51 protein-coding genes (1 of these 51 cut by a window edge) are annotated in these 56,925 nt (G+C 60.0%); 23 read left to right on the top strand and 28 right to left on the bottom strand.

The window, feature by feature from the left end; translation table 11 throughout:
* The 3 genes from ACWR1S_RS05605 to ACWR1S_RS05595 all read right to left on the bottom strand — a co-directional run.
* Positions 1-896, bottom strand: the 5' portion of a protein-coding gene (locus ACWR1S_RS05605; protein WP_008081961.1) for an amidohydrolase family protein. Its footprint begins 10 nt before the window's first position; 896 of the gene's 906 nt are visible here — the first part of the coding sequence; its start codon is at positions 894-896; its stop codon lies off the left edge, out of view.
* 4 nt (positions 897-900) lie between these two features.
* Positions 901-1,830 (bottom strand): amidohydrolase family protein, encoded by a 930-nt coding sequence (locus ACWR1S_RS05600; RefSeq protein ID WP_397483904.1) that lies wholly within the window; start codon positions 1,828-1,830, stop codon positions 901-903.
* 406 nt (positions 1,831-2,236) lie between these two features.
* Positions 2,237-3,142, bottom strand: coding sequence for a LysR substrate-binding domain-containing protein (locus ACWR1S_RS05595; protein ID WP_454562738.1), 906 nt, complete (start codon positions 3,140-3,142; stop codon positions 2,237-2,239).
* A 118-nt stretch (positions 3,143-3,260) separates the two neighbouring features.
* Here ACWR1S_RS05595 and ACWR1S_RS05590 point away from each other — a divergent pair, with 118 nt between their 5' ends.
* From ACWR1S_RS05590 to ACWR1S_RS05565, 6 genes are all read left to right on the top strand, one after another.
* Positions 3,261-3,725, top strand: coding sequence for a (2Fe-2S)-binding protein (locus tag ACWR1S_RS05590; RefSeq protein WP_454562737.1), 465 nt, complete (start codon positions 3,261-3,263; stop codon positions 3,723-3,725).
* On the top strand, positions 3,725-5,938 hold the full coding sequence (locus ACWR1S_RS05585) for a molybdopterin cofactor-binding domain-containing protein (protein WP_454562736.1): 2,214 nt from the start codon (positions 3,725-3,727) through the stop codon (positions 5,936-5,938). Before ACWR1S_RS05590 ends, ACWR1S_RS05585 begins: the two co-directional genes overlap by 1 nt.
* 6 nt (positions 5,939-5,944) lie before the next feature.
* Positions 5,945-6,838: a LysR substrate-binding domain-containing protein gene (locus tag ACWR1S_RS05580; RefSeq protein WP_454562735.1), complete on the top strand. Its 894-nt coding sequence runs from the start codon at positions 5,945-5,947 to the stop codon at positions 6,836-6,838.
* Between the two features lie 190 nt (positions 6,839-7,028).
* The gene (locus ACWR1S_RS05575) at positions 7,029-8,525 is read left to right on the top strand and encodes a helix-turn-helix transcriptional regulator (RefSeq protein ID WP_454562734.1); all 1,497 of its coding nucleotides are present in this window, start codon (positions 7,029-7,031) and stop codon (positions 8,523-8,525) included.
* A 138-nt stretch (positions 8,526-8,663) separates the two neighbouring features.
* Complete coding sequence (locus tag ACWR1S_RS05570; protein ID WP_454562733.1) at positions 8,664-8,921, top strand: DUF1652 domain-containing protein; 258 nt, start codon at positions 8,664-8,666, stop codon at positions 8,919-8,921.
* Positions 8,922-9,773: 852 nt separating this feature from the next.
* Positions 9,774-10,427, top strand: coding sequence for a trimeric intracellular cation channel family protein (locus ACWR1S_RS05565; protein ID WP_454562732.1), 654 nt, complete (start codon positions 9,774-9,776; stop codon positions 10,425-10,427).
* Between the two features lie 126 nt (positions 10,428-10,553).
* Here ACWR1S_RS05565 and ACWR1S_RS05560 read toward each other — a convergent pair whose 3' ends face one another.
* Both ACWR1S_RS05560 and ACWR1S_RS05555 read right to left on the bottom strand, forming a co-directional pair.
* Positions 10,554-11,321, bottom strand: a complete 768-nt coding sequence (locus tag ACWR1S_RS05560; protein WP_016985259.1) for an SDR family oxidoreductase — start codon at positions 11,319-11,321, stop codon at positions 10,554-10,556.
* Between the two features lie 22 nt (positions 11,322-11,343).
* Positions 11,344-12,411 (bottom strand): phosphotransferase family protein, encoded by a 1,068-nt coding sequence (locus tag ACWR1S_RS05555; protein ID WP_454562731.1) that lies wholly within the window; start codon positions 12,409-12,411, stop codon positions 11,344-11,346.
* Positions 12,412-12,601: 190 nt separating this feature from the next.
* Here ACWR1S_RS05555 and ACWR1S_RS05550 point away from each other — a divergent pair, with 190 nt between their 5' ends.
* The gene (locus tag ACWR1S_RS05550) at positions 12,602-12,997 is read left to right on the top strand and encodes a DUF4280 domain-containing protein (protein WP_007911072.1); all 396 of its coding nucleotides are present in this window, start codon (positions 12,602-12,604) and stop codon (positions 12,995-12,997) included.
* A 236-nt stretch (positions 12,998-13,233) separates the two neighbouring features.
* Here the strand turns inward: ACWR1S_RS05550 and ACWR1S_RS05545 are convergent, their stop codons facing one another.
* From ACWR1S_RS05545 to tssB, 12 genes are all read right to left on the bottom strand, one after another.
* A complete protein-coding gene (locus ACWR1S_RS05545; protein WP_454562730.1) occupies positions 13,234-13,776 on the bottom strand; it encodes a toxin-antitoxin system YwqK family antitoxin in 543 nt (180 codons plus the stop codon).
* 12 nt (positions 13,777-13,788) lie between these two features.
* Complete coding sequence (gene tssI / locus ACWR1S_RS05540) at positions 13,789-15,798, bottom strand: type VI secretion system tip protein TssI/VgrG (protein WP_454562729.1); 2,010 nt, start codon at positions 15,796-15,798, stop codon at positions 13,789-13,791.
* 16 nt (positions 15,799-15,814) lie between these two features.
* The gene (locus tag ACWR1S_RS05535; protein ID WP_454562728.1) at positions 15,815-16,843 is read right to left on the bottom strand and encodes an endonuclease/exonuclease/phosphatase family protein; all 1,029 of its coding nucleotides are present in this window, start codon (positions 16,841-16,843) and stop codon (positions 15,815-15,817) included.
* 9 nt (positions 16,844-16,852) lie between these two features.
* Positions 16,853-17,872: a hypothetical protein gene (locus ACWR1S_RS05530; RefSeq protein ID WP_454562727.1), complete on the bottom strand. Its 1,020-nt coding sequence runs from the start codon at positions 17,870-17,872 to the stop codon at positions 16,853-16,855.
* Positions 17,873-17,998: 126 nt separating this feature from the next.
* The gene (locus tag ACWR1S_RS05525) at positions 17,999-19,495 is read right to left on the bottom strand and encodes a hypothetical protein (protein ID WP_454562726.1); all 1,497 of its coding nucleotides are present in this window, start codon (positions 19,493-19,495) and stop codon (positions 17,999-18,001) included.
* A gap of 78 nt (positions 19,496-19,573) precedes the next feature.
* On the bottom strand, positions 19,574-22,114 hold the full coding sequence (tssH, locus tag ACWR1S_RS05520) for a type VI secretion system ATPase TssH (RefSeq protein ID WP_454562725.1): 2,541 nt from the start codon (positions 22,112-22,114) through the stop codon (positions 19,574-19,576).
* Position 22,115: 1 nt separating this feature from the next.
* A complete protein-coding gene (tssG, locus tag ACWR1S_RS05515) occupies positions 22,116-23,141 on the bottom strand; it encodes a type VI secretion system baseplate subunit TssG (RefSeq protein WP_454562724.1) in 1,026 nt (341 codons plus the stop codon).
* Positions 23,105-24,898 carry a type VI secretion system baseplate subunit TssF gene (gene tssF / locus ACWR1S_RS05510; RefSeq protein ID WP_454562723.1) on the bottom strand — a complete coding sequence of 598 codons (1,794 nt, stop codon included), beginning with the start codon at positions 24,896-24,898 and terminating at the stop codon, positions 23,105-23,107. The genes tssG and tssF overlap by 37 nt, the downstream gene beginning before the upstream one ends.
* On the bottom strand, positions 24,882-25,325 hold the full coding sequence (gene tssE / locus ACWR1S_RS05505) for a type VI secretion system baseplate subunit TssE (protein ID WP_454562722.1): 444 nt from the start codon (positions 25,323-25,325) through the stop codon (positions 24,882-24,884). Before tssE ends, tssF begins: the two co-directional genes overlap by 17 nt.
* Positions 25,326-25,340: 15 nt before the next feature.
* Positions 25,341-25,835 carry an Hcp family type VI secretion system effector gene (locus ACWR1S_RS05500; RefSeq protein WP_454562721.1) on the bottom strand — a complete coding sequence of 165 codons (495 nt, stop codon included), beginning with the start codon at positions 25,833-25,835 and terminating at the stop codon, positions 25,341-25,343.
* 75 nt (positions 25,836-25,910) lie between these two features.
* Positions 25,911-27,392, bottom strand: coding sequence for a type VI secretion system contractile sheath large subunit (tssC, locus tag ACWR1S_RS05495; protein WP_454562720.1), 1,482 nt, complete (start codon positions 27,390-27,392; stop codon positions 25,911-25,913).
* Between the two features lie 30 nt (positions 27,393-27,422).
* A complete protein-coding gene (gene tssB, locus ACWR1S_RS05490) occupies positions 27,423-27,965 on the bottom strand; it encodes a type VI secretion system contractile sheath small subunit (protein ID WP_064117633.1) in 543 nt (180 codons plus the stop codon).
* Between the two features lie 257 nt (positions 27,966-28,222).
* On the opposite strand from tssB, the gene ACWR1S_RS05485 reads away from it, so the two are divergent.
* From ACWR1S_RS05485 to tssA, 5 genes are read left to right on the top strand one after another with little or no spacing between them, the layout of a single operon-like run.
* A complete protein-coding gene (locus ACWR1S_RS05485; protein WP_454562750.1) occupies positions 28,223-28,642 on the top strand; it encodes a type VI secretion protein in 420 nt (139 codons plus the stop codon).
* A gap of 46 nt (positions 28,643-28,688) precedes the next feature.
* Positions 28,689-30,020, top strand: a complete 1,332-nt coding sequence (tssK, locus tag ACWR1S_RS05480) for a type VI secretion system baseplate subunit TssK (protein WP_454562719.1) — start codon at positions 28,689-28,691, stop codon at positions 30,018-30,020.
* Positions 30,021-30,038: 18 nt separating this feature from the next.
* Complete coding sequence (locus tag ACWR1S_RS05475; RefSeq protein WP_454562718.1) at positions 30,039-30,803, top strand: DotU/TssL family secretion system protein; 765 nt, start codon at positions 30,039-30,041, stop codon at positions 30,801-30,803.
* Complete coding sequence (locus tag ACWR1S_RS05470; protein WP_454562717.1) at positions 30,800-34,624, top strand: type VI secretion system protein; 3,825 nt, start codon at positions 30,800-30,802, stop codon at positions 34,622-34,624. Before ACWR1S_RS05475 ends, ACWR1S_RS05470 begins: the two co-directional genes overlap by 4 nt.
* Positions 34,621-35,703, top strand: coding sequence for a type VI secretion system protein TssA (gene tssA, locus ACWR1S_RS05465; protein WP_454562716.1), 1,083 nt, complete (start codon positions 34,621-34,623; stop codon positions 35,701-35,703). Before ACWR1S_RS05470 ends, tssA begins: the two co-directional genes overlap by 4 nt.
* Here the strand turns inward: tssA and ACWR1S_RS05460 are convergent.
* From ACWR1S_RS05460 to ACWR1S_RS05440, 5 genes are all read right to left on the bottom strand, one after another.
* Positions 35,700-36,668 (bottom strand): 2-hydroxyacid dehydrogenase, encoded by a 969-nt coding sequence (locus tag ACWR1S_RS05460; protein ID WP_454562715.1) that lies wholly within the window; start codon positions 36,666-36,668, stop codon positions 35,700-35,702. The two genes, tssA and ACWR1S_RS05460, sit on opposite strands and share 4 nt — an antisense overlap.
* A 171-nt stretch (positions 36,669-36,839) precedes the next feature.
* Entirely contained in the window at positions 36,840-37,268 is a 429-nt protein-coding gene (locus tag ACWR1S_RS05455; RefSeq protein WP_454562714.1) for a hypothetical protein, read from the bottom strand.
* A gap of 14 nt (positions 37,269-37,282) precedes the next feature.
* On the bottom strand, positions 37,283-37,765 hold the full coding sequence (locus ACWR1S_RS05450) for a DUF4822 domain-containing protein (protein ID WP_454562713.1): 483 nt from the start codon (positions 37,763-37,765) through the stop codon (positions 37,283-37,285).
* 356 nt (positions 37,766-38,121) lie between these two features.
* On the bottom strand, positions 38,122-38,646 hold the full coding sequence (locus tag ACWR1S_RS05445; protein WP_454562712.1) for a cysteine hydrolase family protein: 525 nt from the start codon (positions 38,644-38,646) through the stop codon (positions 38,122-38,124).
* A gap of 219 nt (positions 38,647-38,865) precedes the next feature.
* Positions 38,866-39,249 carry a tautomerase family protein gene (locus tag ACWR1S_RS05440; RefSeq protein ID WP_122607114.1) on the bottom strand — a complete coding sequence of 128 codons (384 nt, stop codon included), beginning with the start codon at positions 39,247-39,249 and terminating at the stop codon, positions 38,866-38,868.
* A gap of 251 nt (positions 39,250-39,500) precedes the next feature.
* On the opposite strand from ACWR1S_RS05440, the gene ACWR1S_RS05435 reads away from it, so the two are divergent.
* From ACWR1S_RS05435 to ACWR1S_RS05420, 4 genes are all read left to right on the top strand, one after another.
* A complete protein-coding gene (locus ACWR1S_RS05435) occupies positions 39,501-39,695 on the top strand; it encodes a hypothetical protein (protein WP_454562711.1) in 195 nt (64 codons plus the stop codon).
* Positions 39,696-39,763: 68 nt separating this feature from the next.
* Positions 39,764-39,946 carry a hypothetical protein gene (locus ACWR1S_RS05430; RefSeq protein WP_454562710.1) on the top strand — a complete coding sequence of 61 codons (183 nt, stop codon included), beginning with the start codon at positions 39,764-39,766 and terminating at the stop codon, positions 39,944-39,946.
* A 233-nt stretch (positions 39,947-40,179) separates the two neighbouring features.
* Positions 40,180-41,460: an HAAAP family serine/threonine permease gene (locus ACWR1S_RS05425; RefSeq protein WP_454562709.1), complete on the top strand. Its 1,281-nt coding sequence runs from the start codon at positions 40,180-40,182 to the stop codon at positions 41,458-41,460.
* A gap of 80 nt (positions 41,461-41,540) precedes the next feature.
* On the top strand, positions 41,541-43,193 hold the full coding sequence (locus ACWR1S_RS05420) for a SulP family inorganic anion transporter (RefSeq protein ID WP_454562708.1): 1,653 nt from the start codon (positions 41,541-41,543) through the stop codon (positions 43,191-43,193).
* 51 nt (positions 43,194-43,244) lie between these two features.
* On the opposite strand, the gene acnB is transcribed toward ACWR1S_RS05420, so the two are convergent.
* On the bottom strand, positions 43,245-45,854 hold the full coding sequence (acnB, locus tag ACWR1S_RS05415; protein ID WP_242206570.1) for a bifunctional aconitate hydratase 2/2-methylisocitrate dehydratase: 2,610 nt from the start codon (positions 45,852-45,854) through the stop codon (positions 43,245-43,247).
* A 468-nt stretch (positions 45,855-46,322) separates the two neighbouring features.
* Here acnB and ACWR1S_RS05410 point away from each other — a divergent pair, with 468 nt between their 5' ends.
* Positions 46,323-46,793 carry a DUF1289 domain-containing protein gene (locus ACWR1S_RS05410; protein WP_038366489.1) on the top strand — a complete coding sequence of 157 codons (471 nt, stop codon included), beginning with the start codon at positions 46,323-46,325 and terminating at the stop codon, positions 46,791-46,793.
* A 201-nt stretch (positions 46,794-46,994) separates the two neighbouring features.
* On the opposite strand, the gene ACWR1S_RS05405 is transcribed toward ACWR1S_RS05410, so the two are convergent.
* Complete coding sequence (locus ACWR1S_RS05405) at positions 46,995-47,858, bottom strand: universal stress protein (RefSeq protein WP_454562707.1); 864 nt, start codon at positions 47,856-47,858, stop codon at positions 46,995-46,997.
* A gap of 159 nt (positions 47,859-48,017) precedes the next feature.
* Between ACWR1S_RS05405 and miaE the strand changes: the two genes are divergently transcribed.
* The 3 genes from miaE to ACWR1S_RS05390 all read left to right on the top strand — a co-directional run bounded on the left by miaE (position 48,018) and on the right by ACWR1S_RS05390 (position 50,865).
* Positions 48,018-48,626, top strand: a complete 609-nt coding sequence (gene miaE / locus ACWR1S_RS05400; RefSeq protein ID WP_454562706.1) for a tRNA isopentenyl-2-thiomethyl-A-37 hydroxylase MiaE — start codon at positions 48,018-48,020, stop codon at positions 48,624-48,626.
* Between the two features lie 244 nt (positions 48,627-48,870).
* A complete protein-coding gene (locus ACWR1S_RS05395; protein ID WP_277761671.1) occupies positions 48,871-49,578 on the top strand; it encodes a winged helix-turn-helix domain-containing protein in 708 nt (235 codons plus the stop codon).
* The gene (locus tag ACWR1S_RS05390; RefSeq protein WP_454562705.1) at positions 49,579-50,865 is read left to right on the top strand and encodes an ATP-binding protein; all 1,287 of its coding nucleotides are present in this window, start codon (positions 49,579-49,581) and stop codon (positions 50,863-50,865) included.
* Positions 50,866-50,934: 69 nt separating this feature from the next.
* Here the strand turns inward: ACWR1S_RS05390 and ACWR1S_RS05385 are convergent, their stop codons facing one another.
* Positions 50,935-51,423, bottom strand: a complete 489-nt coding sequence (locus ACWR1S_RS05385; RefSeq protein ID WP_454562704.1) for a GFA family protein — start codon at positions 51,421-51,423, stop codon at positions 50,935-50,937.
* Positions 51,424-51,560: 137 nt separating this feature from the next.
* Between ACWR1S_RS05385 and glsB the strand changes: the two genes are divergently transcribed.
* Complete coding sequence (gene glsB, locus ACWR1S_RS05380; RefSeq protein WP_454562703.1) at positions 51,561-52,469, top strand: glutaminase B; 909 nt, start codon at positions 51,561-51,563, stop codon at positions 52,467-52,469.
* A 179-nt stretch (positions 52,470-52,648) separates the two neighbouring features.
* Positions 52,649-54,151 carry an aldehyde dehydrogenase family protein gene (locus ACWR1S_RS05375; protein ID WP_454562702.1) on the top strand — a complete coding sequence of 501 codons (1,503 nt, stop codon included), beginning with the start codon at positions 52,649-52,651 and terminating at the stop codon, positions 54,149-54,151.
* A 122-nt stretch (positions 54,152-54,273) separates the two neighbouring features.
* Here the strand turns inward: ACWR1S_RS05375 and ACWR1S_RS05370 are convergent, their stop codons facing one another.
* From ACWR1S_RS05370 to cynS, 3 genes are all read right to left on the bottom strand, one after another.
* Positions 54,274-54,933 (bottom strand): carbonic anhydrase, encoded by a 660-nt coding sequence (locus tag ACWR1S_RS05370; protein ID WP_454562701.1) that lies wholly within the window; start codon positions 54,931-54,933, stop codon positions 54,274-54,276.
* A 12-nt stretch (positions 54,934-54,945) separates the two neighbouring features.
* Positions 54,946-55,182: a DUF2790 domain-containing protein gene (locus ACWR1S_RS05365; RefSeq protein ID WP_454562700.1), complete on the bottom strand. Its 237-nt coding sequence runs from the start codon at positions 55,180-55,182 to the stop codon at positions 54,946-54,948.
* Positions 55,183-55,263: 81 nt separating this feature from the next.
* A complete protein-coding gene (gene cynS, locus ACWR1S_RS05360; RefSeq protein WP_016982959.1) occupies positions 55,264-55,731 on the bottom strand; it encodes a cyanase in 468 nt (155 codons plus the stop codon).
* Between the two features lie 120 nt (positions 55,732-55,851).
* Here cynS and cynR point away from each other — a divergent pair, with 120 nt between their 5' ends.
* Positions 55,852-56,739 (top strand): transcriptional regulator CynR, encoded by an 888-nt coding sequence (gene cynR, locus ACWR1S_RS05355; RefSeq protein WP_454562699.1) that lies wholly within the window; start codon positions 55,852-55,854, stop codon positions 56,737-56,739.
* The last annotated feature ends 186 nt before the right edge of the window (positions 56,740-56,925 follow it).

The following is a 56,925-nucleotide window of genomic DNA, read 5'->3' as shown; positions in this document are numbered from 1 at the left end:
GTGGTGGTCAGGCGTATGTCGGCCTCGGCCAGGTCTTTGGGCGGTGGCGTCGGTTCGATCCCGCACAACCGGGCGATGTTGTTGCCCAGGTAGTCCTCGAGATGATCCTCATCAATCCCCAACCCCTGCGGTGCCGGTGAGCACAACACCTCCAGTTCCCTCAGCCACATCCCCGGTTCGTTCGGTGGCGAATCCGTGCCGAACACGATCTTGTTGCGCGGCAGTTCCTTGGCGAATTCGACGATCCGCGACTGGAAGCACCAGCCCGATTCGCAGTACACGTTCGGCGTGTCCATCGCCATCCAGAACGCTTCGAACGAGTAGTTGCCACCGGTCTGAATACCGAAGTGGCCGATGATGAAATTGACCATCGGGAACTCGCGGATGATCGGGTAGAACATCGTTGGAATCGTGTACGGGCCGTCGCCAGTGTGGATCAGCACAACGATGTTGTACTTGGCGCAAACCTTCATCGCCGGACGCAACCAGTCGAGTGCACGATCCGGGCGATAGCCGTGCATGTTGGCGTGCAGTTTGAGCATCTTGAAGCCGTATTCCTTGATGTGGAATTCCAGCTCCGCCGCACCGTTTTCCGGTCCCCAGCGCGGGTTGAAGTTGAAGTTGCCGATGAAGCGATCCGGGTACTTCATGCACAGTTCGGCGATGTACGACATGTAATCGCGCACGCCTTCGCGACCCCGGCGGTTGCCGTCGCGATAACCGGTGTTGCCCGGTGGCGGCTGGATGAAACCCATGTCGATGCGGCGTGGTTTGCCGTTGATCATGTACGGGCCGTCCATCAACTTGAGCATGCGCTCGCCGGTGAACGGTTCGCCGGTGTGGCGCCAGGCCTCGTCGACCAGGTTGGTGGGGTGCAGATGGGTGTCGATAATCATCGGTTCAGCTCCTGGCCAGTTGGGTGGTGACGGGGCGCTTGAGTTGCGCCTCTGCTTCGGAAACGGAACGCGGTGGCGGGGTTGGCTTGAGGCCGATCATCCGCGCGGTGTTGTTGCCCAAGTAGTCTTCGAGGGTGTCTTCGTCGAGGTTCAGGCCTTGTGGCGGCTCGTGGCAGAGCACTTCGAGCAGGCGCAGCCACATGCCCGGTTCGTTCGGCGGCGTGTCGGTGCCGAAGAGGATCTTGTGCGTCGGCAAGACCTTGGCGAACTCGACGATCCGCGATTGCAGGCACCAGCCTGACTCGCAGTAGACGTTGGGCAATTCCATCGCCCATTGCATCGGTTCGAACACGTAGACGCCGCCGGTCTGCACACCGAAGTGGGCCATGATGAAATTGACGTTGGGGAATTCCTTGATCATCGGCACCCATTCCGACGGGATGCTGTAAGGCCCGTCGCCGGTGTGCAGCTTGACCGGGATGCCCAGTTCGGCGCATTTCTCGAAGCACGGGCGCACCCAGTCGAGCGCACGGTCAGGACGGTAGGCGTGCATGTTGGCCTGCATCTGCACCATGCCGAAACCGTGTTCCTTGACGTAGCGCTCGATCGCCTCGACGCCGTTTTCCACGCCGCAGCGCGGGTTGTAGACGAAGCAGCCGATGAAACGATCCGGGTAGGTCTGGACCATTTTCAGGGTGTAGGCCATGTAGGCGTCGATGGATTCACGGCCGGTCAGGTCGCCGTCGGTCCAGGTGTAAATCGTGTTGCCTTGCGGCGGCTGGATGAAGGCTTTGTCAATGCGGCGCGGCTTGCCGTTGACCATGTACGGGCCATCCATCATCTCCAGCAGACGCTCGCCGGTGAACGGGTCACCGTCATGCCTCCAGGCGAGGTCCACGAGATCCGTGGGATAGCAGCTGATATCGATGATCATTGCAGTCGATCTCCTGATAGCGGGGAAGGGAGCCTTGCGGCTCTCGGCATCCACGTCCCGGGCAATCGGCCGTTTCTATGCGCAAGACTCGCGCATTCCCTCGCCTGTTCGCATCCGGCCCGGGTGGGTGGCTGCTGAGGGCGAGTATTGGAAGGCGGGGTTGGGTTCGTACAATATTAATTGGGCGGGGTGGTGATATGCGTTCGATATGGGCAGGTCAAAAGCTACCCTCACCCCAGCCCTCTCCCTGAGGGAGAGGGGGCCGACCGAGGTGTTTTTCGCGATGCATCGACCTGAAAGACCGAGTCGATTATGGATTCAAAGCTGATCTCTCAAGTCGGCGTAATTCGTCAATATCCCACGGTCGGTCCCCTCTACCTCTGGGCGGTCCGACGTTTCGGGAGGGTTAGGGTGAGGGCTGGATTTCAAGCGTACACAAAGCCAACTGTTTGATGATTTCAACCACCGGCGCCACACGCTCAGCCTGCCCATGCGGCCACACCGCGTAGAGGTTGTAATGCGCGGCAATCTGCGCCTCGTTCAACACCACCAACCGCCCACTGCGCAGCGCATCAGCCGCCAACAATCCACGCACCAACCCCGCGCCAACGCCAGCCTCGGCAGCCGCAATCAAATTCGCCGCATTATCAAAAATCACCCGCGCCGGCGGTTCGGTCGGTGTCATTCCGGCCGCATCCAGCCACGGAATCCACGAGCGCCGCGTATACCCCAACAACGGCAACGCCAAAATCTGCGCCGGGCTCAACGGCACCTGCAACCCATACCGGTCCAGCAACGCTGGCGAAGCCACCGCCAACACCCGATCGCCACAAATCTGCGTCATCTCGCAGTCGTCCCAATCGCCATAGCCATAGCGCAACGCCAGATCGACCCGCTCAAACGTGCTGCGATCACTGCGCGGCATCGACAGCAACGTCACCTCGTAATCCGGCAGCCCATCGAGCAACTGCGGCAAGCGCGGATTGAGCCAGCTCTGCGCCAGTTCGCTGTCCACATCCAGGGTCAAACGCTGCGCCACGCTGCGGTTTTTCACTGAGGAGATCGCCCGGTCAATCTGCGCCAGACCATCCGACAACACACTGGCAAACAACTGCCCGGCATCAGTCAGATTGCTGCCGCCACCTTCACGCACGAACAGCGGCTGGCCAATGAAATCTTCCAGCGCACGAATCTGCTGGCTGATCGCGCTGTGGGTCAGATCAAGTTTGCGTGCAGCGCTGGAGAAACTGCCGCTGCGCGCCGCGTGGATAAACGCGCTCATGGACTGCACCGACGGGTATCGCTTGTACATGTTGTTAGTCCTGCTTACAGCGGTTGGCAGAAATCGTCGCTGGCCGCGTGTGGCTCAGGGTTCCAATAATCGGTCACCAGGCCCGCACAAAGACGGGCCGCTCTTTTGGAGCCTGACAATGATTGCATTCACGGTTAACGGCGAACGACGCGAGCTGGATGAAGCGTCCTCCTCCATGCCCTTGTTATGGGTACTGCGTGATCAACTGAAACTCACCGGCACCAAGTTCGGTTGCGGCATGGGCCTGTGCGGCGCCTGTACTGTGCACCTGGACGGTGTCGCGGTGCGTTCCTGCCAGTTGCCGGCGGCCGCCGTCGCGGGCCACAGCATCACCACCATCGAAGGCTTGTCGGCGACGGAAAACCATCCGCTGCAACTGGCCTGGATCGCCGAAGATGTGCCGCAATGCGGTTACTGTCAATCCGGGCAGATCATGTCCGCCGCCGCGCTGCTTAACACTGGCGCGGCGGTGACCGATGATTCGATCCGCAATGCCATGTCCGGGAATATCTGCCGCTGTGGCACCTACGGGCGCATCAATAAAGCGATCAAACGCGCGGCGAATGCGCCGAAGGAGGCGTGATGAGCCTTATCGACGACACTCGCCTCGAACTGCCGCGCCGGGTTTTTCTCAAGCAAGCGGCGACGGTGGCTTCAGGCCTGGCGATTGCCCTGTATCTGCCGGGCGGCATGGCGGCCACTGACCCGAAAGCCATGGCGCCGGCTAACGAGTTCGAACCGAATGCCTGGGTGCGGATCTTCCCTGACGGTACGGTGAAGCTGGTGGTGCACAAGCACGACTCCGGCACCGGTACGCAAACCGCACTGGCCGCGTGCGTGGCTGAAGAGCTGGACGTCAACCCGATGACGGTGCAGGTCATCACTCCGGAAGATCCGTTTTTCGAGACCTACATTCACCCGGTCTGGAAGGTGTTTTCCACTGGCGGCAGCACCAGCGTTTCCCTCGAATACGATCGCTTGCGCATGGCCGGTGCCACGGCGCGGGCGCTATTGATTGCGGCGGCAGCGAAGCAGTGGAAGGTCAGCCCCGACAGTTGCACCACCGAAGAGGCCCGGGTGGTTCACAGCGCCAGCAAACGCAGCCTCGGTTATGGCGAACTGGTCGGCGTCGCGGCGAATCTGCCGGCGCCGACCAACGTCAAGCTGAAAGACCCGGCGCAGTTCAAGTACATCGGCAAACTGCGCCACAAACGCGATGCGGCGGCCAAGGTCTGCGGGCGATTCAAGTACAGCATCGACGTGCAGTTGCCGGACATGCTGGTGGCGGTGATTCAGCGCGCGCCGGTGGTTGGCGCGAAAGTGCTCAGTGTCGATTCGGCGGCTGCATTGCAGGTGCCCGGCGTGCGCAAAGTGCTGGCGATTCCGGGACGTCCCGACGTGCTCGGCGGCAATCTGGAAGGTGTTGCCGTGCTGGCGGATACCTTTTGGGCCGCGCAGCAGGGGCGCAAAGTGCTGGAGATCAAATGGAGTGATTCACCGCTGGCCGGCTTCGACAGCGAGCAGTTAGCCAGCGCGCAAGCCAAGGCGATCGGCGATCCAACAGCACAAACCGTCAAAGCCATGACCCACGGTGATGTCGCCGGGCAATGGGCGGGTGCGGCGCAGCTGATCGAAGCCGATTACACCATGCCCTACAAAGTGCAAAACCCGCTGGAACCGATCTGCATCACCGCGCAGGTCAAGGACAAGGCAATCACCTATTGGGGCGGCGTGCAGGTGCCGTCTTCGGCGCTGGAAGCGGCGCAAACCGTGTGCGGGATCGACAAGGCCAACGTGACCATTCATGAGTGGGTCTCCGGCGGCAGCTTCGGTGCGCGGGAGGCCAAATACTGGTTGTTCGAGGTCGCGTACATGGCGCAGAAAACTGGCGTGCCGGTGAAATTGCTCAATAGCCGCGAAGATGAAATGCACGCGCTGTTCAATCATCCGGCGACGTTGCATCGGGTCAAAGGTGCGCTCGACGCTCAAGGCAAACTCAGCGCGCTGCAACTACACGCGGTGTCGCCGGCCTCCCCGGAACAGTGGGAACCGGGCTATTTCGAACGCCCCGACAAGATGGATTACAGCACCACCGAGGCAATCACCGCGTGGGACTTCGCCTACCGTCCGCCGCATCTGGAGCTGAACTGGGTCAAGCATGAAAGCAACGTGCCCAGCGGTTGGTATCGTTCGGTGAGTTTCATCCCCAATGTGTTTGCCGTGGAAAGCTTCATGGATGAGCTGGCTCATGCGGCAGGCGCTGATCCGCTGGAATTTCGTCTCGCCAACATGCAGGAAAGACCTCGCCATGTGGCGGTGCTCAAGCAAGCTGCCGAGCGCGCCGGTTGGGGTAAGCCGCTGCCACCCGGCACGGCGCTGGGGATCGCTACGAATCAGGGTTACACCAGTTTTATCGCCGTGGTTGCGCGGGTGGCGACGGTCGACGGCAAGCCGAAAGTCGAGAAACTCACCTGTGTGGTCGATTGCGGTCTGGCGGTCTCACCGGGCGGTGTCGAAGAGCAGATCTACGGCGGCCTGATGTGGGGTTTCGGCCATGCGTTGTTCGACCGGCTCGACATCAAACAGGGCAGGGTGGTGCAGAGTAATTTCCACGACTACCGCGTCACGCGCATGTCCGACATGCCGGCCACCGATATCCTCGTACTCGACGGTGAACCGAGCAAACCCGGTGGCGTCGGCGAGCTGGGCAGCCCGTCAGTGGTGCCGGCCATCGCCAACGCGCTGTTTGCGTTGACCGGCGTGCGCCAGCGTTCGACACCGCTGAGTCTGGGGTAAGCCGCCATGGATCTGCGTCTGCTGCGGTACTTCATGGCATTGGCCGATGAGCTGCATTTCGGTCGTGCCGCCGAGCGCTTGCATATCTGCCAGCCGCCACTGAGCCAGCAGATTCGCTTGCTGGAGGAAGAACTGGGCACGCCGCTGTTCGAACGCAGCCATCATCGGGTCGAGCTGACCGCAGCGGGGCAGATGCTCAAGGAGCAGGCGCCGCTGGTGTTCGAGCAACTCGAGCGGGCGCTGGACCTCACGCGGCAGACCGGGCGCGGGCAACTGGGCGAGCTGGAAATCGGCATGATCAGTTCGGTGATGGTCGGTGTGCTGCCCAAGGCCTTGCACCTGTTTCGTGAGCGCTACCCGCAGGTCAACTGGCGGCTGCACGAGATGACCCCGGCGGCACAGGTCAAGGCGTTGAAGGAGAAGCGTATTGATGCCTGCGTGTTTCGCGTGGGTTATGACGACCCGTTGTTGCGTAATGAACTGCTGATCTACGAGCCGATTCATGTGGTGATGCCGGCTGATCACCCACTGGCGCAGCGCGAGGTGCTGGCCCCGGCGGATCTGGCGCAGGAGCCGTTTGTCGCGCTGGAGTTGAAGCAGTCGCGGTTTGCCAACTTCCTTTATCAGTGCTGCATTCAGGCCGGGTTCACGCCGCAGATTCGCCAGCAGGTGATCGAGGTGCAGACCTTGCTCAGCCTGGTGCGCGCCGGGTTTGGTGTGGCGCTATTGCCGGCGTCCATCGAGCAATTGGCGCCGGCGGGGTTGGTGTTTCGGCGGTTGACGCCGGCGTTGCCGGAGGTGCCGTTGTATGCCACTTATCGCGCGGATGATGCTTCGCCGGTGCTCAAGCTGTTTCTCGACACGTTGCGCGAGTTGGTCGAAACCTCAAGCCAACACTGAACCCCTGTAGGAGTGAGCCTGCTCGCGATAGCGGTGTGTCATTTAGCTTATATCTTGACTGACACACCGCTATCGCGAGCAGGCTCACTCCTACAGGGGATAGGTGGTGTTGCGCAAATTATTGGTTCGGCACGATCCGAGGGCGCTGAGGTCGTACTCTTCACATGGGCGTATCACTTGTGGAGATCCAATGAGCCAGGAAGTCCTGACCACCGAAACCAACCGCCGTCAGTTGCAGCAGATCATCGCCGGGCTGTCCGATGGGGTGATCCTGTTGGAGCTGGATCAGAGCATTCTCTGGGCCAACGAAGCCGCGCTGTCCATGCACGGTGTCAGCCGGATCACCGATCTGGGCCACAACGCCGACGAATACGCCAAGAAATTCAACCTGCGCTATCGCAATAATCACTCGATCAGCGCCGAAAACTACCCGATCAGCCGGGTGGCGCGCTGTGAGAGTTTCAATGACGTGCTGATCGAAGTGTCGCCGACCGATGATCCGGAGCGCATCTGGGTGCACAGCGTGCGCAGCATGATTCTCACGGACCGCGAAGGGCAGCCCGAGTCGCTGGTGCTGATCATGAGCGACGTCACCGATTGGGCCAACGCCGAGCAGCGCTTCGAAAGGACGTTCAACGCCAACCCGGCGCCGGCGGTGATCTGTCGGCTCAGTGATCTGCGTTACATCAAGGTCAATCCGGGGTTTCTGGAAATGACCGGGTACACCCGTGAACAGGTGATTGGCACGTCCTCTTATGAAATCGACATTTTCGAGCAGGCCGAACACCGGGATCTGGCGATTCAGCGCCTGCGCGACGTCGCGACCATCCCGCAGATGCAGGCCGAACTGCGTCTGCCCGATGGCAGCAGCAAGCAAGTAATCGTCGCCGGCCAGCCGCTGACGCTCAACGATGAGGATTGCATGCTGTTTTCTTTTGTCGACATGGAGCTGCGGCACAAGGCCGAGGTGGCGCTGCGTCAGAGTGAGGAGCGTTTTGCCAAGGCCTTTCGCCTGACGCCGGTGCCGATCCTGATTTGCAGTGCCGACGAGCAGCAGGTGATCGACGTCAATCAGGCGTTCCTCGAAACCCTGGCCTATGACAGCGAAGACGTGCTCGGCAAGACCGTGACGCAACTGGACTTCGTCAGTGACAAAGGGGCACGTGCACGGTTACTGACGGCCCTGGAGCACAGCGGGCGGGTTGATCGGGTTGACGTGCAGGTGCGCAGGAAGGACGGCGATGTGCTGGAGTGCGCATTGTCCGCCGACACCGTGAATATTCAGGACATGCCGTGTTATTTGCTGGTGTTGATGGACATCACCGAGCGCAAGCGCACTGAGCTTGAGCTGGTGGCGGCGATTGAAGAGGTGATGAAGGATGCTTCCTGGTTCAGTCGCACGCTGATCGAGAAGCTGGCCAATGTGAAGAAGGTCAACTCGCCGCAATTGCCCAGCGTGTCGTTCACCGATCTGACGGCGCGCGAGCGTGATGTGCTGGGGTTGATCTGTGAAGGGCTGGCGGACAAGGAGATCGCGGCGCGTCTGAAACTGGCGCCGAACACGGTGCGCAATCATGTGGCGATGGTGTATTCCAAGCTCGATGTGCACAGTCGCAGTGAGGCGATTGTCTGGGCGCGGGAGCGCGGTTTGTTTTCCGGTGGTGCGGAGGGCAAGGGGCAGCGATAGGGGTGCAAATGCACTAGTGCTTATGGTGCAATTTGATGTGTTGATGCCGGGTGACTGTTCTTAGTCTGGTGGGGTGCGGTGCGAGCCTTTTGAGGTTTGTGGTCGCGTCCCTTCGAAGTTGTTAAAGGAACAGCCGCAATGATGAATTTTGCGCAGTTGCGCGCGCAGCTTGAGCGCAGTTTTTCGCCGCTGGCGTGTGAGTGTCTGGTCGATGGTGATCATTCGTTGACCGTGAAGCTGTATCACCCGGGGTCGGGTGAGGTTGATCTGGTGATCAGTGGGTTGAAGCTTGATGTGTTGCGTACGCCGGAGTCGGTTGAGGCTTTGATTGACGAGTTGCGGTATGAGCTTGAGAGCAATTCTTTGCGTTCGTCTCGGGATCCGGATTTGGCTTAGGGCTTTTGGGCTTGGCGGCCTTTGGGCTTGGCGGCCTTTGGGCCGACCATGCTCTTGGGGTTTGGGGTGTATATCCGTTTTTTCGGGTGTTGCGGCTGGCGGTTCCGCTCTTACAGCGGGTCACTTTTTCAAACGCCAAAAAGTAACCAAAAGGCTGGGCCCCGGCGTTCGGCCCACTCGCTAAAGCTCGGGGTTCCTTCGTTCCGGGATCGATCCGGGGGCAGCGCCTACGGTTTGCTTCGCTGCACCTCCTCTCGCTGTGTTTGGCTTCGCCAAACGGTCGCTGCGCTCCCACCCCCGGATCAATCCCTCCACTCAGCCTGCCGAAGGGGCCAGCACGGCAAGATCAAGAGCTGCAGCCGAGCTAACGCTCATCCTGTTGAGTGGTGAGAAGCACAAGCGATGCGCGATTTGTGCTGTTTTGCTTTGGCTGTTCTGTGGGAGCGAGCTTGCTCGCGAAGAGGCCTTGTCTGGCAAAGCACATTTCAATTTGCCAATCCTCTCGAATCCGAACGCAAAATCGACAGCCACTTTCTCCCGATCCGGCCAATTCACTGGCGCTTGTAGGGGCCTCGGCTATAAAGAATGAGTGGTCAGGTCTTCCGTGGTCGGTTCGGTTGCGGGAGTGGCTCTTCCATTTATCGCGGGTCGTCCTATGAACAATCTTGGGAAACGCGTGTTGCCGTTGGTTTTTTTTGCCGTTTTGCTGGCGGGTTGTGCCAGTCCACCGCCGCCTCCACCGGTTGCGCCACCTCCGCCACCGGAGCGTACTTGCCAGGTGCTCGAGAACACTGAAGTCGCCGGTGACGTATACGCCGACGGGCAGGTCACTCGACACATCACGACCACCCGTTGCGTCACGCAGTAGCGTCGGCGGGGCGCAAGTCTCGGGTTGAGCGGATTGTGCTGGTCGCCGACCTGGCCGGTACGGCGGTGTTTGCCGTGGAAGGCGCCATTGCGGCGATGCGCAGTCAACTCGACTTGCTCGGGGTGCTGGTGATTGCGTTTATCGTCGCGCTCGGCGGCGGGGTTACCCGTGACTTGCTGATTGGTGCGACGCCGCCCAATGCCGTTGCCGATTGGCGCTATCCGGCGTTGGCGTTTGTCATGGGCGGGCTGGCGTTTGTCTTTCATGAGCAGGTGCTGGGCTGGTCCGGTTCAACGTTGATCGTGCTGGATGCGGCGGGCCTGGCGCTGTTTGCCGTGGCGGGTGCGCAGAAGGCGTTGAATTTCGGCATCACGCCGTTTGTGGCGATGCTGATGGGCACGATCACGGGCGTCGGTGGCGGGGTGATTCGCGACATTGTGCTGGCGCGGATTCCCGTGGTGTTGCAGGCGGATTTGTATGCCAGTTCGGCGTTTGTCGGTGCGGCGGTGTTGATCATCGGGCGCAGGCTGGGTGTTTCGCCGGTAGCGGCGGCGCTGTTGGCCGGGGCGGCGTGTTTGATCCTGCGATTGCTGTCGGTGCATTTTGGCTGGCAACTACCGAAAGTCCTCGATGCCTGATTCAAGCAGTGATCTGTGGGAGCGAGCTTGCTCGCGAATGCGGTGTGTCAACCAAATCATTGTCGATTGACACTACGCGTTCGCGAGCAAGCTCGCTCCCACAGGGTTAATCATTTGCCGTTTAAATCAGGACAGAAATCCACCGTCCACATTCAGCGCAACGCCGGTGGTGTAGCTCGACGCATCGCTCGCCAGGTACAACACCGCGCCAGCCATTTCACTCGGATCCGCCACACGCTTGAGCGGGATCTGCGTCAACGCTTGCTTGAGAATCGCATCATTCTTCACCAGCGCCGAGGCGAACTTGGTGTCGGTCAGCCCCGGCAGCAGGGCGTTGCAGCGGATGCCGAACTGCGCGCATTCCTTGGCGAAGACCTTGGTCATGTTGATCACCGCCGCTTTGGTCACCGAGTAGATGCCCTGGAAGATCCCTGGCGAAATACCGTTGATCGACGCGACGTTGATGATGCTGCCACCACCGTTTTCGCGCATCAGCTTGCCGGCCTCAACCGACATGAAGAAGTAGCCGCGAATGTTCACGTCGACGGTCTTCTGGAATGCGCTCAGATCGGTGTCCAGTACGTTGCAGAACTGCGGGTTGGTCGCGGCGTTGTTGACCAGAATGTCGAGGCGGCCGAACTGTTCCTTGATGCCGGCGAATACCTGGGCAATCTGCTCCATCTCACCAATGTGGCAGGCCACGGCTGTTGCCTTGCCGCCGGCGGCGATGATCGCGTCGGCGACGTGCTGGCAGCCGTCGAGTTTGCGGCTCGAGACGATGACGTGGGCGCCTTGCTGGGCCAGCAGTTTGGCGATGGCTTCGCCGATGCCACGGCTGGCGCCGGAAACGAAAGCGATTTTGCCGTCGAGGTCGAACAACTGAGTCTTGGACATAGGGGTTCCTTGGTGTGGGCCGTCAGAGGCTCGATTTCGCAATGACCTGCAGGCTCATCTGCTCCAGCAGTTTGTTCATGTGAATGAACTGCGCGAAGCGTTTGTCCTGGGTCTGGCCATGGTAGAAGCGGTAGTAGATCTGCTGCACGATGCCGGCCAGGCGGAACAGGCCGTAGGTGTAGTAGAAATCGAAATTATCGATCTGGATGCCCGAGCGTTCGGCGTAGTAATCAACGAACTCGCGGCGGGTGAGCATGCCCGGCGCGTGGCTCGGCTGGCGGCGCATCAGTTGCACCGGTGCCGGGTCATCGGCCTGAATCCAATAGGCGAGGGTGTTGCCCAGATCCATCAGCGGATCGCCGAGGGTGGTCAGTTCCCAATCCAGAACACCAATGATCTGCATCGGATTTTGTGGGTCGAGGATGACGTTGTCGAAGCGGTAGTCGTTGTGGACGATGCTCGACGTTGGATGGTCGGCGGGCATTTTGTCGTTGAGCCAGGCTTTGACCTTTTCCCAGTGTGGCGCGTCGGGCGTCAGGGCCTTCTCATAACGCTCGCTCCAGCCTTTGATCTGACGGGCGACGTAGCCTTGCGGTTTGCCCAGATCACCGAGGCCGCAGGCGTTGTAGTCGACGCGGTGCAGTTCGACGAAACGGTCGATGAAGCTCTTGCACAGCGCTTCGGTTTTCGCTGAATCGAGGCCCAGTTCCGCCGGCAGTTCCGAGCGCAGGATGATGCCGTTGACCCGTTCCATGACGTAGAACTCGGCGCCGATCACCGATTCGTCGGTGCAATGCACGTAGGCTTTCGGGCAATACGGGAAGCCGTCACGCAATTGATTGAGGATGCGGAATTCACGGCCCATGTCGTGGGCGGATTTGGCCTTGTGGCCAAACGGCGGGCGGCGCAGGACGAATTCCTGTTCCGGGTATTCCAGCAGGTAGGTCAGGTTCGACGCGCCGCCGGGAAACTGGCTGATCGCAGGTGTGCCGCTCAGGCCCGGAATGTGCGCTTTGAGGTACGGATCGATCAGGCTGGCATCGAGTTCTTCGCCAGAGCGGATACGGGTGGACTGGTCAGTAAGCGCCATGCTTATCCCTTCTGCTTATTTTGGAGGCCAGACATCATTGGCTAATCTAATGGCGCGCCCGATTGCTCACAAGCGCGGTGCGGTCTTATAGGTTAGCGTGTTGCCGGATAATCACCTTTGAGAATGTGCGCGAAGGGCCGCGGCAGACTAAGGTTTAGCGGGTATGCCATGGGCAAAAAGGAGCGTTGAAATGGGCTGTCCGCAAGTCTGTGCCACGGCCACGTTGCAATGCAGTTTCGGCGCCGCGCCGTCGATGCTCAACGTGTTGCCGGTCAATCGCACGCTGACTGGCGGGATGCCGGCGGCGAACATCATGGATCACATCCCGCTGGTCAATATCCTGCCGTTCGGTGTGTGCATGAGCATGGCTAACCCGATGGTCGCCGCCGCGACTGCTGCCGCGCTGGGGGTGTTGACGCCGATGCCGTGTATACCGGCGACGGCCACGCCGTGGATCCCGGGCGGGGCGCCGACGTTGTTGTTGGGCGGGATGCCGGCGATCGATGCCAACTCGACGTTGATGTGCAACTGGGCGGGGGTGATCAAGATTGTGGTGCCGGGGCAGATGCAGATGCTTATTCCCTGAACCGTTGAACCGCTGAACCCTCACCCCAGCCCTCTCCCGGAGGGAGAGGGAGCCGACCGAGGTGTCTATCGAGATACATCGACCTGAACGACCGAGTCGATTATTAGCTCTGCGCATCGAACCGAGTCGATTATGGATTCACAGTAGGTCTTTCACGTCGGCGTAACTCGCCAATCTCCCCCGATCGGTGCCCTCTCCCTCTGGGAGAGGCTAGGGTGAGGGACTCTTCAAGGTTCTCAGGCCTGCTGCGGATCCGCCCACTGCCGATACCACCAGCGCACCCGCGAAATCGGTTTGCCATCCGCCCCCAGCGGTCGCCCGTCCTCGGCAAACCCTTGCCCCGGCTCCAGCAATTGCCCGTTCACATAGCGTGCCTCCACCGCCGGTTTGCCATTGGGATGAAAGCGCTGATAACGCCCCTCCCGCACACCATCGCGATAAAACTCGGCCTCTGCGACCTGCCCGTCGGGGAAGTAATTGAACGCCTCACCGTGCAGCAGCCCGCGCCGGTACGTCGCTTTACGCTGCAGAAAACCTTCAGGCGCATAAAAACTGGCAACGCCCTGCAGTTTGTCGCGCACAAAGGGCATTTGCGCCGAGACCTTGCCGTTGGGGTGATAGAGCAGCGACGTGCCCTGTAACTCGCCCTGGCTGTAATTCAGATCCGCCTGCTTGCGCCCGTCAGCCTTGATGTTCAACGCGCCATCAAGCTGACCGTCCTGCAAACGTCCCTTGAGTTGCGTGTCATCCTGCTGCAGATCCAGTGGTGTGATCGCCATGGGTTCTCCTTGTCAGTTGACCTGCACCAGACCGCCCTTGATGGTCAGCATGCCGCCGCCGTCCACGGTCTGCGAGGCCGCGCCCTTGTTGGTCAGGCTGATGCCGGCGTCATTGGTCAGCGTCGTCCCGGCCTTGTTGTCCAGTGACGTGCCGGCTTGATTGGTCAGGGCAGTGCCAGCCTTGTGGGTGATCGAGGTGCTGGCCGACGTCGCCAGATCGGCACCGCTTTTGATCGTGAAGCTGCCGCCGCTTTGCAGGGTCAACGTGCCGCTGACCTTGATCGTCAGGTTGCCGTCCACCGTCAGGCTGTAATCGCCAGTGACTTTATCGGTGTAGTTGCCGCCGGTGCTGTGGTTCTGATCGGTGCCGACCTTGACCGTGCGGCTGTCCTTCACATCGAGGCTGTCGCTACCGGTCTGAATCGTCACACTGCGTTTGCCTTTTTCCAGGGTCACGGTTTCGTCGCCGTCCTTGACCGTGCGGGTGCGCGCGTTCTGTACGGTGAGAGTTTCGTCATGGCCGACGCTGGCAGTGCTGTCGTTGAGCACGTTGATCTTCAGGTCTTTCTGCGCCTGCAAGAACACCTCTTCAGCGTCTTTCTTGTCCTCAAAGCGCAATTCGTTGAAACCACCGCCACCCTTGGAAGACTGCGTCTTGATCCCCGATTGCGTCTGATTGGCCGGCAAGGCGTAAGGCTGGGCGTTATCACCGTTATAGACGCAACCGGTGACCAGCGGCCGATCCGGGTCGCCATCGATAAAGGTCACGATGACTTCCTGGCCGATGCGCGGGATGAACTGCATGCCAAAGCCCTTGCCGCTCCACGGCAATACCACGCGCACCCAGCAGGAACTGGTTTCGTCATTCTTGCCGTCGCGATCCCAGGGAAATTGCAACTTGATCCGGCCATATTCGTCGGTCCAGATTTCCTCGCCTGATTTACCGACGACGATTGCAGTCTGCGGATGCATGCGCGGCTTTGCGGTGACACGTTGCGGCCGAAACGGCGTGGCTTTGGGGATCGCTTCGAAGCGGTTGCGATAGCTTTCGTGGCTGACGTCATGGGTGACGCGCGTCACCAGCCAATCGATGTTCAGGCTTGCATCTTCGTGACCGTCGAGGGTGAACCAGTGCCCCGGGATCAACCAGCGACAGTCACTCTCGCCGACAAAACGTTTCTCTTCACTGCGCAAACCGTCGACGCGTTGCTTGGTCAACGTATCGCCACGCGCCTTGGCGTTGTAGCCGCCCGGATGCTCGTAAATCGAACGCGGCCCGGCCACCGCTTCGGCCTGGCCGTAGAGCGAAGTGGTTGGCGTGGTGAACTCGTAATCCGTCGCCCGATACACCCCGGCGACTGCCTGCAAGCAGACTTGTCCGGAGCGGATGCCGTGCAGCTCACGCTCGCCTAATCCCTGGCCCCGATAACTGACTTTTGGCCCATTGGGGATCGGCACGAAAGCATCGTTGCTGTCGCCGAGCACTAGCGTGTGCTTGCCATCGTCGTGGGTGAAAAACCAGAAGATGCCTTCTTCCTCCAGCAGCCGTGAGACGAAGGCGAAATCGGTTTCGCCGTACTGAACGCAGTAATCACGCGGGGTGTAACTGCCGGTCAGCGACAGCTTGAAATCGCTGAAGCCATGGGCCTTGAAAATCGTCGTGACGATGTCCGAGGTGGCGAGGTTCTGGAACACGCGGTTATTACTCGCCAGCGTCAGCCACCAGAGCCAGGGTCTTAGTACCAGTTGATAGCGCTCGGCCGTGGCGTCGGCAGGCAACTGGCGGATCTCGGCGACCAGCGCATCGAACGAGCGCAGTTGCGCGTCGTTGTGAAACGTCGTGGTGACGTGTGTGGCGACGGCGCTGGTCAGGGTCAGAGACGCGCCGTCATTGAGGCCGCCGAGGGTTTGCGAACCGAGTGCATTGAGCGCTTCTTCACCGGATAGCGATTCAGGATAAAGCGCCGACAGCGAGGGGGCGGTGAGGGAGAGGCTGGTGTTGCTGTCGGTTGAGCGGGGCATGGAGTGGTCTCAATGGCTAAGACATTGAACTATCGTCAATGGGGGTTGAGCCGAGTGACGTTGATACCGAGGCGCCAGTCGCTATTGTTGCCGTTACTGGTGGGGAGCCAGAGGATGTCGAAGGTGAGGGTGGGACCACGCCATAGGTAAACAGTACCGGGAAATGATCACTTCTTATGGGCATGCCCAAACAGATTTTCTGGATGACCGTAGTGCGATGCCTGACAGACTCTCCCGATGTAACGCTGTTTGCGCTGCCTTCGCACACGGCGCTCCATTTCTCCAATTCATGGACGTATGCATAGTCCAGCAAACTCAGCCGGGTCGTCGGATGTCGGGGTGTCCCATCAATGGCATGGTTCCATTTGTATTCTTCTTCAAAATATTCTTTTGGCGTGTGTTCAAGAAAGTGTCCGAGCTCCTGCATGTCCCGTAGTTCTCGGCGGGAGGAACTCACGTCGTCACTCAGGATGTTGACATGTGTATAGCCCGGATAGGCTGGCGTCAGTTTGTGCATTTTCATTATGACGTCAGGATTTCCGTCAGTCGGTACGTTCAAATCGCCACCAAAAAATACCAGCTTGACCTTGAGACCTTGAATGTAAGCTATTGCGTTGATGATATTGCCCAGTGCCCGCTTTGAAGCATTAGCATGGTAGAAGCCGTAACATAAATCGGTAGTTCTATGGCGGATGAGCAGTACCCCGCGTTGCTCTTTGTCATCCAAAGGTACGTGTGCTGAAATGTCGGTGAACTCTCTGGCGATTGCGTTTTTTACAAAAACGATTGAGCCCAGCGTAGTGACTTTGGTTTTTGCACTCTCAGGCTGAAGAACGCTTATCGGGCTGTATTCAGCGCTCAGATCCCTTATTAACTGGGTGTTTGCGGCGCCTGATTTACCCGTTTCGAATAAGGCAAAAATGTCGGGACTTCTTTGTTTCAGGTAATAAACCAGGAAGGCAAGTTTTTCCCTGTAAGCCTCGGACAGCGTCGCGTTTTGCTCATCGAAGTGTTGGGCATTCCAGGTCATTATGGTGAGCGGCATTTTCGGGTCTCACTTTTTAGAAGTAATTTGCTTAATCAGATGTTCAGAAAATGCCGCCAGAAAGTCTTCATGAATGCCGATGCAATCCGATTCATTTTGTTTCTTGATGAACGCGTGTGACGAGGTGCTCTGATGCTCCCCGCTGACTTCTACTGCCAGACCCATCAGCTCTTCTATTGCTTTTCCCTGAAGCTCTATTGTCAATACCCAACCATGGATTACACCGGGGCTTCCTTTCTTGAAGTAAAACCACTTGTGCCTTTCGAATGAATCCTTTCCTTGCGATACCACCTGCGTTTCCATGGCATAAGCTTGCTCCTTGTCACTGACGTTGCGCTTGAGTACCTCTTTGGTTGTTCCTTTGGGCCAGGCAAGGATACGGTCCATATGAGCTTGCCTGGCACGGGTGGCGGGAACCTCCTTGATCCAGAAGTCAGCACACTCGTTGATTTTCTTCCAATAAGTACTGTCAGGCGTTACAGCGTCTCCAGCGTTCAATGCCGATCGCGCCTCTTCCAGTTTCAACGCTTGCAGATGAGAACGGTTGTACTTGTTCGCGGGCGTTTCAACCAAGTGGGTCGCGGCCAACGTACCTAGAAATCCAGCGTAGAGCTGCAAGTGAACTCGGGTGATTTTGAAGTCATGCAACGAGGCTTGTGCAACTCCGTGTTTGGCGTATTCATCAAGCGCAGGGCATTGCCCCAAACCATTGAAGTAAGCATTCGTCGCGGTGTGTTCGCTTTGCAGTTTGAGTAGGCCTTGGGGTTTGATCGTGCCTGTCCACAGGGTGTCGATACTGGTCGCCAATGCCGTTATCAAAGGTTGACCGCCGATTGCGGGGGGGCGTCCAGTCCATAACGTGTTGATTGAATTGGCGAGCTGCTGTGGATGAGCACGCTCATAGGCTTGAAAATAGGCAACGTGTTTGCCATGAGTAAAAAAAGCGACGATGGCGTCTTCTACACTGGCATGTGATACATCACTGGCATCCAGCCAATGGTTCTGGTTATTGAATAAGGTGAAATTCATGGCTGAGTCATCCCTGCAATTTTCGTCCAGTTCACCTCTAAGGTGATTTATGAAATGGGGACGGATTTATGTGTTTGTTCATCCATTTATTCCTCAAACGGCAAAAACAAATCCGTCCCCTTTCATTCACTTCTGAGCATTTTTGGCTTCGGCCGCTTTGGCCTGTTGCCACATCGGAATCGCCTTGAATGCGGTCACCATGTCGTAATCCAGCGCCACCGGTTTTGCACCTGCTGTGGTGTCGGGGCCCATCGGGGTCTTGCCGTCGCGGCTCTGGAACCAGCTCATCCAGAGTTTCGATCCGGGCTCTGCCATGACCAGTGCGGCGTCCGGGTCACTGCCAGACAGCGGTGGATCAATGGTTTGCGGTGGCTGGCTGGAAGTGGGCAGCAGGAACGAGGTCATCGGATACTGGGCACTGCTGTGGCAGCCCAGGCATCCGGCACTGGCCAGGCCGGCCGGGTAGTAATGCGAGGCAGCCCAGGCTGGCGTCACGACGGCACCGTCGTTCGGGCCTGATAATCTTCCGTCCCAGCCGAGTGTGGAGACCGAGTAAACCGGCGACTTGGGGTTGACCCAGTTTTCGATCAGTTTCGGATTGACCGTAACCGGCGGAGTCAACGCCGTGGGTGCCGTGTTGATGACGCCCGGGTCGCCACCCCATGTGGCCCCCAGCGGAATCATCTTGTCCCAGGCGTCTTTGCCCGGAGCGTTCTTGTCGTACACCAGGGTGGAGAAAACCCAACCGGTTTGCGGGGAAGCGACGCTGTCTTTGACGATGATGTCGAACTGCATCAACGACACTTTGGTCATGGCCGGTTGAGTGGTGGTGCCCTTGAAGTCTTGACCGACGCATTGAGTTTTATTCAGTGCGCTGCCATTGCTGGTGTTCACGGGTGCATAGATCTCCCACTGGGCGGCGCCTTCCATGGGCGCCCAATCGCTGCCACAGGCACTGACCATGGCGAATTTGATGATGACGCTGCCTTCGGCAAACTGCGTCGTGCTCGTCTCCAGAACCGGATTCATCGCCCGCTCAGGGGTTTTGCCCCAGATATCGCCAAGGGTTTTTGCCGCGCGAGTGTCGTACAGCGTCAGCACATAAGTGGTCACCGGCAGGGTCTGATCCGTCAGGGTGCCGGCGGGAAAGCCTGACCCGACATACACGCCACGAATGGGTTCACGCTCAATGCCCAGCCAGATCGAGTCGTACCAGCCGCTGTTCTGGTAGTTCCAGTTGGCATAGTCATAGACGATTTTGCGCATGTCGGGAGAGACGTAGTCCTTCAGCGCCTGAACGTAAGCACCGGCATTGGCCTGGGTGATCTTGCCGTTGTCGGTGGTCTTGCTCCATGGGAACGAAGTGCTGGCAGGCAGCTGGGTCGGGTAGTCGTGGCTGAGTGTGAACAGCGGCCCCTTGTAGTTCGGTGGCGGGGAAATGGCCGAGGTCAGGAACGGGTCGATCTGTAAATTCGCGTCACTGAGTTTTTCGATCGTGGACGTCAGGAAGGACACCTTACCCACCAGTTCGTTTTCAGAATGCCGAGTGTCGGCCTGTGCGGACAGCGGTATCGCGATACAGGCTCCCAGTAGACTCATCGGGTATTTCAGGCTTTTTTTCATGACTTTATCCTTGTCAGTTTTGGAAGAGCGGCCTTTCTTTCATCACGGTTTTCGTGCACTTGTTGCGGCCGAGGGGCCTTACTCCAACACCCACTCCGCCAACTTCCCCGTCACCTGCGTCATCAACACATTCTCGACATCCCGCGCACCGGCCGCGCTGCATTTGGCGAGCACTGCTTTGACGATTCCCGAATCAAACTCGAACTGCTTGCCGGTCGCCGCCTTGTAGCGCCCGCGCAATTTCTCCAGCTTGGCCAAGACAATCCCTTCCAGCGTCGCCTCATCCAGCGGCCGATACGCGACCACGGTCATGCGTGCCAGAAACGCCGGGCGGAAGGCTTGCAGCAGGACTTTGTGCAGGGTCTCGTTGAAGGCGTCGGAACCGAGTTGCGCCACCGGCGTGTCGAGCAACAACTCAGCACCGACATTGCTGGTCGCCAGCATCACGGTGTTCTTGAAGTCCACGACTAACCCGGTGCCGTCCTCCATCAAGCCTTTGTCGAAGACGTTGTAAAACGCCTCCAGCACATCCGGATGCGCCTTTTCGATCTCATCCAGCAACACCACCGAATACGGTTTGCGCCGCACGGCTTCGGTCAGCACGCCGCCGCTGCCATAACCGACATAACCGGGTGGGGCGCCTTTGAGTTGGCTGACGGTGTGGGCTTCCTGATATTCCGAAAGATTGATGCTGATCAGGTTGCGCTCGCCGCCATACAACGCATCGGCCAGCGCATACGCGGTTTCGGTTTTGCCGACGCCAGTAGGGCCGACCAGCAAGAACACGCCGACCGGTTTTTGCGGATCGGTCAGGCCGGCGCGGTAAGCCTGCAGACGCTGGGCAATGGTCGCGAGCGCCGTGGTTTGGCCCATCACGCGCAGGCCCATGCGCTGGCCAAGCGTACGTACCGCATGGGCTTCGTCAGCAAGCATTTTGCCAACCGGAATACCGGTCCATCCGGCAATCACGGCAGCGACGGTTTTGCTGTCGACTTGCTCGGGCACCAGCGGATCGTCCTGACGAATCGCATCAAGCCCGGCTTCCAGGCGCAACAGTTCGGCGGCCAGATGATCGATGCGGCTGTCGGTGGCTTCATCGGGTTTTTCGCTGTCGGCGCGCTCGCTCAAGTCGAGCAATTCGCGGCGAGTATCGAGCAGTTCACGCACGGCCACGCGCTCCTCGCCCCAGCGGGTTTCCAGTTCGCGGATGGCCTGCACGTTGGTTTTCGATTCGCTCTCCAGCAGGGTGATGCGCTCGCGGTGATCCAGGCCGGTAGCCTGTTCACGGCGCAGGCGTTCGACTTCATCCTTGAGGCTGTTTTGCCGGTGGCGCAGGCTTTCCAGCGGTGGCGGCACGTCGTGCTGACCGAGGGCGACGCGGGCGCACGCTGTGTCGAGCACGCTGATGGCTTTGTCCGGTAACTGGCGGCCGGAAATGTAGCGGTGCGAGAGTTTCACGGCTTCATGGATCGCCGCGTCGAGCACCTGCACGCCGTGATGCTGTTCAAGTTTGGCGGCCACGCCGCGGAGCATTTCCACCGCAGTGATTTCATCCGGCTCTTCAACCTGCACCAGTTGAAAGCGGCGGGCGAGGGCCGGGTCTTTCTCGAAGTATTTTTTGTATTCCATCCAGGTTGTGGCGGCGAGGGTGCGCAGTTCGCCTCGGGCCAGCGCTGGTTTCAAAAGATTCGCCGCATCGCTGCCGCCCTCGGCACCGCCGGCGCCGATCAAGGTGTGAGCCTCGTCGATGAACAGAATGATCGGCTTGTCGGCGCTACGCACCGCGTCGATCACGCCTTTGAGCCGTTGTTCGAATTCACCTTTGACCCCGGCACCGGCCTGTAACAGACCGAGGTCAAGCACGCGCAAACTGACTTCCTGCAACGACGGCGGCACGTCTCCAGCGGCGATGCGCAGGGCCAGACCTTCGACCACGGCGGTTTTGCCGACGCCGGGAGCACCGACCAGAATCGGGTTGTTCTGCCGGCGCCGCAGAAGAATGTCGATGCACTGACGAATCTCGCCATCGCGACCGACGATCGGGTCGATGCGCCCGGCGTGGGCATCGGCGGTCAGGTCCTGGGTGTATTGATTGAGTACCGAGTCTTGCCGGGGGGCAGGACTCCCCGAAGACACCGAGCGTGGGCCGACATGCTCACGGGAGTTTTCCGTCCATTCCAGCAAGTTCGCCCGCAGCGCTTCTTTCGGAATCCGCAGCAATGACGAGGCACTGTTGAGCAACAGGCTGCGGCGCTCGTCGCGATCAATCAACGCCAATAAAAGCAGCCCGGAACGAATGCTGTCGACGCCCAACACACTGGCTTGCACCACCGCGTCTTCCAGCAAGCCCAGCGTGTGCGAAGACAGCGCCGGTGTGCGCGTGCTGCCAGCCTTGAACAGGTCCAGTGCCTTGTTGATTTCAGCCGTCAGCGCATCACGTTCCAGACTGAAACGCGGCAGCAGAAAAGCCAGATCCCCACCGTCGATATCCAGCAGTTCGAGCAGTAAATGTTCGATCTCGACAAAGTGATGCCCGCGTTGCAAACAGCGTTGCGCGGCACGTTCAAGGGCGCGGCGGTTGTCCGGATTGAGGCGTCCGATCAGGCTGGCCAGTTCCATTTCAGGTGATCTCCAGCTGACAAAGACGGGTTTCGATGCGTTGCACAGCGAGACTGGCCTGGCGTTGCAAACCACCATTCCAGCTCAGCAGCGCAGGGGTTTGACGCCCGAGTTTCATTGGCCCGGCACCGCGCACCAGCAGGACCAGTTTCACCTCCAGGTCCGGACCGAAATACAACGCGGCGAGGCTGGCCAGCGCCGGGTGTGCCTCGCCGTCTGGCAGAAAACGCCCGGCCTGCGCCGAGGGCAACGGTCCCAGCGTCAGACGAATACCGGCGTGTTCATCCCAGACTCGCTTGCCGGCAACGGCCGTGCGTCCGAGTTGCAGATTGCGGCCGCCAGCCTTCATCAGGCTGCGGCTGGCCAAGGGAATCTCGCGCCAGGCACCTTCGTAAGCACTGAGTTCGACCGGCACTTCAAACTGTTCACGGACTATTGCAGCGAACCCGGCCAGCGAGCGGCGGCCATCGGCAAACAGCGCTGTACACGCGAGCACCGCGCAGTCAGGAATCGCCTGGCGTTCCTGCAAGGATTTGGGCAGCAACCCGGTCAGCGCACGCAGTTGCGCCTGCACCGGCGAGGCGCCCGGCGTGACAAAACCCAAGGCGATACGGTGCTTGCGCATCACCTTGTAAAGCAGGCTGAGCAGTCGATGCTGGAACAGATCGAGGAACTCGGCCGGCGCATGATCCTTGGCTCGCGCGCGCTGTTGCAGCCATTCCTGATAGGCGTAGGGCAACGGCCCGTCGGGACCGCCGAGGCCGAAGATCGGCGTGTCGAGGGTCAGTGGTTCGCCCGGCGCTTCATGCAGATTCTCAATCTGGCTGGTCGGAAATACAGGCGTCAGCGGTCCGCGCAGTTTCAACGCTTCCGCTTGTGGTGAGGTGCCGCTGCCGAGGGATTCGGCTTGCGGCTGTTCGCGCTCCAGCAACAGCAACGCCTGCAACCACTCGAACGCCTGCGGATCGTGGCGCAGACGCTCGCTCAGGGTCAGAGCGCCAGGGGCATGCCGGCTTGCGGTTGCCATGCCTTGACCTCCTTGTCGGCTTGCATCAATACCGTGCGCACAAAGCGATTGGCCGTGGCGTACACCGAAAAGAACTGCGCCAGCACCGCCGAAAACAGCACCGCGCTGCTACCGACAAAGTGCTGCGGATCAAGCTGCAATTGCACCTCCAGGCCATTGCGCCAACCGCGCCAGGCATCGACGCCGACATGCCCGATCACCCGTTCGCAACTGATGCTCAGCAAGCCTTCTATCTGGCGTAAAGCGCTGGTTTCATCGCGCAGGTTGTGCAGATGCAGAATCTCTTTCAGTGCATCGAGTGCCTGCGGGCCTTCGACCAGCGACAGATGATTGAGGGTCAGTTGCGACACCAGCCGCCAGCGCGAATCACCGTCCAGGCGCGGCAAACTCTGTGGGCTCGGTGGATTACGCAGACGTGCCCAGGCCACCGGGCCGGGGCGTTCAAAGCCTAGCGGCGTACCGGCGGGCAGACTTTGCGCTAGGTGCCGATTGGTGCACAGCAACTCAGCGGTCAGGCTGTAATCGGGCAGGTCGGTCTGCGGTTCGAAACGGGTGTCGACCACGCTCACCAACAGATCGCTGCCGAGCCGGTTCGGGGTCATGCCGCTGACTCGTCGGGCATGCCAGTAACGCTGTTGATCACCGCCGCTGTGCTGGCTGCCGTAATAGGCCGGCAGCCGTTGCACGCCGGCGCCGGAACTGGCGCGCATGCCGCGAATACTGTGAATCTCGACGCTGTTTTCGCGGTGGCTGTCAGCGATCAAGCGATACTCGCTGCGGGTGCCGTCAGGGCGCAGCGGTTCGGATGTACGCGGGAACAGATTGATGACGGGCGCGCAGCCGAGAACGATATCGCTCGCTTGCAAATGCAGACGACTGGTCGGAGCGCGGTTGAAAACGATGTACAGATACAACGTCTGACTGTCGCTGGCGGCGCCACTCAGCGGCAGATCGAAGAAGTGGAATTTTTCAGGGAACGCGAAGTACTCGGCGAGCAGGCGCATGCCCGGATGTACACCGTCTTCGTCGGGCAGCAAGACCTCGTCTTCGGCAAAGCCGACGATGTCAGGCAGTCCCTTCAGGCCCGTGGGAACGCTGCCCGGCGGCCCGGCCAGTACTTGCACCGCATGCGCACCGAGCAAGTCATACAGGCTGGCGTTGATCACCGGCGAGGCCGCGAGATGAATGCGCAACCGCTCGATGCCCAGCTCTGACCATTGAGTGTCGCCGAGGCAACGCAAACTCAGGCGCAACGCCGAACGCGCCTGCGCGACAGCGGTCAGTGCCTGCGCTTCATCGCTGCCAAGCAACAGGGCTTCGGTCACTTCAATCGGCCATAAACGCACGGCGGCACTGGTGCGAAAGTGGATGCTTTCGCCTTTGCTGGTGGTGACAAACAATGGAGTGTCGCGGGGCAGGGGATAGCCGCCGTCGAGCTTGCCTTTGCTCGGGTCCGGCTCGAACTGGACGATGGCGCACGACGGCAACGGGCGCATGGCCAGTGGATAAAGTTGCTCAAGAAGGGCGTCGCTGAACTCGGCGTAATCGTCATCAAGCCGCCGCTGTAATCGGGCTGCCAGCAACGCAAAACCTTCGAGCAAGCGCTCGACATGCGGGTCGGGACATTCACCGGGCGAGAGTTCCAGGCGTCGGGCGACTTTCGGATAACGCTCGGCGAACTGACTCCCGGCATGCCTGAGCCAGGTCAACTCACGTTGGTAATAGTCGAGCAGTTGCGGGTCAATCGAGTCGCTCATGACGTACCTCCAGCCCTTCGCCGCCGGGTTCGATGACGAACGCCACTGGCCAGTGCTGCAGACCGCTGCGCAACTCGCCAAGCAAGCGAATGCTCAACCGTTGCGGGTGGTCGGGCAGGGGATTGACCTCAACCTCGCCTAACAACAGGCGAGGTTCGAAATGGGTGATGGCTTCGCGGATGTCGTGCGCCAGTCGCCGGCGGTCATCGCTGCGCTGCTGTTGCAGGGCGCTCCAGTCGGCGATGCCGTAATCGATCACGCTGGGTGGTGTGGTGAAGGTGCGCGAGCCACGGCGGGTGTTGAACAGGCGCGCCAACTCGGCAAGCACCGAGTCGAGCAAACCTTGCTGGTCGAACGCCTGCGCGGCGTCGTCCTCGCTCCAGGCAAGGCGTTCGAACAGTGGCGGGAGAATCCCGGTGCCGGCCATGGCTTATGCGCCCGGTCAGCCGGCCTTGTTCGCCGCCAGATCCCACACGGTGCCCGCCGTGCCTTCCTTGGTGCCGTCGTCTTTTTGCGCGGTGAGTTCCCATTTGATCTTGGTGAAGTTCAGCGACAGGGTTTCCACCGGTTTGCCGCCGGTACCGCCGCTGACGCTGACGTTGGACAGCACCACGTTGTTGAGGGTGTAGATGATGAACGGCATCAGTTGCCCGCTGCCTTCAGCGGCGTTGCGGCCGATGGTGATTTTGGCTTCAGGGATCGGTTTGCCCGCGCAGCAATAGCTGTTAAGCGTTGGGGTGGAGCTGTCGACAAATTTGGTCAGGGTGAATTCGCCGATATGCGGTTTGCCGGAAGTGCGCTCGGAGTTACTGACGTCGTTGGTCACCTGCATCGCCACGTTGTGGCTGTAGGACATGACTTCGATCTTGTCCTTGTAGCCCTCGAGCAGGCTGTCGCCTTTGATGTCGCCGCCGAGGTCGAGAATGATTGCATCCATCGCTTGAAACTCCTGAAAGGTGTCGCGCTAGATAAACGAAAGCCCCCGCCGCACTGACGGCGGGGGCAAGGCAGGTCAGGCAGCAACCGGTGGCGGCAACGTCGCCACCAGACGAATCGACGCCGTCAACTCCTCAAGCTGGAAGTGCGGCCGCAGAAACACCGTCGCGCGATAGGCCCCCGGTTTGCCGGCCACTTCGGTGACATCCACGCGCGCTTCCCGCAACGGGTATTGCGCCTTGATTTCCTGCGGCGCGTTGTCGTTGATCAGCACGTAGTCGGCGATCCAGTTATTGAGGTAGGTCTGCACGTTGTCGCGGGTCATGAAACTGCCGACCTTGTCGCGCATGATCACCTTCAGGTAGTGGGCGAAACGCGAGGCGGCGAGCACGTACGGCAGCATCGCCGAGATCCGCGCGTTGGCGTTGGCCTCGTTGGTGTTGTAGACCTTGGATTTGTTGGTGGTCTGGCCGCCGAAGAACACCGCGACGTCGCTGTTCTTCTTGTGGCACAGGGCGATAAAACCGAGGTCGTTGAGTTCCTTCTCGCGGCGGTCGGTGATCGCCACTTCGGTCGGGCATTTCAGTGACAGGTCGCCGGAGCTGGTGCGGAACGTATGCGCCGGCAAACCTTCGACCGCGCCGCCACCTTCAGCACCACGGATCGCTGCGCACCAGCCGTACTTGGCGAACGCTTCGGTGATGCGTTGCGACAGCGCCCAGGCGGCGTTGCCCCACAGGTATTTGCTGTGGTCGGTGCCGTTGACGTCTTCGACGTAGTTGATGCCTTCCACCGGCGAAGTGTCCGGGCCGTAGGGCAGGCGCAGGAGGAAGTGCGGCAGCACCAGCGAGACGTAGCGCGAATCTTCGCTCTCACGGAACGAGCGCCACTTGATCAGCTCCTGGCTCTCGAACACTTTCGACAAATCCCGCGGCACGGCCAGTTCGGTGAAGCTGTTCATGTCGAACAGGCGTGGGCTGGCGGCGGCAATAAAAGGCGCGTGAGCGGCGGCGGCCACGTTCGACAGTTTCTCCAGCAAGCCAATGTCCTGCGGGTGCCGGCCAAAGGTGTAGTCACCGACCAACAGGCTGAACGGGTGGCCGCCGAAGGTGCCGTATTCTTCTTCGTAGATCTTCTTGAACAGTGCGCTCTGGTCGAATTCGACGGCTTTTTCCAGGTCGTTCTGCAGTTCTTTCTGTGTGACGTTAAGCAGACGCAACTTCAGCCGCGTGCTGGTTTCGGTGTTCTGCACCAGCATGTGCAGGCCACGCCACGAGGCTTCGAGTTTTTGCAGCTCAGGGTGGTGCAGGACCTCATTGAGCTGGGCGCTGATCAGCTCGTCGATCTGGCTGATGCGGTCGTTGATCATCGCCACGGTGTCCTTGTCGATGGCCATGCCTTCGTCGAGCACCTGGGTGGCGAATTCCGCGAGCATGTCGCGGGCGTAATCCTGCTGACTGTCATCGTGGGCCATGCGGCCGTCGAGAATGATCTGGTCGAGCAGGGAAAGTGTCTCGGTCGTACTGTCGCTGGCTTGTTTCTGAGCAGAAGCGGGCATGGCGAATTCTCCCCTCGATTAAGTGGACGATCAGGCTTGCGGTTCGGCCGGGGCCTCGGCATCAGCGGCCGGGGTAGCGGTGTCTGGGCGGGCCGATTTGATTTCCTGCAGGCCTTCGGTGTTGGCGATGACGTCGCGCAACAGCTTGTCCAAGTCATCGTTGCCGTCGAGTTTGGTCAGCAGATCGCGCAGACGCTGGCGGGCCTCGAACAGGCGCCGCAGCGGCGTGACTTGCTCCACCACCTTGACCGGGTCGAAGTCGTCGATGTGCTTGAAGTTGAGTTCGATATTGAGCTTGCTGTCGTCGCCACTGAGGGTGTTGTTGACCTGCAGCGTGGCGCGCGGGCCGATCGAGGCGAGCACTTCGTTGAAATTGTCGCGGTCGATTTCGGTGAAACGCCGCTCAGTCAGTTTTGCCAATGGTTCAAGTGGCTTGCCGGAGAGGTCGGCGAGAATCCCGACCACCAGTGGCAGTTCCTTTTTCTCGATAGCGTTGCCGATTTCGACGTCGTAGGTGATTTGCACTCGGGGCGGGCGCACCCGGTCGAGCTTGTGCTGAGTACTTTCTGCCATGTCGGCGAACTCCGATGCGATGAGCGGGCGCAATGCATCGGGGTGGCCCGTTCATCGCTTTCCCTTGCTGGACCGTAGGTTAGAAAGGGAGGCAGATGACCTGTCGTTCCTTTGACAAACCTTCCTCATTCGGCTGTAGGAACCGAACTACCCAAGACGCTAGAACAGGTCTATAAAAATGCAAGCAAAAACATTTTTGGACAGGTTCGTGAAAAGGAAAATTCATTTTGCGTACACGACTTTTTCTAACATTGGTGATGTTGGCCCTGGCTGGTTGCTCTTTCTTCGGGCCGAAGGTCGACCTCGACAGCCTCACCCTCGACGTCGCCCCCAAGGCCAATGACGACACCCCGATTGCCGTGGACTTCATCGCGGTTGCCGATCCGGACTTGCTCAAGCAACTGTCGGGCATCAGTGCCAGTCAGTGGTTTGCCGAACGCGAGCAGTATCAGCGCGACTATCGTCAGTTGATGAGCGTGTGGGGACTGGAGCTGGTGCCGGGGCAATTCATCGATCGCCAACCCTTCCCGCTGGGGGGCAAGAAGGCCGCTGGACTTTTGGTCTTCGCCAGCTATAACACACCCGGAGCACACCGCTTGCGGCTCGACGATCAGAGCGAGGCGTGGCTGAAATTCGACAGTCGCGAGATGAGCCTGGTCAACGCCACCGAACACTGAAATACCACCGCTGCCGCCGGATCGCGGCCTTGTCGAAGGGAGTCGTATGAGTCTGCTACCTGACGCGGTCTGTTGGCACGAAGGCATGCAATTGCTGCCGCAGCATTTTCAGTTGCAAGGGCTGCGGGCCGAAGCGCTCGGCGCGCATCTGGCGCAAGCGTGCAACCCGTGGTTCTGGGGCGTCAGCCATATGGCGTTCGATCCTTCGGCGCTGAGCGCTGGGGTGGTGCGGGTACTGTCGCTGCAAGGGACGATGCCCGACGGCCTGCCGGTGGATTTGCAGGCCGGGATCGGGCCGATGCTGGAACTGGACGTCAGTGCGGCGATCGATGCCACCGACGATGCCACCGTCACCGTGTACCTGGCGATCAGCCCGATGTGGCGTGCCGGGCAGTTGCTGCCGCTCAAGGGTCGCTTGCAGTCGGTGGTGGGCGACGCGCTGCCGGATCTGACCAGTGGCGAATTTCCTGAATCGATCACCGTGTGGCGGCCCAATCCACGCCTGTGCACGCAATTGAACAAAGCCGATTCGATTTGCCTGCCGTTGCTGAAAATCCGCAAGGAGGGCGGTGGTTTCCTGCCGCTGTCTTACACCGCGCCGACGGCGGTGCTGTTGCCGGAATCGGCGCTTGGCCGACGCATCGCCGGTCTCTGCGCGCGGGCGCGGGAGAAGTGTCTGTTTCTCGGTGGCCGCTTGCGTCAGGCGCAACAGGCCGGCAATCAGGACGATGCGCTGGAAATCCGCCGGCAGTTGACTGCGCTGTGGGCGCGTCTGCCGGAAGTCGAAGGCGCGTTGAATAGCCGCATCGCTCATCCGCAGCCCCTGTATGTGCAATTGCTCGGACTCGCCGGCGCATGGTCGGCGCTGGATCCGCTGGCTGGCGTGCCGGCCTTTGCACCGCTGGATTTTCTTGAGTTGCAGCGCGGTTATGACGCCGTGCTGCAATGGCTGGAAACCACCCTCGAACTGATCCGCGCCGGCTACCGAAGCTTGCCGTTCGAACGCAGCGAACAAAGCTTTTCGATTCAACTGCCGGACGAGCAGCCAAGTCAGCGCCTGGTGATCGGTCTGCGCATGCCCAACGGCGCCAGTGAGCAAGCGGCGATTGACTGGTTGCGCGGCGCGATCATCGCTTCGGCGCCACACATTGCGCTGCTCAGCCGCCAGCGCATGAGTGGTTTGTCGCATCAGGTCATGAGCCGCAGCGAACAGGTCGCCTACAGCGTCGGCGAGGACACGCGGCTGTTTGTGGTCACGGCCGAAGGCAGCTGGTTTGACGCGCAGCTGCCGCTGATGATCGCAGCCCCCGCGGCGAAGCTGGCCAGCAGTCCGTGGCAAGTGGTGCTGTTTATCGCCCAGAACAGTGAAAGCGCCTGATCACACAAGGAACGCCGTATGTCGCAAGGAAGTGCCGCAAGCCTTGGGTTGCAGGACGCACCGTTGAGCAGCGCGTTCCGCCAGACGTGGCAGCAATGGCAGCAGGACTGGGTGCAATTGCCCAAGGACAGCGAGGACGAAACGGCACTCGTGGAAACCGTGGTCGAGCTGTCTACCCAGGCATCGCAGCGACTGTGGCGCACCGCTTATTCGCGGGTCGGTGATTCGGCGACCGAGCAGGTCAAGGCACTGGTGTACGCGTTCGTCGCGCTGGTCGACGAAACCTTGTTGTTCACCCCCTGGCCCGGGCAAGCGGCGTGGCAGGACAAGCCCTTGGAGTCGCGTCTGTATTCCAGTCGTCAGGCCGGCGAACAAGTGCCGACGGCCATTCAAACGTTGCTCGATGAACAGCAACCGACCACCCGCGATCTCGCCAACGTGTACTTGCAGTGCCTGATCCTCGGCTTCCATGGGCGTTTGCGTGGCGAACACAGTCAGGTGCAATTGGCGAAATGGCGGTTGGCGCTGTACACCTTTGCCTGGCAGGACGAGGCCAGTTACGCCGATGTCAGTCAGCGTCTGGGGCAGCCTTCGCAGGTGACACCGCTGCAACTGCCGGTACGCACGGCACTGCCGGATGGGTTTCGCCTGTCGCTGGGCATTCTGGCGATGGTGCTGTTGCTGACCGGGCTTGGCCAGTTTCTCTGGCGTGACATTCGATCAGAGCTGGAACCGGTGCTGCAAGTCACCGACTCGGTGGCGCCAGCGGAGCAGGACTCATGAGTCCCCTGACGATTGTCGCGTGGGGGGGCGCGGTGCTGCTGTTACTGGTGATCGTTGCTGTAGTGGTGTGGTGGCTGCGCACCCAGAGTGGCGCCGCGATCCGCAGTTTTTACGCCGCCGTCCGCCATATGGAGCAGGAGCAGGGCAGCCACGACCGCTATCAAATGCCATGGCTGCTGATGCTCGGCGACGAAACCCAGGGCACGCAACTGGTCACTGAATGGCGCCTGCAACCGACCGACAAACCGGCGTGGTTCGGCCGTTGGTGGTCGGACCCCGAGGGCGCCGTGCTGGTGGTGCCGCAGGCGTTGTTTCTGCCCGACGATGGCATGCATGTGCAACGCGGTGGCTGGTGGCGGTTGCTCGGTCTGATCCTGCGTCTGCGCAGCAAGCGGCCGCTGGACGGCGTGGTCTGGCTGGTGCCGGTCAGCCGCCTGGGCAATCTCGAACAGGCTGCCAGCCTCGGTCTGGCCGCGCGCCGGCGCTTCATCGATCTGCTGCAACGGTTTGGCCTGAGTGTGCCGGTGTACGTGATCGTCACCGGTCTGGAGGAGTTGCCGGGGTTCCAGGAACTGATCAGTGCGCTGCCCGACGAGGCGCGTGAACGCACCTTTGGCTGGTCGTCGCCTTATTCACGCGATGCCGTCTGGCAAGGGCAGTGGAGTGATCAGGCACTTGATCGAATTCATCGCGCGGTGGCGGAAGCGGTGATCGAGATCGGGACTTTGTCCGGGCATTTGAGTGCCGATCTGTATGCCTTGCCGGAGCGTCTGGAGAGCTTGCGGCGCGGTTTGCAGAGTGTTCTGGAGCCGGTGTTCCAAGGCAACGCGCAAGGTGAAGCGCCGTGTTTTCGCGGTGTCTATTTCAGCGCCAGTCAGGCGTCGGACGATGCCAGGGATGGATTTTCTGCCGACGACAGCGGCTTGCAGCAAAGCGTGTTCGTGCGCCAGTTGTGGCGCCAGCGTCTGGTCGGTGAGCGAGGATTGGCCCAAGGCGTGCCACGGCTGTTGCGTTTGCGCCAGCGTTGGCAGCGGCTGACGGCCGGCGTGGCGCTGGTGGTCGGGGTGATCTGGGCGGTGGCGATGCTGTGGGTCTGGCAGCAGTCGGTCAAGGACGCGCATGAACTCGCGCGGCTGATGCAGAGTGCGCAAAAGAGTTACGTGACGGTCACCGATGAAGCCCATCGCGTCGAGCCGACCCGGCGCAATGTGCAGAGTTTCTGGCGGGTGCTGGAGCGAGCGCCACATTGGAGCTACGCCTCGCTGGTGTTTCCGACCTCATGGTTTTCATCCTTCGACTCACGGCTCGAGCAGGAGGTGTGGCAGTCCACCCAGCGGCACATGCTGGTGCCGTTGCACGAGCTGCTCATCGGCGAACTGACAAAAATCAAAGCGATTCGCGCCACCGATCGGCGCAGCAGTGTCGAAAGCGAGGACCCGGCGCAGTGGCAGAATTATCAGAAAGCCACGGACCTGGTCGATCGTGCACTGCGTCTGGAACAGCAGAACCAGTTGTTCAGTCAGGTGCAAAACAATCAGCGCGCGCCGCTGGAGGATCTGGTGCAACTGAGCAACAACGCGCTGTCACTCAACCTCAATGCCGGCGCGTTGCCCTATGCCGCGTTCTACAACCGCTTGTTGGCGTCGGGCAATGGCGGCGACCTGCAAGCGCTGGACCTGAGTGTTGAGCGTCCGCTGATCGAAAGCAATTTTTCCGGGCTGATGGAGCGTTGGCTCGATCAGTACTTCCTTGCCGACAACTTTGTCAGCAAGGCCGGTTACCTCAAGCTGCATCTGGAGCAACTGGAGGTTGGCAGCGGCAATAGCTTGCGCGAGCTGGAAGACTTGCGGGCGCTGATCGAAGATTTGCAGGCTGCGATTGCCCTGACCAATTCGACCTGGAGTCGCGGCAAGGGCCAGGAACTGGTGCCGGGGTATCGCGACTTCCTCGAAAAAGTGCGCAAGAGCAGTTTGCTCGGCCCAGGCGTCGAACAGCAACTGGATCAGCAGGCGAGCAAGTTGCAGCAGAGTTTTCGCGACCAGTGGATTGCTCAGGTTGGCTCGCGCGGCAACCTGCTGATCCAGCAGGGCAGCGGGCAACTGGCGCTGCAAGATCAAGTGGTCAAGCTCAACAACGCCGTGCACGCCTTGTTCAAGCGCGACTTTGTGTCCATTGCCCTGCGCGCCAGTCAGGATAACGTCAACCTGCAAGGCCAGACCGTGGACGGTGACGATCTCAATACCTCGCTGAACTACTACGCCAGCTACAAAAGTTACATCGCCGAAGAACTGCCGCGCATCCCGCCGGCGTATCGCGAGGCGCTGTTGCAAACCGCCGAAAGTGCGGCGGCGCAAGCGATGTGGCTGAGCCTCAAGGATCACAACGACCAGACCCATCCGTATGCGGTTTTCAACGTGCAGGCGGAGCAGGCCATGGCCCTGCAAAAAGCCTTCGTCGAGGTGCACCGCAATGACCTCGCCGTACGCCTGCAAGCCGCGCTGAACCGTCGTGCCATGGCGCAGATTGTCGGCGGTCTCGATGAAATCACCGCGCAACCGTTATTCGGCGGACGTACCGAAATCAGTCAGTGGGATGGCTCGAAAAACCTTGGCCTGCAACTCTACGGCGCCAACGATGTGCAAGACTTGAAACTGAGCCTCAAGCAGCAGTTCAACACCATGCTTGGCATCACTGAACGGCGCCATTCGGCGCTGCAGTGGCTGATGACCCAGCAGGGCAATCTCTCGGCGCTGGATTACGAACGGGTGACGCAGTTCAGCGCGCTCAACGATGAACTGCTCAAATACAAGGACGCCAACCCGGCCAGTTCGCCGGCGCAGATCGAGCAGTTGGTCAGCCGTGATTTCGTCGAGATGGACACCGGTTCCTGCATACAGATGTTGCAGACCGCCAACGTCGCGGGCGGGCGCGGCACGCTGGCCATGCGGGCGGTGGAGTTGCAGCAGTCGGCCATGCAGCGCTGCCAGTTCCTGCAACAGCAGCAGGCGGCGGCCGCATGGAATGAGCTGGCCAATTACTTCAATCAGTATCTGGCGGATCGCTTCCCGTTCGCCAACGGGGTACAGGCGCAGGACGCTGACCCGGCGCGGGTGCAGCATTTCCTCGAAATCATTGAAAAACGCTTGCCGGTGGCGCAGGCCGGTCTGGTACTGAGTCAGACCCCGGAGCGGCTGGCAGCAGAAGATTTTCTCAATCGCCTGAAGCAGGCCAGCACTTGGCTGACGCCGCTGTTCGTCCGGGACAAGAGCGGCATTCTCGGCGTGGAGCTGGACGTGCGCTGGCGCACCGATCGCGATGACGAGAAGGGCGCCGATCAAGTGATTGCCTGGGGCTTGCTCGCCGGCAGTCAACAGATCAATTATCCGGTTGCTGCCGAACAAGCGAACCTGCGCTGGAGGGTTGGCCAGCCGGTTCGCCTGACTTTGCGCTGGGCGCGCAACGGCAAGGAGCGGCCGGTCAACGACCCGCTGCAACCGAATCTGGTGGTCCGCGATCTGGAAGCCGGTTGGGAGTACGGTGGGCCGTGGTCGCTGCTGCGGTTGATGCGCGCGCATTTTTCGGTGCAGCGTCAGCCGAGCATGGATTACACCGATTTTCCACTGACCCTGCGCCTGCCGGTCACCGCCTCGACCGACAGCGTCACCAGTGAATTCACACGGATGTTCGTGCGCCTGTCATTGATGAGCCAGGGGTCGAAATTGCCGCTGTCGATTGCACCGTTGCCCACCCGTGCGCCGCGTTCACCGTTTCAGGTGACCGGCACCACCGCCGCCCTTGAGCCGCAGAAGGAGGGCTTGTGAGCCTGCCATCGACCCCTTTGCCAGAGCCGATTGATCAACTGCTCGCGCCGATCAGCGTGGATGCGCCGTGCGGCGTCGATTTGCGTTATGAACGTGAGTTCGATCAGTTGCGTGATTTGCGCCGCGAGGACGATGCCAGCCTGCCAACCGGGGTCTGGCAGTCGACACTGAAACGGGCGAACTGGCCGGAAGTCGAGAAACTCACCACGGCGTTATTGCTCGAACGCAGCAAGGATTTGATGCTCAGCGCCTGGCTCGGCGAGGCATGGCTGCACCTGCAAGCGCTGGACGGACTGCCCGGCACCCTGGCGCTGATCGCCGGTTTATGTGAGCGCTTCCCCGAGCACCTGCACCCGCAAGCCGAGGACGGCGATCAGTCGTGGCGGGTGATTCCGCTGGAGTGGATGGTGCGGCGTTACAGTGAAGTGTTGCTTACTCGCGTGCCGTTGTTCGGCACTCGCAACAGCGATTTCGAAACCTATACCCTGGGAATCTGGCGGCGTTTGCAGATTCAGCAGGTGCAGGCCAACGACAGCAAGAACGCCAAGAGTTCGGCGGAAACCGCGCGCCACGAACAGAAAAAACTCAGTGATCAGGTCCGCGCCACGCCGCTGGCATTCTGGCTGCGCACTCAGGGCAATCTGCTGTTGAGCCTGCAGCACCTGCAGCGGCTCGAACGCTGGAGCGACGCTTATCTGGGGGATCAAGGCCCGGGATTGCACCCCTTGCAGGACATCATTCAAGCGCTGCTGACGTTGGTTCAGGAGTTTATCGCCATGCACCCACAACAACCGGCATCGCCGGCACCGGTGGTCGAAGCCGCCGTCGCCATGACGCTTTCTGAAGAGCCAGCGCCAGTGGCCCAGGTGTTTCGCGAACCGGCCAGCCGCGAGGAAGCGTACCGGCAATTGTTGCTGATCGCCGAATACCTGGCCCGCACCGAACCTCACAGCCCGGTACCGTATCTGATCCGGCGCGGGGTCGAGTGGGGCAACAAACCGTTGAGCGAGTTACTCGGCGAGTTGATCAGCGCCGACGCCGAGTCGCGGCGTTTGTGGACGTTGCTTGGCGTGCTTTAGTGCACGCGCTGGTTGTTGAGTTTCGGTGGCAGGGCGATGGGCGTCAGCACCGGTTCGCCCGAGAAGAATGCCACGAGGTTCTTGCCGACCAGTTCCACTGTGCCTTGCGTCGCCTCCGGTGACAGACCGGCGACGTGTGGCGTCAGCAGCACGTTGCCGAGGGTTTTCAGTGCATCCGGCACTTGCGGCTCGTGGTCGAACACATCCAGTGCGGCGCCGGCGATCCGGCGTTGTTCAAGGGCGGTGATCAGGTCGGCGGTGGCGATCACGCTGGCGCGGGCAATGTTGACGATAAAGCCCTTCGGCCCGAGCGCATCCAGCACCGGGCGGGTGACCAGGTGCTGTGTGCCGATGCCGCCAGGCGTGGCCACGATCAGGAAGTCCGACGCGCGCGCCAGTTCGGTGGGCGTTGAGCAAAACGCGTAAGGCACGTCGCTGCGCACCTGGCGGCTGTGATAGCTGATCTCCATGTCGAAGCCGAGGTTGGCGCGTTTGGCAATCGCCATGCCCACGGCGCCCAGCCCGAGAATCCCCAGGCGTTTGCCGGCCAGCGACGGGCGCATGATCTTCGGCCATTCACCACGGCGTACCGCAGCGTCACAACGCGGGATATCCCGCACCAGCGCCAGCAGCATCGCCATCGCATGGTCGGCCACCGACGAAGCGTTGACCCCGGCGCCATTGGTGACGGTGATACCACGGTTGCTGGCGGCTTGCAGGTCGACGTGCTCGTAACCGGCGCCGATCACCGTGATGATTTTCAGCGCGGGCAGGGCGGCGATTTCATCGGCGGTCAGACCCAACGGACCACGAGTCAGCACCGCATCGATGCGGCTGCCGTGGGTGGCGATGGCCTGCGCACGTTCGGCTGGCGTGGGGGCGAGGATCAGGTGAAAACCCTGATGTTCGAGAATAGGCAAATAGTCATTGATGGTTTCAACCAGTACCAGAACGGTTGCGGGCATTGCGCGGCTCCTGTGATCGTCGGCGGGTGGGTCGCGAAAAGGATTTCAGAGTGCTGAATCCGCAGCGGCTTGGCAATCGTTGTCATTCACGCAGTGGTGCTTTGATTCTGGACGGCTTCGGGCAAGAAGCAAGGGTTGGCAGCACACCGGTGATCCGCTGTGCTGTCGGCATCACTGGTTGGCGTGGGCTTTGGTTTGTTCCGCCAGGGCTATCGGCTTGAAATCGTAGGTCGGATAGAACTCGGTGCGATAACTGCCCCACGCGGTGTTTTCCAGGGCGAGGTTGACTTCTGCCAACCGCGAGGCTGGGAAGCGCACCGTTACCACTTGGCCAATGCCCATCATGATGTTCCAGCTCACCACTTCAACCCCGGCCGGGGGAAAGGTTTTGTAGAAGCCTTGTTGCGTAAGCTGGGCCTTGAGCTCGCTCAAGGGGCGGGTCTGATCATGTTTCAGAAACACGGTCAGCATCATCGCGTTGTCGGCGGTGGCAACTGCATGTTTGGCGGGTTGGGTGGCGGCTTGCGCACTGACCCCGGCGCAATACACCGAGGAGACAAGCAACGTCGACATCAGTAGGGTTTTAAGTGTCTTTTGCATAATGAACTCCTGGCTTATTGTTTGATGGCAGACTTGGTTTCCACGTTTCCGGTGTACGGTGCATGAACGACATGAATGCGCACGAGCGGGTTGTTGTCGAGCATGTCGCGAGGCACTTCCCGAGAATAGGTGAATTCATTGTTGGTTAATGTTTCCAGCTGCCTGACGATTGTTTTGGTAGGGCCTACATCAGGTACAAGAATGTGCTGTTGCTGATCGCCGGTGACAAAGAAATAACCGCCGCCACCGCTGTTGTACTTTGACTCGCCGGTATCGGGGTAAAAAAACTCATATCGATTACGCTCGGGATCCCACGTCGAAATACCCACGACGCCGGGATACTTCGCTTTGACGTCTGTTTCAGGGGCGCCGTCAATGTAGACCTTGGTGGTCAGCCATCGGGGCGAGGAAGCCAGTTCGCGGACATCGGCGTTGCTGTTGGCGAACGGTGCAAGCAGCGCGGCCAACAATAAACCGGTCATCATGTTTTTTTGCATGTGGTGTCCTCTTGGTCAAACTTTAAAGGTGGCTTGCTATTAGTCATTTGAATTCAGGGCGTGAAAAATATAGACCGGGTTTTGAATATTGTTCAATGGCTGAGTAGTTGCTTGTAACAAATGTCTTTTATTTGGTTTTTGGTAATATTTTGTTGAGGTTGTTTTGGGTGTTTTTAGTTGTAGGACTGTTCTGAAATTTTGACCATGGATGGCCTGTTTGTGGGGGGGGTCTGTAATTAATGTCGAGATTTAGATTGGCGGATTACACGCCTTTGTAGGATGGAAGAAAGGGTTACAAATCCCTGGTTGACGCAACCACAGCAAACGAAGTTGCGTCGATTTCAGGGAGTATTTCTTTAAAACGTCACTTCAGCGCTGTCGATTAATCGTGCGAAGGCGGCACCGAGGGTTGCGTTGTGATGGTTGATGATCGATTCAGCCGCTAGTGCGGCAGTGGCCATGCAGGTGTGGGCATCGGCGACCAGCACGGGTTTGAAGCCCAGATCTGCAGCGCTGCGGCAGGTACTGTCGATGCAGAACTGGCTTTTCATGCCGACCAGATAAAGGTCCTCGACATTGGCAGCGTCGAGCTGCCGCGCGAGCTCGGTGCCCTGGAAAGCATTGGGGCGGGATTTGTCGAAGAGGGTGTCGATCTCCGGGTCCAGTTCAAGCGCTGGCAGCAATTGCCAGAATGGACTGCCGGCGGCAATCGGTGAGCCTTCCGGGCCTGTGTGGCGTACGGCGAAGATCGGTACTTGACTGGCACGCGCCTGAGCGATCAGGCGCTGGATGTTGGCCAGAATCCGTTCGCCGTCGTGTGGCTTTTCCGGACCGAGGAACAAACCGACCTGCATATCGATGATCAACAGTGCTGCGGGCATGGTGCTTCTCCTTGAGTGCTGCAGATGCCGCACGGACGGGAGAAACAACAAGGCCCCGTCCATTGCTGGCGGGGCCCTGTGTTTGCTGCGCTGGGTTTACCTCACGCACAAACACCACGGCCCGCCGGTGGCGGTCGTGGTGGTGCGGGTGAGTTGTAGCGCGCGAATGTTCATGGGGCCGATCATGCTGGCGCCGATGCCGGGCTGTCAATCACCCGCTCAAGTGACGTATTGCGCAATGCCGTTACCGAATGACCAATTCTCTTTTTTCACCTCCACCAGATTGATGAAGACGTCTTCAAGGCGCACCGCCAGCTGGGTGTGCAGGCTTTCGGCGATGGTTTTGAACAGCAACTGTTTTTTCTCTACCGAGCGCCCTTCGCTGATGGTGATCTGAATGAACACCACGCCATCGCTGCGCTGGATTCCCAAATACTGCGGGTCGTAGACGAAGTGCTGGCTATCGTGCTCGGTGAGGATCTGGAAGTTGTCGTGCTCCGGCACATCGATACAACTGCGCAGGGCGGAATAGATCTGCTCACCGATGCGTTTGGCGAAAGTGGGGTCGGGGTTTTGTTTGATGTCGACGCGAACGAGGGGCATGGGCAGAAACTCCGGGGGGAGGGGACTCATTCACGCTAGAACATATCAAGCAAATTGAAAGTGTGGGGTGAAGACCTCTTTGCTGTTTTTGTATGAGGCTACCTACGAAACTCGCGGATTTTACCTACGCATTTGGCGGAGCCATCTGCTATCGGGCAGACGGTTAACGCGAAATCATGGGGCAGCAATGGGAGGTGGTCCAGGATGGAAAAGCTTCCCGAGCGTTAACTGTCAGCAGCCAAGGAAGGTTCATGCATCTTGATGACCACAAAAATGTGGAGCTCGAAAGGCTACAAACGGAAACCCAAAAGCTCGGCGCGAAGAGGCGCAAGCTTTTGGCGGAGGAAGCAAAACTGAAACTTGAGACTTTCTTGTATCCCCTTGTGGTGGGGGCTGGGGCATTAACTGCAATTGCTACCGCCGTTGGGCTGTATTTGAAGCTGTAAGAGCGCGCAGCAGGTCGCCGTTGCGCATACGTGTTGATTCAGAGCACCAAAAAAGGGAAGGGGGCAGTATGAGCAAAGAGGAAAGCAGAGCCAGGATAGACCGACTGTATCAAGAGGAGTTTGAGTTCAGAGAAGCCATGAAGCCCTTTCGCAAAGCCGAAAGGCGTGAAACGGTTTTGCTGTTTAGCCTTGGAATGTTGATGGGCGCGGTGGGGATCGCTTTCGTGATGGTGTTGGCTCGAACCCTCTGAATACCCTTGCATGTGCCTATTAACGACATCATGAATACCTGTTTACGACAGATAATTTCCAGAAAACGACGCCAAACGGATCTGCTCCGCACAACCATTCCTCAGCTAAGTCTTTGCTTCTGCTCATTTATCGCGGAGAATCGCGCCCCTGTTTCGGCCGGAGCATGTCTGTCGGTTTTTTCCGACGCGTCCTGACCGAGTGGCAAGTGACCGGAATGCGGAGATCCGACCGGATGAATGATCAGGCCAATAGCGTCGAAGAGCGCTTTGATGCAGCAGCACCCGCTGAACTTTCGAGCTGGAATCGCCAGGACACCACCTGGATGTTGGGACTGTTCGGGACGGCCATCGGCGCCGGCACCCTGTTTTTGCCGATCAACGCAGGTCTGGGTGGCTTCTGGCCGCTGGTGATCCTCGCGCTGCTGGCGTTTCCGATGACGTTCTACGCCCACCGTGGCCTGACCCGTTTCGTGCTTTCCGGTCGCGAAGGCGCCGATATCACGGAAGTGGTCGAGCAGCATTTCGGCATCAAGGCCGGCGCGCTGATTACCTTGCTGTACTTCTTCGCCATTTTCCCGATCCTGCTGATCTACAGCGTCGGTCTGACCAATACGGTCGCCAGTTTCCTCGAGCATCAACTGCACATCACGCCGCCACCGCGTGCGCTGCTGTCGTTCGTGCTGATCCTCGGTCTGCTGGCCGTGGTGCGTTGCGGTGAGCAGGCGATCGTCAAGGCGATGAGCCTGATGGTTTACCCGTTTATCGTCGCGTTGCTGTTCCTCGCGGTGTACCTGATTCCGCACTGGAACGGCGGCATTCTCGCCACCGCTTCGCACGTGCCAGCGCCGTCGGCGTTGCTGCATACACTGTGGCTGGCGATTCCGGTGATGGTGTTCTCGTTCAACCATTCGCCGATCATTTCGGCGTTTGCGGTCGATCAGAAGCGTCGTTACGGTGTCCACGCTGAAGAGCGCAGCTCGCAGATCCTGTCCCGCGCGCACCTGTTGATGGTGGCGATGGTGCTGTTTTTTGTGTTCAGCTGCGTGCTGACCCTGACGCCGGAACAACTGGCCGAGGCCAAGGCGCAAAACCTGTCGATCCTGTCGTACCTGGCCAACCACTTCAGCAATCCGACCATCGCTTTCGCAGCACCGTTGATTGCGTTTGTGGCGATCTCCAAGTCGTTCCTCGGTCACTACATCGGTGCCAGCGAAGGCCTCAAAGGTCTGATCGTCAAGAGTGGCAAACGTCCGGGCGCCAAGTCGCTGGACCGTATTGTGGCGGCGTTCATGCTGGTGGTGTGCTGGATCGTAGCGACCCTGAACCCGAGCATTCTGGGCATGATCGAAACGATCGGCGGCCCGGTGATTGCGGCGATTCTGTTCCTGATGCCGATGTATGCCATTCGCAAGGTGCCGGCAATGGCGCGTTATCGTGGGCAGGCGTCCAATGTGTTTGTCACCGCAGTCGGTCTGGTGGCGATTTCGGCGCTGATTTATTCGCTGACGGCGTAAGCCAAAACGCCAGAGACTCAGCTACAGTGGCCGCTGCATACGGTGTATGCAGCGGCTTTTTTTCGTCTGGAGACAGTGGATTGTCGAGCGCCCCGCAACCGGTTCAACAAACCCATCGCTGGCAGGATGTGCTCGCCGGCCTATCGATAGCCGGCCTCTTGCTGCCCGAAGCGGTGGCGTATTCGACCATCGCCGCCCTGGCGCCTCAGGCCGGGGTAATCGCCCTGTTTGCCGGTCTGCTGTGTTACGGACTGTTTGGCACCAGTCGCTTTGCCATCGTGTCGGCGACTTCGTCTTCAGCCGCAGTGCTGGCGGCAGCGACGGCGACGCTGGCCAATGGCGATCCGCAGCTGCGTTCCACCCTGGCGGTCGGTCTGGTATTGGTCACAGGCGCTTTGTTTTTGCTGGCCGGGATCTTTCGCCTCGGCAGTGTTACGTCCTTCATCGCCAAACCGGTTTTGCGTGGTTTCGCCTTTGGTCTGGCGCTGACCATCATTCTCAAGCAGGTCGCCAGTGTGGTCGGCGTGCATCTGACCGACGCCAATCTGGTGCGCTTCGCCCCGCAACTGCTTGAACAGCTGCCGCAATGGAACTGGCCGGCTGCGTGTGTCGCTGCCGTAGCGCTGGTATTGCTCGGCGTGTTCTCGCGATTCCCGCGGGTGCCCGGGGGGTTGCTGGTGGTGGTGATTGGCATCGCCGCCGGCCAATGGCTGAATCTGCCGGCGTACGGCGTGAAGATGATCGGCATTATCGACCTCAGCCTGGAAGTCCCCAACCTGCCGGCGCTGCCGTTCGCTGACTGGCTGCGGCTGGGAGAGGTGGGGTTTGCGCTGGTGATGATTCTGTATGCGGAGTCTTACGGCTCGATCAGTGCCTATGCACTCAAGCATGGCGACCGGGTCAGCTCAAACCGCGACCTGTTGGTACTGGGAGCGTCGAACCTGCTCTCCGGGTTGTTTCATGGCATGCCGGCCGGGGCAGGGTACTCGGCGACCTCGGCCAATGAAGCGGCGGGGGCGACGTCACGCTGGGCTGGCGGCGTGGCGGCGTTGGTGGTGTTGATCATCGTGCTGACGGTGTTGCCGTGGATTGCCCTGACGCCGGAGCCGATTCTTGCCGCGATTGTCATGCATGCGTTGGGTCGCGGTTTGAGTCTGCAGCCGCTGGGCCGCTACTTCATCTGGCGCCGGGATCGTGTGCTGGTGATCTGCGCAGTCTCGGCGGTGCTGCTCTTGGGCGTGCTGGACGGCTTGCTGGTCTCAGTGGCGATCAGTGTGCTGTTGATGCTCAAGCAGATGTCGGCAGCGGACATTCAAGTGTTAGGGCGGATTGATGGCGGGCACGATTTTGTCGATGTGCAGCGTCATCCCATTGCGCAAGCGGAGCCCGGTGTACTGATTATTCGGCCGAGTGAAGCGTTGTTTTTTGCCAACGTTGAACGAATTCTGGGGGCGGCGCTACGGTTGATACGCCATGCAGAGGTGCCGGTGCACACGGTGATTCTGAGCCTTGAGGAGACGCCAGACCTGGATGGCACCAGTATTGAGGCGATGCAGGAGTTTTTTCTGCGGGTGCATCAGGAAGGCAAGCGATTGATTCTCGCGCGGCTCAAGCATGAAGCGCTGACGGTGTTGGACGCCTTGCCTGAAGTACAAGCCAACGCTGTAATCCTCAGCGGTTTGAGCGTCGATGGCGCCGTGCAGCAAGCCCTTACACTAAACCCCAAGGCATAAAAAAACGCCGCTCATCTCACGATGGGCGGCGTTTTTCAGTGCGTTGTAACGTTAGGCTTGAACGACCGGGATATTGGCGTTCGCAGCAGCTTCACGGAACTCGGCGATCTGGTCGAAGGACAGGTAGCGGTAGATATCGGCCGCCATGCTGTCGATCTTGCCAGCGTATTCCATGTACTCCTCGACGGTCGGCAGGCGACCCAGGATCGAAGCCACGGACGCCAGCTCAGCCGAAGCCAGGTAGACGTTCGCGCCGTCGCCAAGACGGTTCGGGAAGTTACGGGTCGACGTCGACACAACGGTCGCGTTCGGCTCTACACGTGCCTGGTTACCCATGCACAGCGAGCAGCCTGGCATTTCCATGCGTGCGCCAGCCTTGCCGTAGATGCCGTAGTAGCCTTCTTCGGTCAGTTGGTGAGCATCCATTTTGGTCGGCGGCGACAGCCACAGACGGGTTGGCAGCTGACCCTTGACCTGATCCAGCAACTTACCGGCAGCGCGGAAGTGACCGATGTTGGTCATGCACGAACCGATGAACACTTCGTCGATCTTCTCGCCAGCAACGCTGGACAGCAGACGGGCGTCGTCCGGATCGTTCGGCGCGCACAGTACAGGCTCGCTGATGTCGGCCAGATCGATTTCGATGACTTCGGCGTATTCGGCGTCGGCATCGGCTTCCATCAGTTCCGGGTTGGCAACCCAGGCTTCCATCGCTTGAGCACGACGTTCCAGGGTACGCGCATCGCCGTAGCCTTCGCCGATCATCCAGCGCAGCAGAGTGATGTTGGAGTTCAGGTACTCGGTAATCGACTCTTTCGACAGCTTGATGGTGCAACCGGCAGCCGAACGTTCGGCCGAGGCGTCGGACAGTTCGAACGCCTGCTCCAGGGTCAGACCTTCCAGACCTTCGATTTCCAGGATGCGGCCGGAGAAGGCGTTTTTCTTGCCTTTCTTCTCGACGGTCAGCAGACCGTTCTGGATAGCGAAGTACGGAATGGCATGAACCAGGTCACGCAGGGTGATGCCAGGTTTCATTTTGCCTTTGAAGCGCACCAGGATCGATTCCGGCATGTCCAGCGGCATAACGCCGGTGGCCGCCGCAAACGCAACCAGACCGGAACCGGCCGGGAACGAAATGCCCATCGGGAAACGGGTGTGCGAGTCACCACCGGTACCGACGGTGTCTGGCAGCAGCATGCGGTTCAGCCACGAGTGGATGATGCCGTCGCCCGGACGCAGGGAAACGCCGCCGCGGGTCATGATGAAGTCAGGCAGGGTGTGGTGGGTGGTCACGTCGATCGGCTTCGGATACGCCGCGGTGTGGCAGAAGGACTGCATCACCAGGTCAGCCGAGAAGCCCAGGCACGCCAGGTCTTTCAGTTCGTCACGGGTCATTGGACCGGTGGTGTCCTGAGAACCGACGGTGGTCATTTTCGGTTCGCAGTAGGTGCCAGGACGGATGCCTTTGCCTTCTGCCAGACCGCAAGCCTTGCCGACCATTTTCTGCGCCAGGGTGTAACCCTTGGTGCTTTCGATCGGTGCATCAGGCTTCTTGAACAGGTCGAATGGTGGCAGACCCAGTTCGGCGCGAGCCTTCTCGGTCAGGCCACGGCCGATGATCAACGGGATACGGCCGCCGGCACGGACTTCGTCCAACAGCACCGGGGTTTTCATTTCGAAGGTGGTCAGGACTTCGTCGGTGCCGTGTTTGCAGACTTTGCCAGCATGCGGGTACAGGTCGATCACGTCGCCCATGTTCATGTTGGAAACGTCGAACTCGATTGGCAGGGCGCCGGCATCTTCCATGGTGTTGTAGAAGATCGGAGCGATTTTGCTGCCGAAGCAGAAACCGCCAGCGCGCTTGTTCGGCACGTAAGGAACGTCGTCGCCGAAGAACCACAGCACCGAGTTGGTGGCCGATTTACGCGACGAACCGGTACCGACCACGTCACCGACGTAGGCGATCGGGAAGCCTTGGCCGCGCATTTCTTCGATCTGCTTCATCGGGCCGATGGCGCCCTGCTGATCAGGAACGATGCCGTCACGGGCCATTTTCAGCATGGCCAGGGCGTGCAGCGGGATGTCTGGACGCGACCAGGCATCAGGAGCAGGAGAGAGGTCGTCGGTGTTGGTTTCGCCGGTAACCTTGAACACGCGCAGGCTGATCTTGTCGGCCAGGGTCGGACGGTTCTTGAACCACTCGCCGTCAGCCCAGGATTGCAGCACGGCTTTAGCGTGAGCGTTGCCGTTCTTGGCTTTTTCGGCGACGTCGTGGAACGCATCGAACATCAGCAGGGTGTGCTTGAGTTGCGCGGCAGCGACTGGCGCCAGCTCGGCGTCGTCCAGCAGGTCAACCAGAGTGACGATGTTGTAGCCGCCCTGCATGGTGCCGAGCAGTTCTACAGCGCGCTTTTTGTCCAGCAGCGGGGAGGACACTTCGCCCTTGGCCAGCGCAGACAGGAAACCGGCTTTAACGTAAGCGGCTTCGTCCACGCCTGGTGGAATACGATTGGTGATCAGGTCAACGAGAAATTCTTCTTCGCCAGCCGGAGGGTTTTTCAGCAGCTCGACCAGGCCTGCTGTTTGTTCGGCGTTAAGCGGCTGGGGAACGATACCCAGGGCTGCACGCTCTTCGATATGTTTGCGGTAGGCTTCAAGCACAGTTATTACCCTCATCAGTGGTCCCAAATGGGTGTCCGGGACGCTCATCCCGAAATTGCCGTACTCATGCTCCTCACGACGTTGTGGGTCGTTCGGCCAGAATTACCGGCAATTCCTTACAGAAGCTGCTTTCAAAGTTTTACGCCTGCAGAACGGGGAGCTGATGAGGGTTGGCGCTGGATTTTTCCCCGCTGGAAAAATCCCTCGCCAACACCGCTCTGAAGGAACGACTGTGCTCGTGACGCTTTGAAAACAGCTTCTAACGGACATTGGCGCCTTAAAAGGCTGGCTGATTCTACGGCAAAAAAAATTTAAAGGTAAGTCGCGCTCTATTGGACTTTCGTGGCAATGCGCGCGGCTGGGTCAAACACTCAGTACGGCTGAGACCCTGATGTTTGAGGGGTGATCAATGCCCGACAAAGGGCTAACATGCCGACCTGTTCCGCGTTTCAGTGTTTTGCCTATCTTATGCCCAATCAGACCATCAAGACTCCCTGCGTCGGCCTCTGCTCCACTGTTTACGGTGATCTGGTGTGCCGTGGCTGCAAGCGTTTCCACCACGAAGTGATCCACTGGAATGGATACAACGAGGAGGAAAAGCGCGCGGTGTGGCTGCGTCTGGAGCAATTGCTGTCACAAGTGATGGCAGGCAAGGTCGAGATTTTCGATTCCGCGCGTCTGCGTGAGCAGCTGGAACAGCGCAAGATCCGCTTCGTGCCGCATCAGTCGGAATATTGCTGGGCGTATCAGCTGATTGCCCGGGGTGCGCGGGTGATCATTAATCTGGAAGCGTACGGGATGGTGCTGCTGCCGGAGTTTCGCGACTGGAACCTGCCGGAATTGCGTGACGCCATTGATCGGGAATTCTTCCTGCTGTCGGAAGCGCACTATCAGCGCTACATCGCCCCCGGTTTCCTTAAAGACGCCTTTGGCGCCTGAAAGCTTCGCGAGCAAGCTCGCTCCCACATTTGGAATGCGTACCCCTGTAGGAGTGAGCCTGCTCGCGATGGGGCCGGTACATTCAACATAGTCTTCGGCCGATACACCGCCATCGCGAGCAGGCTCACTCCTACATTTGGAATGCGTACCCCTGTGGGAGCGAGCTTGCTCGCGAAGGGGCCGGTTCAGGCACCGCAATCCTTAGTGCTTCACCGCCAACTCCACCAGATGATCCTCAACCTCCTGCGGCTTGAGCACCAGTACATCGCTCTCCAGCGCATCCAGCACCACTTCCGCGGTATTGCCGATCAATGCCCCTGACAGCCCGGTCCGCGCCACGGTGCCAATCACGGTCACCGCCGCCTGCAGCTTGTGCGCCATAAACGGAATCAACACATCCGCCGGACCTTCCTCAATGTGCAGATGCTCATCATCGACATCGAATTCCGCCTGAAACGCCCGACATTGCTCGCGATAGCGCGCTTCGATGGTTTCACTCAGTTGCAGCGTCGGGTCCGCTGCTGACAGCATCGGCGATGGATGCGCCGCGATCACATGTAGATGCGCCTTGGCCAGACTGGCAATGTCATAGCCGTGATCAATGATCGTCGTGTGCAGGTGCCGGTGTTCGCCATCGGCATTGCCGACGTCCACCGCCGCCAGAATCACTTTGTCTTTCCACGAACCTGCGGTTTTCACCAACAGCACCGGGGTAGGGCAGTGGCGCAAGAGCTTCCAGTCCGCCGGGGTCAGCAGGGCTTTTTTCAGCGAGCTGTCAGGGAAGTGCTGCTTGATCACCAGCCCGCAACCCTCGGCCTGCTGCACATCGATGATGGTTTCATGCAGGCTTTCGTTCCACGCCTGTTCGGTGGTCACGCTGTAGCCGTCTTCGAGCAGCGCGGCTTTGAGCACGCCGAGCATGCCGGCGTGATCGTGCTTCTTGTCGCACACCAGCAGGTGCAGATGGGCCTGGGTCACGCCCGCGATCAACTTGGCGCGCTTGAGCGCCAGGCTTTCCGAATGTTCGGGTTCGATGACCACCAGAATGCTGCGAATGGCTTGCATGAGCGGAGTCTCCAGCAAAGAAAAGGCACGGCGTTGCACAACTATAGTTGCTGCCCGATCGTGCGCGACTTGATGCATATCAACGCCAGCCGCTGGTGGTCTGCGGACAGGCCGGTATAATCGGCGCCCTTCGCTCGAACACCTTTTACCGTGAGCCCCATGATCCTTCCCGAAATCCACGAATTCCTTGGCTGCCGCACCCCCGACGCCTGGGTTCAGGCCGCACTGGCCGATCAGCAAACCCTGCTGATCGACCACAAGAACTGCGAGTTCAAGGCTGCCAGCACTGCCCTGAGCCTGATTGCCAAGTACCATTCCCACGTCGACCTGATCAACATGATGTCGCGTCTGGCCCGGGAAGAACTGGTGCACCACGAGCAGGTCATGCGCATCATGAAACGGCGCAAGATCGAACTGCGCCAGCTCCACGCCGGTCGTTATGCCTCGGGTTTGCGCAAAGTGGTGCGCAGCCACGAGCCGGTAAAACTGGTGGATACGCTGGTGGTCGGCGCGTTTATCGAAGCGCGCAGTTGCGAGCGGTTCGAAGCGCTGGTGCCGCATTTGGACGAAGAACTCGGCAAGTTCTACTTTGGCCTGCTGAAAAGCGAGGCGCGGCATTTTCAGGGGTATCTGAAGCTGGCCTATCAGTACGGTGATGCGAAGGATATTGCCCAGGTCATCGACAAGGTCCGTGCCGCCGAGCAGGAACTGATCGAGTCGCCGGACGAAGAGTTCCGCTTTCACAGCGGTGTGCCTGCCAACACTTAAAGATCAAAAGATCGTCCGAACGCGGCCCGAGCCTTCGGCAGCTCCTACACTTGGAAATGCGTTTCCCTGTAGGAGCTGCCGAAGGCTGCGATCTTTTGCGTTTGAATGTTAAAAACTCTTAAGAGTATGAAACATCACTGAAAACCGGCCCTTGTGGCCGGTTTTTGCTGCCTGAAGCAATCGTCTTCAGCGCGATTGCCGCCATAATGCCGGCCACTTCACACATGGGTGGCAGACGGGCGTTATGGATAACCTGGGTTTTGGCAAAGTCCTGCTGGTGGAAGACGATGAGCGCCTCGCGGCGTTGATCGCCCACTTTCTCGAACAACACGGCTACGAAGTGCGCACCGTGCTGCGCGGCGATCTGGCCGTGGCGGCCTTTCTGGAATTCAAGCCGAAAGTCGTGGTGCTCGACCTGATGCTGCCGGGGCAGAGTGGTTTGCACGTATGCCGCGAGATTCGCAGTGTGTCGGACACGCCGATCGTGATTCTGACCGCCAAGGAAGACGATCTCGACCACATTCTCGGGCTGGAATCCGGTGCCGATGACTACGTGATCAAACCGATCAAGCCGCCGGTGTTGCTGGCCCGGCTGCGGGCGCTGCAACGGCGCCAGGTGCCGGACAGCAACGTGGTGAGTTTTATGGAGTTTGGCCAGTTGAGCGTTGACCGCAGTTGTCGGGAAGTGCGGCTGGCGGGCGAGGTCATCGAAATGACCACCATGGAGTTCGAACTGCTGTGGTTGCTGGCCAGCGCCGCCGGCAAGGTCCTGTCGCGTGATGACATCCTCAATCGCATGCGCGGGATCGCCTTCGACGGCCTAAACCGTAGCGTCGACGTGTACATCAGCAAGTTGCGCAACAAACTCAAAGACAACCCCCGCGAGCCGATGTGTATCAAGACCGTGTGGGGCAAGGGTTATCTGTTCAATCCGTTCGCGTGGGAGCTGTAGATGCTGCGGTTATTTCTCGGCCTGTTTCTGGTCATGACAATTGGTCTGGTGCTGGCGTTGCAGACGGTCGAACGTACCTTTGATGCCTTGCTCGATTATCAGATGCAGGACTACAACCGTGAGGCCGTGCGCGGGCAGGCATGGACATTGGGCCAGCAGTTGCGTGACCTCGACGGCCCGGCCCGGGAAAAGCAGCTGGAAACGATTCGCCCCCATTACGGCTTGGGGCTGACGCTGGTCGACACTTCTGAACTCGCCCTGAGTGACGAGGAAAAGGCCGAACTGGCCCAAGGGTTGCTGGTGATCCGCGACAAGTACACCCAGTACATTTCGGCGATTGACGAGGGGCCGCAATTACTCAGCATCCGATTGCCGGCCGAGCCGAGCCTGATGCCGTTCTACATCGCCGGTGCCTATCTGATGATTGCCGTGCTGATCGGCATCGTGCTGTTTTTCTGGGTGCGTCCGCACTGGCGCGATCTGGAGAAATTGCGCCTCGCGGCCGAGCGTTTCGGCGACAACGATCTCTCGGTGCGCATTCAATTGTCGAAGCGCTCGAACATCCGCGATCTGGCCGAGCATTTCAACCTGATGGCGGCGCGCATCGAAGGCCTGATCGCCAACCAGCGTGAACTGACCAACGCCGTCTCCCACGAACTGCGCACGCCGATCGCGCGGTTGTCATTTGAACTCGATCAGCTCAAGCAGCAGCCGGACGCCAGCCAGAACCGAGAGCTGATTGCCGACATGTACGCCGACCTCGGCGAGCTCGAGGAAATGGTCTCGGAACTGCTGACCTACGCCAGCCTCGAGCGCGGTGCGACGGTGATCAAACGCGAAAACATCCAGGCTGCCAATTGGCTCGACAGCGTGGTCGGCAGCGTCGCGCTGGAGGCAGAGGCGGCGGGGGTGCAGTTGTTGATCGGTGATTGCCGGCTCGACACCGTGCGTATCGAGCCGCGATTCATGGCGCGGGCGGTGATCAATCTGCTGCGCAACGCGATTCGCTACGCCGAGCAGCGAGTTGAAGTGACCCTGGTGCGCACCGGTGATTATTACGAAGTGCGGGTCAACGACGATGGGCCGGGCGTGCCAGTGGACGGGCGGGAGAAGATCTTTGAACCGTTCTCGCGACTGGATGCCAGCCGGGATCGCCGCACCGGCGGTTTTGGTTTGGGCCTGGCGTTGGTGCGCCGGGTCTCGCAGTCCCATGGCGGGCAGGTTGAAGTGGGTGATTCGCCTTGGGGTGGGGCGTCGTTCCGGATGACCTGGGCGCATCTGGATTGAATGCCGTTGCCTGCCCCGGCCTCTTCGCGAGCAGGCTCGCTCCCACAGGGATTTGGGTTTGCCATGGATCTATCGGGTCAAACCGAGGCGTTCATGCCACTGGGCGATGGATTCTTCGGGGTAGACGTCGAACTGTTGGTCTTTCGGTTTGGCCTCGACTTCGACCCAGGTTGCTTTCGAACCGAGCATCAAATGCGTGTGCTCCGGTGGCACCGGCAACGGCGTGTCGATGGCTGACGCGAACGGGTGGATCAACTCCGGCCACTCCGGGCTGAACAGCCACAAGCCGCTGCCACACAGTGAACAGAAATGCCGTTCGGCGCTGCTGCGATGGGCGCGCTGGTCGCCGTCGTCCTTCATCCTCGCGTGATAAATGCTGATGTATTTGCGCCCGCGCACCTTGAGGCTGGTCGCGTCGCCGCCGAGGTTGATCGCATAACCGCCGCCGCCCTGAGTCTTGCGGCAGATCGAGCAATAGCAGCGTTGATAAGGGTAGGGGTGGGCGCTGATGAGGCTGAATGTGACCTCGCCGCAATGGCAGGAGCCTTCGAGATGCATGGGAACTCTCCCGTTTTGAATGTGCGGTTGAGCCTAGAACATTCAGTGCGATGCCGGCCGGTGTGATTCGACGGGCGGGCGCAGCGTCTAGCCCCAGTGTCCCCGCAATCCCATGGGGCGAGACTTCGGAACCCGGCATGCAAGCGCTGTTGAACGAGATTCTTGACGCTGTCCGCCCGCTGATCGGGCAGGGCAAGGTGGCTGACTACATTCCCGCCCTCGGCACGGTGCCGGCCAATCAGCTGGGTATCGCCGTGTACGGCAACGACGGCGAGATGTATTACGCCGGTGACGCCGAGACGCCGTTCTCGGTGCAGAGTATTTCCAAGGTGTTCAGCCTGGTGCAGGCGATCGATCATTCCGGCGAAGCGATCTGGGAGCGCCTCGGTCACGAGCCGTCCGGGCAGCCGTTCAACTCGCTGGTGCAGCTGGAATTCGAGCGCGGTCGGCCACGCAATCCCTTCATCAATGCCGGTGCGCTGGTGATCTGCGACATCAACCAGTCGCGCTTCGCCGCACCGACCCTGTCGATGCGTGACTTCGTCCGGCGCCTGTCAGGCAATCCGCAGATCATGATCGACGGCAAAGTCGCCGATTCCGAATACCAACACCGAGCGCGCAATGCAGCGATGGCGTATCTGATGCAGTCGTTCGGCAATTTTCACAACGACGTCGAAGCGGTGCTGCGCAGCTATTTCAGCCACTGCGCGTTGCGCATGAACTGCATTGATCTGGCCCGGGCGTTCTGCTTTCTGGCCAACGACGGTTATTGCAAACACAGCGGCGAACAGATCCTGACGCGTCGGCAAACCCAGCAGGTCAACTCGATCATGGCCACCAGCGGACTGTATGACGAGGCGGGCAACTTCGCTTACCGCGTGGGCTTGCCGGGCAAGAGCGGCGTCGGCGGCGGGATTGTCGCGGTGGTGCCGGGGCAGTTCACGGTGTGCGTGTGGTCGCCGGAATTGAATGCTGCGGGGAACTCGCTGGCGGGGATGGCGGCGTTGGAGATGCTCAGTTCGAGGATTGGCTGGTCAGTATTTTGATCTGAAACCCAATCCCTGTAGGAGTGAGCCTGCTCGCGATAGCGTAGTGTCAGTCAACATGTGTGTATCTGATCCACCGCTATCGCGAGCAGGCGAAGGCCTACACTGGTTTTGTGTTGCCTGTGGGGAGGCTGTTCCTATACATTTTCCGGCCGCTCCCTGCATGGTGAATCCGCTTCATGTCTCTTGCGCTCGAACGTCTAGTCGCTGGCACGCCGATCCCTTTCGCTGGTAACCGCGTCACCGTGGTCAGCCCCGAACTGGCCGCGCGCTTTCAGCCCGGTGACCACCTGCTGGTGGAGCAGGTCAGTGGCGAGTTGCTGCTGATCCCCGTGGTGGATCAGCAAGCGGCGTCCGTGGCGATCGAGCGCGCGGCAGCGGCATTCACCGTGTTGTCGGCGGTGTCCGATGAAGCCATCAGCCAGTTCTTCGACTTGTTCGCACAACGTCTGGAAACCCCGGCGTGCTGGGCGCAGATCGAATCCGCCAACCTCGCCGACATCGAGCGAGCCAAGGCGCGCGGCCGTTCCACCACCCGACTGCTCGCCGATGAGCGCATGCGTCGCGACATGATCGCCGGCCTGCGCGCCTGGCGTGATGCCGCCGCCACGCGCGGCAAAGTCATCAGCAGCGTCGAGCACGACGGCTGGAAGGTCGAACAAGTGGTTTCGCCGCTGGGCATCGTCGCGTTTGTCTTTGAAGGCCGGCCGAACGTGTTCGCCGACGCCGCCGGCGTCTTGCGCACTGGCAACACCGCCGTGCTGCGCATTGGCAGCGATGCCTTGGGCACCGCGCAAGCCATCGTCACTCACGCGTTAAACCCGGCGCTGGCCGACGCTGGTTTGCCGGCCGGTGCGGTGTCGTTGGTGGAAAGCGTCAATCATGCCGCCGGTTGGGCGATGTTCGCTGACCGGCGTTTGTCGTTGGCGGTGGCGCGCGGCTCGGGTCGTGCGGTCAGTCAGTTGGGCAGCATTGCGCAGCAGGCCGGCACCGCGGTCAGCCTGCACGGTACGGGCGGTGCGTGGTTGATCGCTGATCGTGCTGCCGATGCCACACGTTTTGCCGCCGTGGTGCGCAACTCGCTGGATCGCAAAGTGTGCAACACGCTCAACGTCTGCCTGATCCAGCGTGATCGCGCGGCGGAACTGGTGCCGTTGTTTCTTGATGCATTGCAGCAGGCCGGCACCGCGCGTGGCCAGGGCTGCAAATTGCACATCGTCGAAGGCAGCGAACGTTACCTGCCAAGCGAGTGGCAGAACGCGACGGTCGAGGTGTATCGCGCTGAGGGTTATCAGACTGAAGCACTGGCTGAGTCCTTGGCGGAATCGGCGTTGGGTCGCGAGTGGGAATGGGAAGAAACCCCGGAAGTCAGCCTGATGATCGTTGACGATCTGGATCAGGCGATTGCGCTGTTTAATCGTTATAGCCCGCAATTTACCGTGTCGTTGATCAGTGAAGATGCCGCCGTACAAGAGCGTTTTTACAACGCGGTGAATGCGCCGTTCGTGGGCGATGGCATTACCCGTTGGGTCGATGGGCAGTACGCGCTGAACAAGCCGGAGTTGGGGCTTTCGAACTGGGAGAGCGGGCGCTTGTTTGCGCGCAGTGCGATTCTTTCGGGGGACGGCGTATTTACTGTTCGTAGCCGCATGACCCAGATCGATCTCACAGTAAAACGCTGATCTTGCGGACAATGATCGTTCCCACGCTCCAGCGTGGGAACGCAGCCCGTGATGCTCCGCGTCACTGGCCGCATAGCGTCCCCGGAGGCATTCCCACGCAGAGCGTGGGAACGATCAGTTGCTCAGGCAGCATGGGGGGGTTGTGCATGGATCGCGCAAGTCGCCGGTTGCTCGGCCAGCGGCACAAACGTGCGACGGTCCGAGGACAGCGCATCGATCGAGCCGGTCTCGATGTCGTACACCCAGCCATGCAGATTCAGCAGGCCTTTTTCCTGAGCCAGGCGCACGCTCGGATGGGTCTGGATATTTGCCAGTTGTGCGATCACGTTTTCGCGCACCATCGAACTCAATTTCGCCGCGTCATTGGCATGCGGCCGCGCCTCGTTAACCACTTTCGCCGATTCGGCATGCTGCAACCAGCCGCTGACGGCGGGCAAGTGATCCATGCATTTGCACTGGGCAATCGCGGTCATGGCACCACAATCGGAGTGCCCGCAGATCACAATGTCGGTCACGCCAAGCACCGCCACCGCGTACTCCACCGTCGCCGAAACCCCGCCCGGGTGCGGACTGTAGGACGGCACGATATTGCCGGCATTGCGGATCACAAACAGTTCGCCGGGTTCTTGTTGGGTCAGCAATTCAGGCACTACACGGCTGTCCGAGCAGGTAATGAACAGAGTTCCTGGCTGTTGCGTGGTTGCCAGGTGTTTGAACAGTTCGGTGCGTTGCGGGAACGCTTCGTTCTGGAATTTCAGGAAGCCATCAATCAGGTTTTTCATGGTGTTGTCCTCTCAGTTCGAGCAACCGCTGCCGAATTCGTTGTATTGAAGAATGTGTTTGCCGCCGTGGCTGTCCAGATACGTCATCTCCACCGGCACCACGCCACACACATCGGCAACCGGGGTAATGCTCAGCACGTGGGCGATGTCCAGTGGCATGCCGTAGCGGTAGGCAACGGCCTCGTCAGCGGCAGATGCCTGGACGCAAATGCCGCCGAGCAAAGCCAGAATCAACAGAATTTTTTGCATGGGGCAGCCTCCAGATGTGTTGGGTGACGGGTAGCCATTTGAGGTGGGTTGGCCCGCACGCAGGGTGCGGGCCGGGGCGGATCAGAACGGACGCAGGGGCAGGAATTTGCCGTCGAGGGTGACCACGGCGCGGGAGCCGCCTTCCGGGTCTTCGACTTTCTTGATGTCGAGTTTGAAGTTGATCGCGCTGATGATGCCGTCGCCGAACTGCTCGTGAACCAGCGCTTTGAGGGTGGTGCCGTAGATCTGGATCATCTCGTGGAAGCGGTAGATGGTCGGGTCGGTCGGTACGCCGCTAAGGCTGCCACGCAGCGGGATGATCTGCATTGCCGCAACGTCTTCAGCGCTCAGTTCCAGCTTGTCACCGACCACTTGGGCAGCGTTTTCCGGCAGTGGATGCTGGCCAAGCAGGGCAGCGGTGACGTACGCCAGGCTCAGGCCGGTGCCGTCGGCCAGATCCTGCCACGACAGATCTTTGCGTGCCTTGGCGTCGAGAACGCGGGTGGTCAGGGCCAGGCTGGTGTCGTTGTAGGCGTGGGACTGTTGCATGGTGTCACTCCTTTCAGGGGTTGGCTTGCTGTGTGGGATTGATCTTCTGCCGATTCATTCATAGCGTCCAAGACCGATATACAATGCTTCGCATAAGCCCTGCCTATAGATGGTGTTCCCATGCTGCTGCGACATTTGCGTTATCTACTGGCCGTTGCCGATCACGGCGGCTTCACCCGAGCCGCCGAGGCCCTGCATGTGTCGCAGCCGACCCTGTCGCAGCAGATTCGGCAACTGGAGGAAAGCCTGGGGGTGAACCTGTTTGATCGCACCTCGCGCACGGTCAAACCGACGGACGCCGGCGAGGCCTACATCGAGTGCGCACGGCGGGTGTTGGTGGAACTGGAGGCGGGCAAGCGCGCGTTGCATGATGTGAAGGATTTGTCTCGCGGGACGTTGCGTCTGGCGATGACGCCGACGTTCATGGCGTATCTGGTCGGGCCGTTGGTGCGCGACTTTGCCGCGCGGTACCCGGGGATTCATTTGCAGATCTTCGAGTTGTCGATGGATGACATTGAGGCGGGGCTGGCGGATGACTCGCTGGATATTGCGATTGCGTTTACGCCGGTGCGCAGCGCCGATATCGAGTGTATTCCGGCGTTTACCGAAACCTTGGGGATCATGGTCGGGCGTGAGCATCCGCTGTATGACAGCCACTCGGTGCTGATGACGGAAGATATTGCTTCGCTGGATTTCGCCTTGCTGGCGCCGGACTTCATCACGCGGTTATCGGTGGACGAGTATTTCCGTCAGCAGGGGATTACGCCGCAGGTGCGGATCGAGGTGAATTCGGTGAGTACGTTGCTGGAAGTGGTGCGTCATTCGCCGCTGGCGACGATGTTGCCGCAGGCTATTGCGACTGAGGATCGGGCGTTGCGTCGGTTGCGCGTCGAGAGTGATGCGCCGCAGCGTGGGGCGGCGGTGTTGCGGCGGCGTAATAATTATCACAGTGCGGCGGCGGTGGCGTTTGCTGAAATGGTGTTGGTCTGGGGGATGCCCTCACCCTAACCCTCTCCCAGAGGGAGAGGGGACTGACCGAGGTGTTTGTGCGATTTACGCCGACCTGAGAAACCTGAGTCGAACTCAGGTTCTGAAAGCACCATAAATCGGCCCCCTCTCCCTAGGGAGAGGGGGACTGACTGAGGTGTTTGTGCGTTTTACGCCGACCTGAAAGTTTTGAGCCGAACCAAGATT

The organism is Pseudomonas sp. AIG (assembly GCF_977020205.1).
Note: the sequence above shows the minus strand (reverse complement) of the source record. Positions and strands in the feature narration are given on the sequence as shown.

Excerpts from the sequence above, each read along its gene's own strand:
- ACWR1S_RS05570 (WP_454562733.1), top strand. The coding sequence starts at position 8,664 with ATGATGAATTTTGCGCAGTTGCGCGCGCAGCTTGAGCGCAGTTTTTCG.
- ACWR1S_RS05475 (WP_454562718.1), top strand. The coding sequence starts at position 30,039 with ATGTCGCAAGGAAGTGCCGCAAGCCTTGGGTTGCAGGACGCACCGTTG.
- glsB (WP_454562703.1), top strand. The coding sequence starts at position 51,561 with ATGCAAGCGCTGTTGAACGAGATTCTTGACGCTGTCCGCCCGCTGATC.
- ACWR1S_RS05370 (WP_454562701.1), bottom strand. The coding sequence starts at position 54,933 with ATGAAAAACCTGATTGATGGCTTCCTGAAATTCCAGAACGAAGCGTTC.
- ACWR1S_RS05555 (WP_454562731.1), bottom strand. The coding sequence starts at position 12,411 with ATGGCGCTTACTGACCAGTCCACCCGTATCCGCTCTGGCGAAGAACTC.
- tssK (WP_454562719.1), top strand. The coding sequence starts at position 28,689 with ATGAGTCTGCTACCTGACGCGGTCTGTTGGCACGAAGGCATGCAATTG.
- ACWR1S_RS05410 (WP_038366489.1), top strand. The coding sequence starts at position 46,323 with ATGCCCAATCAGACCATCAAGACTCCCTGCGTCGGCCTCTGCTCCACT.
- ACWR1S_RS05460 (WP_454562715.1), bottom strand. The coding sequence starts at position 36,668 with ATGCCCGCAACCGTTCTGGTACTGGTTGAAACCATCAATGACTATTTG.
- ACWR1S_RS05590 (WP_454562737.1), top strand. The coding sequence starts at position 3,261 with ATGATTGCATTCACGGTTAACGGCGAACGACGCGAGCTGGATGAAGCG.
- ACWR1S_RS05575 (WP_454562734.1), top strand. The coding sequence starts at position 7,029 with ATGAGCCAGGAAGTCCTGACCACCGAAACCAACCGCCGTCAGTTGCAG.
- ACWR1S_RS05525 (WP_454562726.1), bottom strand. The coding sequence starts at position 19,495 with ATGAAAAAAAGCCTGAAATACCCGATGAGTCTACTGGGAGCCTGTATC.
- ACWR1S_RS05440 (WP_122607114.1), bottom strand. The coding sequence starts at position 39,249 with ATGCCCCTCGTTCGCGTCGACATCAAACAAAACCCCGACCCCACTTTC.
- tssB (WP_064117633.1), bottom strand. The coding sequence starts at position 27,965 with ATGGCAGAAAGTACTCAGCACAAGCTCGACCGGGTGCGCCCGCCCCGA.
- ACWR1S_RS05365 (WP_454562700.1), bottom strand. The coding sequence starts at position 55,182 with ATGCAAAAAATTCTGTTGATTCTGGCTTTGCTCGGCGGCATTTGCGTC.
- tssH (WP_454562725.1), bottom strand. The coding sequence starts at position 22,114 with ATGGAACTGGCCAGCCTGATCGGACGCCTCAATCCGGACAACCGCCGC.
- ACWR1S_RS05455 (WP_454562714.1), bottom strand. The coding sequence starts at position 37,268 with ATGCAAAAGACACTTAAAACCCTACTGATGTCGACGTTGCTTGTCTCC.
- ACWR1S_RS05430 (WP_454562710.1), top strand. The coding sequence starts at position 39,764 with ATGAGCAAAGAGGAAAGCAGAGCCAGGATAGACCGACTGTATCAAGAG.
- ACWR1S_RS05375 (WP_454562702.1), top strand. The coding sequence starts at position 52,649 with ATGTCTCTTGCGCTCGAACGTCTAGTCGCTGGCACGCCGATCCCTTTC.
- ACWR1S_RS05405 (WP_454562707.1), bottom strand. The coding sequence starts at position 47,858 with ATGCAAGCCATTCGCAGCATTCTGGTGGTCATCGAACCCGAACATTCG.
- ACWR1S_RS05470 (WP_454562717.1), top strand. The coding sequence starts at position 30,800 with ATGAGTCCCCTGACGATTGTCGCGTGGGGGGGCGCGGTGCTGCTGTTA.
- ACWR1S_RS05450 (WP_454562713.1), bottom strand. The coding sequence starts at position 37,765 with ATGCAAAAAAACATGATGACCGGTTTATTGTTGGCCGCGCTGCTTGCA.
- ACWR1S_RS05550 (WP_007911072.1), top strand. The coding sequence starts at position 12,602 with ATGGGCTGTCCGCAAGTCTGTGCCACGGCCACGTTGCAATGCAGTTTC.
- ACWR1S_RS05425 (WP_454562709.1), top strand. The coding sequence starts at position 40,180 with ATGAATGATCAGGCCAATAGCGTCGAAGAGCGCTTTGATGCAGCAGCA.
- ACWR1S_RS05595 (WP_454562738.1), bottom strand. The coding sequence starts at position 3,142 with ATGTACAAGCGATACCCGTCGGTGCAGTCCATGAGCGCGTTTATCCAC.
- ACWR1S_RS05585 (WP_454562736.1), top strand. The coding sequence starts at position 3,725 with ATGAGCCTTATCGACGACACTCGCCTCGAACTGCCGCGCCGGGTTTTT.
- ACWR1S_RS05535 (WP_454562728.1), bottom strand. The coding sequence starts at position 16,843 with ATGCCGCTCACCATAATGACCTGGAATGCCCAACACTTCGATGAGCAA.
- tssC (WP_454562720.1), bottom strand. The coding sequence starts at position 27,392 with ATGCCCGCTTCTGCTCAGAAACAAGCCAGCGACAGTACGACCGAGACA.
- ACWR1S_RS05445 (WP_454562712.1), bottom strand. The coding sequence starts at position 38,646 with ATGCCCGCAGCACTGTTGATCATCGATATGCAGGTCGGTTTGTTCCTC.
- miaE (WP_454562706.1), top strand. The coding sequence starts at position 48,018 with ATGATCCTTCCCGAAATCCACGAATTCCTTGGCTGCCGCACCCCCGAC.
- tssF (WP_454562723.1), bottom strand. The coding sequence starts at position 24,898 with ATGAGCGACTCGATTGACCCGCAACTGCTCGACTATTACCAACGTGAG.
- tssI (WP_454562729.1), bottom strand. The coding sequence starts at position 15,798 with ATGCCCCGCTCAACCGACAGCAACACCAGCCTCTCCCTCACCGCCCCC.
- ACWR1S_RS05545 (WP_454562730.1), bottom strand. The coding sequence starts at position 13,776 with ATGGCGATCACACCACTGGATCTGCAGCAGGATGACACGCAACTCAAG.
- tssE (WP_454562722.1), bottom strand. The coding sequence starts at position 25,325 with ATGGCCGGCACCGGGATTCTCCCGCCACTGTTCGAACGCCTTGCCTGG.
- ACWR1S_RS05530 (WP_454562727.1), bottom strand. The coding sequence starts at position 17,872 with ATGAATTTCACCTTATTCAATAACCAGAACCATTGGCTGGATGCCAGT.
- ACWR1S_RS05395 (WP_277761671.1), top strand. The coding sequence starts at position 48,871 with ATGGATAACCTGGGTTTTGGCAAAGTCCTGCTGGTGGAAGACGATGAG.
- ACWR1S_RS05435 (WP_454562711.1), top strand. The coding sequence starts at position 39,501 with ATGCATCTTGATGACCACAAAAATGTGGAGCTCGAAAGGCTACAAACG.
- ACWR1S_RS05500 (WP_454562721.1), bottom strand. The coding sequence starts at position 25,835 with ATGGATGCAATCATTCTCGACCTCGGCGGCGACATCAAAGGCGACAGC.
- cynR (WP_454562699.1), top strand. The coding sequence starts at position 55,852 with ATGCTGCTGCGACATTTGCGTTATCTACTGGCCGTTGCCGATCACGGC.
- ACWR1S_RS05390 (WP_454562705.1), top strand. The coding sequence starts at position 49,579 with ATGCTGCGGTTATTTCTCGGCCTGTTTCTGGTCATGACAATTGGTCTG.
- tssG (WP_454562724.1), bottom strand. The coding sequence starts at position 23,141 with ATGGCAACCGCAAGCCGGCATGCCCCTGGCGCTCTGACCCTGAGCGAG.
- cynS (WP_016982959.1), bottom strand. The coding sequence starts at position 55,731 with ATGCAACAGTCCCACGCCTACAACGACACCAGCCTGGCCCTGACCACC.
- ACWR1S_RS05560 (WP_016985259.1), bottom strand. The coding sequence starts at position 11,321 with ATGTCCAAGACTCAGTTGTTCGACCTCGACGGCAAAATCGCTTTCGTT.
- ACWR1S_RS05385 (WP_454562704.1), bottom strand. The coding sequence starts at position 51,423 with ATGCATCTCGAAGGCTCCTGCCATTGCGGCGAGGTCACATTCAGCCTC.
- ACWR1S_RS05600 (WP_397483904.1), bottom strand. The coding sequence starts at position 1,830 with ATGATCATCGATATCAGCTGCTATCCCACGGATCTCGTGGACCTCGCC.
- ACWR1S_RS05485 (WP_454562750.1), top strand. The coding sequence starts at position 28,223 with ATGTTGGCCCTGGCTGGTTGCTCTTTCTTCGGGCCGAAGGTCGACCTC.
- ACWR1S_RS05580 (WP_454562735.1), top strand. The coding sequence starts at position 5,945 with ATGGATCTGCGTCTGCTGCGGTACTTCATGGCATTGGCCGATGAGCTG.